Annotated in this window: 53 protein-coding genes, 1 tRNA gene, 3 rRNA genes and 1 other RNA gene (2 of these 58 cut by a window edge); 50 read left to right on the top strand and 8 right to left on the bottom strand. The window is 34.6% G+C overall.

Annotation, left to right across the window (positions count from 1 at the left end):
- Nucleotides 1–653, bottom strand: the 5' portion of a protein-coding gene (locus ACNMOQ_RS13760) for an MFS transporter (RefSeq protein WP_064204269.1). It extends 511 nt beyond the left edge of the window; the window shows 653 of its 1,164 coding nt (coding positions 1–653); the start codon lies at nt 651–653; its stop codon lies off the left edge, out of view.
- Between the two features lie 177 nt (nt 654–830).
- Here ACNMOQ_RS13760 and ACNMOQ_RS13755 point away from each other — a divergent pair, with 177 nt between their 5' ends.
- Nucleotides 831–1,760 (top strand): VOC family protein, encoded by a 930-nt coding sequence (locus tag ACNMOQ_RS13755; protein ID WP_064204268.1) that lies wholly within the window; start codon nt 831–833, stop codon nt 1,758–1,760.
- A 218-nt stretch (nt 1,761–1,978) separates the two neighbouring features.
- Here ACNMOQ_RS13755 and ACNMOQ_RS13750 read toward each other — a convergent pair whose 3' ends face one another.
- From ACNMOQ_RS13750 to gltC, 4 genes are all read right to left on the bottom strand, one after another.
- Nucleotides 1,979–2,746: a YibE/F family protein gene (locus tag ACNMOQ_RS13750; RefSeq protein WP_017000867.1), complete on the bottom strand. Its 768-nt coding sequence runs from the start codon at nt 2,744–2,746 to the stop codon at nt 1,979–1,981.
- Nucleotides 2,746–3,861, bottom strand: a complete 1,116-nt coding sequence (locus ACNMOQ_RS13745) for a YibE/F family protein (protein WP_017000868.1) — start codon at nt 3,859–3,861, stop codon at nt 2,746–2,748. Before ACNMOQ_RS13745 ends, ACNMOQ_RS13750 begins: the two co-directional genes overlap by 1 nt.
- 71 nt (nt 3,862–3,932) lie before the next feature.
- Nucleotides 3,933–4,544 carry a DNA-3-methyladenine glycosylase gene (locus ACNMOQ_RS13740; RefSeq protein ID WP_416350006.1) on the bottom strand — a complete coding sequence of 204 codons (612 nt, stop codon included), beginning with the start codon at nt 4,542–4,544 and terminating at the stop codon, nt 3,933–3,935.
- Nucleotides 4,545–4,559: 15 nt separating this feature from the next.
- On the bottom strand, nt 4,560–5,447 hold the full coding sequence (gltC, locus tag ACNMOQ_RS13735; protein ID WP_216684000.1) for a glutamate biosynthesis transcriptional regulator GltC: 888 nt from the start codon (nt 5,445–5,447) through the stop codon (nt 4,560–4,562).
- 144 nt (nt 5,448–5,591) lie between these two features.
- On the opposite strand from gltC, the gene gltB reads away from it, so the two are divergent.
- The 6 genes from gltB to ACNMOQ_RS13705 all read left to right on the top strand — a co-directional run bounded on the left by gltB (nt 5,592) and on the right by ACNMOQ_RS13705 (nt 14,784).
- Nucleotides 5,592–10,085: a glutamate synthase large subunit gene (gene gltB / locus ACNMOQ_RS13730; protein WP_416350005.1), complete on the top strand. Its 4,494-nt coding sequence runs from the start codon at nt 5,592–5,594 to the stop codon at nt 10,083–10,085.
- 15 nt (nt 10,086–10,100) lie between these two features.
- Complete coding sequence (locus tag ACNMOQ_RS13725) at nt 10,101–11,558, top strand: glutamate synthase subunit beta (protein WP_416350004.1); 1,458 nt, start codon at nt 10,101–10,103, stop codon at nt 11,556–11,558.
- Nucleotides 11,559–11,618: 60 nt separating this feature from the next.
- A tRNA-Ser gene (locus tag ACNMOQ_RS13720) sits at nt 11,619–11,711 on the top strand.
- A 132-nt stretch (nt 11,712–11,843) separates the two neighbouring features.
- A complete protein-coding gene (locus ACNMOQ_RS13715) occupies nt 11,844–12,761 on the top strand; it encodes a S66 peptidase family protein (protein ID WP_064211301.1) in 918 nt (305 codons plus the stop codon).
- A 17-nt stretch (nt 12,762–12,778) separates the two neighbouring features.
- Nucleotides 12,779–13,879, top strand: coding sequence for a dipeptide epimerase (locus ACNMOQ_RS13710; RefSeq protein ID WP_416350003.1), 1,101 nt, complete (start codon nt 12,779–12,781; stop codon nt 13,877–13,879).
- Nucleotides 13,876–14,784, top strand: coding sequence for a C40 family peptidase (locus ACNMOQ_RS13705; protein WP_416350002.1), 909 nt, complete (start codon nt 13,876–13,878; stop codon nt 14,782–14,784). Before ACNMOQ_RS13710 ends, ACNMOQ_RS13705 begins: the two co-directional genes overlap by 4 nt.
- On the opposite strand, the gene ACNMOQ_RS13700 is transcribed toward ACNMOQ_RS13705, so the two are convergent.
- On the bottom strand, nt 14,773–15,519 hold the full coding sequence (locus ACNMOQ_RS13700; protein ID WP_416350001.1) for a serine hydrolase: 747 nt from the start codon (nt 15,517–15,519) through the stop codon (nt 14,773–14,775). The genes ACNMOQ_RS13705 and ACNMOQ_RS13700 overlap by 12 nt on opposite strands.
- Before the next feature lie 120 nt (nt 15,520–15,639).
- On the opposite strand from ACNMOQ_RS13700, the gene treP reads away from it, so the two are divergent.
- The 12 genes from treP to rrf all read left to right on the top strand — a co-directional run bounded on the left by treP (nt 15,640) and on the right by rrf (nt 29,426).
- Nucleotides 15,640–17,076, top strand: a complete 1,437-nt coding sequence (treP, locus tag ACNMOQ_RS13695) for a PTS system trehalose-specific EIIBC component (protein WP_064204260.1) — start codon at nt 15,640–15,642, stop codon at nt 17,074–17,076.
- Nucleotides 17,077–17,103: 27 nt separating this feature from the next.
- A complete protein-coding gene (treC, locus tag ACNMOQ_RS13690; RefSeq protein ID WP_416350000.1) occupies nt 17,104–18,747 on the top strand; it encodes an alpha,alpha-phosphotrehalase in 1,644 nt (547 codons plus the stop codon).
- A 32-nt stretch (nt 18,748–18,779) separates the two neighbouring features.
- A complete protein-coding gene (gene treR / locus ACNMOQ_RS13685) occupies nt 18,780–19,517 on the top strand; it encodes a trehalose operon repressor (RefSeq protein ID WP_017000879.1) in 738 nt (245 codons plus the stop codon).
- A gap of 45 nt (nt 19,518–19,562) precedes the next feature.
- Nucleotides 19,563–19,831, top strand: an RNA gene (ffs, locus tag ACNMOQ_RS13680) — signal recognition particle sRNA large type.
- Between the two features lie 92 nt (nt 19,832–19,923).
- Nucleotides 19,924–20,457 carry a GNAT family N-acetyltransferase gene (locus tag ACNMOQ_RS13675; RefSeq protein WP_064204258.1) on the top strand — a complete coding sequence of 178 codons (534 nt, stop codon included), beginning with the start codon at nt 19,924–19,926 and terminating at the stop codon, nt 20,455–20,457.
- A gap of 71 nt (nt 20,458–20,528) precedes the next feature.
- Nucleotides 20,529–22,220 (top strand): DNA polymerase III subunit gamma/tau, encoded by a 1,692-nt coding sequence (dnaX, locus tag ACNMOQ_RS13670; protein WP_064204257.1) that lies wholly within the window; start codon nt 20,529–20,531, stop codon nt 22,218–22,220.
- Nucleotides 22,221–22,311: 91 nt separating this feature from the next.
- Nucleotides 22,312–22,632 carry a YbaB/EbfC family nucleoid-associated protein gene (locus ACNMOQ_RS13665; RefSeq protein WP_017000882.1) on the top strand — a complete coding sequence of 107 codons (321 nt, stop codon included), beginning with the start codon at nt 22,312–22,314 and terminating at the stop codon, nt 22,630–22,632.
- A 2-nt stretch (nt 22,633–22,634) separates the two neighbouring features.
- The gene (gene recR / locus ACNMOQ_RS13660) at nt 22,635–23,231 is read left to right on the top strand and encodes a recombination mediator RecR (RefSeq protein ID WP_026023728.1); all 597 of its coding nucleotides are present in this window, start codon (nt 22,635–22,637) and stop codon (nt 23,229–23,231) included.
- A gap of 78 nt (nt 23,232–23,309) precedes the next feature.
- Nucleotides 23,310–24,158, top strand: a complete 849-nt coding sequence (locus tag ACNMOQ_RS13655; RefSeq protein WP_017000884.1) for a patatin-like phospholipase family protein — start codon at nt 23,310–23,312, stop codon at nt 24,156–24,158.
- Between the two features lie 302 nt (nt 24,159–24,460).
- Nucleotides 24,461–26,016 (top strand): 16S ribosomal RNA (locus ACNMOQ_RS13650).
- Between the two features lie 279 nt (nt 26,017–26,295).
- Nucleotides 26,296–29,223: ribosomal RNA gene (locus tag ACNMOQ_RS13645) — 23S ribosomal RNA — on the top strand.
- An 88-nt stretch (nt 29,224–29,311) separates the two neighbouring features.
- Nucleotides 29,312–29,426: ribosomal RNA gene (rrf, locus tag ACNMOQ_RS13640) — 5S ribosomal RNA — on the top strand.
- Together the 16S, 23S and 5S rRNA genes form the textbook arrangement of a ribosomal RNA operon.
- 79 nt (nt 29,427–29,505) lie before the next feature.
- Here rrf and ACNMOQ_RS13635 read toward each other — a convergent pair.
- Nucleotides 29,506–29,871, bottom strand: coding sequence for a GNAT family N-acetyltransferase (locus tag ACNMOQ_RS13635; protein WP_135022237.1), 366 nt, complete (start codon nt 29,869–29,871; stop codon nt 29,506–29,508).
- A 112-nt stretch (nt 29,872–29,983) separates the two neighbouring features.
- On the opposite strand from ACNMOQ_RS13635, the gene ACNMOQ_RS13630 reads away from it, so the two are divergent.
- From ACNMOQ_RS13630 to rsmI, 9 genes are read left to right on the top strand one after another with little or no spacing between them, the layout of a single operon-like run.
- The gene (locus ACNMOQ_RS13630; RefSeq protein WP_082894601.1) at nt 29,984–31,327 is read left to right on the top strand and encodes an aminotransferase class I/II-fold pyridoxal phosphate-dependent enzyme; all 1,344 of its coding nucleotides are present in this window, start codon (nt 29,984–29,986) and stop codon (nt 31,325–31,327) included.
- A complete protein-coding gene (gene tmk / locus ACNMOQ_RS13625; RefSeq protein ID WP_064205214.1) occupies nt 31,328–31,948 on the top strand; it encodes a dTMP kinase in 621 nt (206 codons plus the stop codon).
- Between the two features lie 33 nt (nt 31,949–31,981).
- Complete coding sequence (locus ACNMOQ_RS13620) at nt 31,982–32,311, top strand: cyclic-di-AMP receptor (RefSeq protein WP_016999928.1); 330 nt, start codon at nt 31,982–31,984, stop codon at nt 32,309–32,311.
- A 51-nt stretch (nt 32,312–32,362) separates the two neighbouring features.
- Nucleotides 32,363–33,289 (top strand): hypothetical protein, encoded by a 927-nt coding sequence (locus ACNMOQ_RS13615; RefSeq protein WP_016999927.1) that lies wholly within the window; start codon nt 32,363–32,365, stop codon nt 33,287–33,289.
- Nucleotides 33,290–33,293: 4 nt separating this feature from the next.
- Complete coding sequence (locus tag ACNMOQ_RS13610) at nt 33,294–34,100, top strand: PSP1 domain-containing protein (protein WP_016999926.1); 807 nt, start codon at nt 33,294–33,296, stop codon at nt 34,098–34,100.
- A 14-nt stretch (nt 34,101–34,114) separates the two neighbouring features.
- Complete coding sequence (gene yabA / locus ACNMOQ_RS13605) at nt 34,115–34,450, top strand: DNA replication initiation control protein YabA (protein WP_016999925.1); 336 nt, start codon at nt 34,115–34,117, stop codon at nt 34,448–34,450.
- 47 nt (nt 34,451–34,497) lie between these two features.
- Nucleotides 34,498–35,226: a tRNA1(Val) (adenine(37)-N6)-methyltransferase gene (locus ACNMOQ_RS13600; RefSeq protein WP_064211592.1), complete on the top strand. Its 729-nt coding sequence runs from the start codon at nt 34,498–34,500 to the stop codon at nt 35,224–35,226.
- On the top strand, nt 35,219–35,467 hold the full coding sequence (locus ACNMOQ_RS13595; RefSeq protein WP_016999923.1) for a GIY-YIG nuclease family protein: 249 nt from the start codon (nt 35,219–35,221) through the stop codon (nt 35,465–35,467). The genes ACNMOQ_RS13600 and ACNMOQ_RS13595 overlap by 8 nt, the downstream gene beginning before the upstream one ends.
- Before the next feature lies 1 nt (nt 35,468).
- The gene (rsmI, locus tag ACNMOQ_RS13590) at nt 35,469–36,311 is read left to right on the top strand and encodes a 16S rRNA (cytidine(1402)-2'-O)-methyltransferase (RefSeq protein WP_016999922.1); all 843 of its coding nucleotides are present in this window, start codon (nt 35,469–35,471) and stop codon (nt 36,309–36,311) included.
- 58 nt (nt 36,312–36,369) lie between these two features.
- Here the strand turns inward: rsmI and ACNMOQ_RS13585 are convergent, their stop codons facing one another.
- Complete coding sequence (locus ACNMOQ_RS13585; protein WP_016999921.1) at nt 36,370–36,645, bottom strand: AbrB/MazE/SpoVT family DNA-binding domain-containing protein; 276 nt, start codon at nt 36,643–36,645, stop codon at nt 36,370–36,372.
- 233 nt (nt 36,646–36,878) lie between these two features.
- Between ACNMOQ_RS13585 and metG the strand changes: the two genes are divergently transcribed.
- The 22 genes from metG to ftsH form a co-directional block, all read left to right on the top strand.
- Entirely contained in the window at nt 36,879–38,873 is a 1,995-nt protein-coding gene (gene metG, locus ACNMOQ_RS13580) for a methionine--tRNA ligase (RefSeq protein ID WP_016999920.1), read from the top strand.
- Nucleotides 38,874–38,894: 21 nt separating this feature from the next.
- Nucleotides 38,895–39,659: a TatD family hydrolase gene (locus ACNMOQ_RS13575; RefSeq protein ID WP_016999919.1), complete on the top strand. Its 765-nt coding sequence runs from the start codon at nt 38,895–38,897 to the stop codon at nt 39,657–39,659.
- A gap of 54 nt (nt 39,660–39,713) precedes the next feature.
- On the top strand, nt 39,714–40,256 hold the full coding sequence (gene rnmV / locus ACNMOQ_RS13570; RefSeq protein WP_016999918.1) for a ribonuclease M5: 543 nt from the start codon (nt 39,714–39,716) through the stop codon (nt 40,254–40,256).
- 1 nt (nt 40,257) lies between these two features.
- Nucleotides 40,258–41,151: a 16S rRNA (adenine(1518)-N(6)/adenine(1519)-N(6))-dimethyltransferase RsmA gene (gene rsmA / locus ACNMOQ_RS13565; protein WP_275044925.1), complete on the top strand. Its 894-nt coding sequence runs from the start codon at nt 40,258–40,260 to the stop codon at nt 41,149–41,151.
- Between the two features lie 99 nt (nt 41,152–41,250).
- A complete protein-coding gene (veg, locus tag ACNMOQ_RS13560; RefSeq protein WP_016999916.1) occupies nt 41,251–41,514 on the top strand; it encodes a biofilm formation stimulator Veg in 264 nt (87 codons plus the stop codon).
- A 148-nt stretch (nt 41,515–41,662) separates the two neighbouring features.
- Nucleotides 41,663–42,511 carry a 4-(cytidine 5'-diphospho)-2-C-methyl-D-erythritol kinase gene (gene ispE / locus ACNMOQ_RS13555; protein WP_064211595.1) on the top strand — a complete coding sequence of 283 codons (849 nt, stop codon included), beginning with the start codon at nt 41,663–41,665 and terminating at the stop codon, nt 42,509–42,511.
- Between the two features lie 68 nt (nt 42,512–42,579).
- Nucleotides 42,580–43,404 (top strand): pur operon repressor, encoded by an 825-nt coding sequence (purR, locus tag ACNMOQ_RS13550; RefSeq protein WP_016999914.1) that lies wholly within the window; start codon nt 42,580–42,582, stop codon nt 43,402–43,404.
- 19 nt (nt 43,405–43,423) lie between these two features.
- On the top strand, nt 43,424–43,798 hold the full coding sequence (locus ACNMOQ_RS13545) for a RidA family protein (RefSeq protein WP_016999913.1): 375 nt from the start codon (nt 43,424–43,426) through the stop codon (nt 43,796–43,798).
- 59 nt (nt 43,799–43,857) lie between these two features.
- Complete coding sequence (spoVG, locus tag ACNMOQ_RS13540) at nt 43,858–44,187, top strand: septation regulator SpoVG (RefSeq protein WP_070045702.1); 330 nt, start codon at nt 43,858–43,860, stop codon at nt 44,185–44,187.
- A gap of 300 nt (nt 44,188–44,487) precedes the next feature.
- Nucleotides 44,488–45,846 (top strand): bifunctional UDP-N-acetylglucosamine diphosphorylase/glucosamine-1-phosphate N-acetyltransferase GlmU, encoded by a 1,359-nt coding sequence (gene glmU / locus ACNMOQ_RS13535; protein WP_416349999.1) that lies wholly within the window; start codon nt 44,488–44,490, stop codon nt 45,844–45,846.
- A gap of 47 nt (nt 45,847–45,893) precedes the next feature.
- A complete protein-coding gene (locus tag ACNMOQ_RS13530; RefSeq protein ID WP_026023668.1) occupies nt 45,894–46,856 on the top strand; it encodes a ribose-phosphate diphosphokinase in 963 nt (320 codons plus the stop codon).
- 132 nt (nt 46,857–46,988) lie between these two features.
- A complete protein-coding gene (locus ACNMOQ_RS13525) occupies nt 46,989–47,627 on the top strand; it encodes a 50S ribosomal protein L25/general stress protein Ctc (protein ID WP_016999908.1) in 639 nt (212 codons plus the stop codon).
- A 146-nt stretch (nt 47,628–47,773) separates the two neighbouring features.
- Nucleotides 47,774–48,346 (top strand): aminoacyl-tRNA hydrolase, encoded by a 573-nt coding sequence (pth, locus tag ACNMOQ_RS13520; protein WP_016999906.1) that lies wholly within the window; start codon nt 47,774–47,776, stop codon nt 48,344–48,346.
- Nucleotides 48,343–51,852 carry a transcription-repair coupling factor gene (gene mfd, locus ACNMOQ_RS13515; protein WP_135022249.1) on the top strand — a complete coding sequence of 1,170 codons (3,510 nt, stop codon included), beginning with the start codon at nt 48,343–48,345 and terminating at the stop codon, nt 51,850–51,852. The genes pth and mfd overlap by 4 nt, the downstream gene beginning before the upstream one ends.
- Nucleotides 51,839–53,350, top strand: a complete 1,512-nt coding sequence (locus ACNMOQ_RS13510; protein ID WP_416349998.1) for a polysaccharide biosynthesis protein — start codon at nt 51,839–51,841, stop codon at nt 53,348–53,350. The genes mfd and ACNMOQ_RS13510 overlap by 14 nt, the downstream gene beginning before the upstream one ends.
- A gap of 4 nt (nt 53,351–53,354) precedes the next feature.
- Nucleotides 53,355–54,521 carry a MazG nucleotide pyrophosphohydrolase domain-containing protein gene (locus ACNMOQ_RS13505; protein ID WP_064211598.1) on the top strand — a complete coding sequence of 389 codons (1,167 nt, stop codon included), beginning with the start codon at nt 53,355–53,357 and terminating at the stop codon, nt 54,519–54,521.
- The gene (locus ACNMOQ_RS13500; protein ID WP_416349997.1) at nt 54,518–54,784 is read left to right on the top strand and encodes an RNA-binding S4 domain-containing protein; all 267 of its coding nucleotides are present in this window, start codon (nt 54,518–54,520) and stop codon (nt 54,782–54,784) included. Before ACNMOQ_RS13505 ends, ACNMOQ_RS13500 begins: the two co-directional genes overlap by 4 nt.
- Before the next feature lie 16 nt (nt 54,785–54,800).
- The gene (locus ACNMOQ_RS13495) at nt 54,801–55,184 is read left to right on the top strand and encodes an FtsB family cell division protein (protein ID WP_064205202.1); all 384 of its coding nucleotides are present in this window, start codon (nt 54,801–54,803) and stop codon (nt 55,182–55,184) included.
- Between the two features lie 83 nt (nt 55,185–55,267).
- Nucleotides 55,268–55,651 (top strand): S1 domain-containing RNA-binding protein, encoded by a 384-nt coding sequence (locus ACNMOQ_RS13490; protein ID WP_016999899.1) that lies wholly within the window; start codon nt 55,268–55,270, stop codon nt 55,649–55,651.
- Between the two features lie 86 nt (nt 55,652–55,737).
- On the top strand, nt 55,738–57,003 hold the full coding sequence (gene tilS / locus ACNMOQ_RS13485) for a tRNA lysidine(34) synthetase TilS (RefSeq protein ID WP_416349996.1): 1,266 nt from the start codon (nt 55,738–55,740) through the stop codon (nt 57,001–57,003).
- A complete protein-coding gene (gene hpt / locus ACNMOQ_RS13480; RefSeq protein WP_016999895.1) occupies nt 57,003–57,539 on the top strand; it encodes a hypoxanthine phosphoribosyltransferase in 537 nt (178 codons plus the stop codon). Before tilS ends, hpt begins: the two co-directional genes overlap by 1 nt.
- 91 nt (nt 57,540–57,630) lie before the next feature.
- Nucleotides 57,631–57,671: the 5' portion of an ATP-dependent zinc metalloprotease FtsH gene (ftsH, locus tag ACNMOQ_RS13475; protein WP_016999893.1), read on the top strand. The gene runs 2,071 nt beyond the window's last position; only the first 41 of its 2,112 coding nucleotides appear in the window; its start codon is at nt 57,631–57,633; its stop codon lies beyond the right edge, outside the window.

The raw sequence follows: 57,671 nt of genomic DNA, 5'->3' as shown, positions 1-57,671 counted from the left end.
AATGATAATGACATTGTTTTTAAAACTGCTGGAATTTTTAATAATTGAATGTATTTAAGCAAATGTTGTTTAGGAGAAATCCAGTTCGGAGTTTGGACTTTTGATACAGGTAATAAAGAGACCATCAAAATAGCAAAAATTAAATTAATTACGCTTAATGTACCAATTGCAATTTGCCAATTGAATAGATCAGTTAAAATACCGACAACGACACGTCCAGACATACCACCAAACGTTGTGCCTGCGACATATAAACCCATAACCTTACTTACACGGTCTTTATGAACTTCATCAGCAATATATGCCATGGCAGTAGAAGGAACGCCACTAAGTACTAAACCCATTAATCCTCGAATCACTAAGAAAGCCTCAAATTGCTTAACAAATACACTAATCAAAGAAAGTATACTCACTAATAATACAGAGATAGACATCATACGTTTTTTTTCAATGTTGTTTAACATTGGAACGATAACTAATCCGACACCTAGCATAAAAGTAGAAATAGAAAGTGTTAAGCTCACATCAGATAACGAAACATCAAAATAGTGACTTAAGCCATTAAATATCGGTTGAGTTACATATAAACTGGAAAAAATAATAAAACCAGCTAATAACAAAGAAATTGATCTCTTTTTCTGTTCACTTGTCATGACGCATCTCTCCTTATTTTTTAATCATACATTTAAAAAAATGATTTTTCGAAAAATATGCATATTAAGACTACCCTCTCACTGAGTCCACTGCGACCGGTGTCTAAAGTGAGTTGTATTTTTGTGCATGGATAATGAAACAGTTATAATGTACTTAAATATATAGGAGGTACAATTATGGTAGAAATATTAAGGCATCATCATATTTCAATGTTAACGAAAGATGCGAAGTTAAATAAAGATTTCTATGTAAACAAACTTGGTTTACGATTGTATTTAAAGACAGTCAATCAAGATGATACATCTATGTACCATTTATTTTATGGAGATGAAGTTGGCACACCTGGAACGTCATTAACATTTTTTGAGTTAAAGCCGATGGGTCAAACTTACAAAGGTACGAATAGTATATCTAGAATAGGATTGCTTGTACCTAGTGAAGAAAGTTTAAGTTATTGGAAAGAGCGCTTTGAAGAAATGGACGTCGACCATGATGCGATTGGCATTTACAATGGGCTTATGGCACTTCATTTTCGTGATCATGAAGGTCTAGAAATGGTATTGTTACCTAATGGTGATAGAAGGACGCCACAAGATTGGCGTAATAATAGTTATTCAGATGTTCCGAAAGAACACCAGATTATGGGCATGGGGCCAATAGAATTTAAAATGGACCAAGTTACTGATATGAAAAACTTCTTGGAAAATGATTTAAACTTTGATGTCGCTGATTCCGAAAGTGAATTGCTTTATACAAGAGATCAAGAAGGATTGTATAGTGATATCGTACTAGTTGAAGAACAAGGAAAAAGAGAAAAACCGGGTAAAGGTAGTATTCACCACCTTGCTTTATCAGTCGCGGATGAAGAAGAGTTAAAGAAAGTAAAAGAGCTATTAGATAGTAAGAATGTCGTACATTCTGGCATAATAGATAGAGATTTCTTCAAAAGCTTGTACTACAGACATTCACATATATTAATTGAATTTGCTACAGAAGGACCGGGTGTCCCATACGATGATATTGATCAACTAGGAGAAAAATTAGATTTGCCAAATTTCTTAGAGTCTAAGAGAGAAGAAATTGAATCAAATTTAGAGCCTATTTAATTAGAAAAGAATTCAGAAGATAAATGTTCTTGAGAACGAACAAAATCTAAAGTTTTATAAAAAATGAGGCTGGGACATAAATACATGTCTCAGCCTCTTTTATTATAATGGCAGTAGCTGACTGGATTGAAAATGCGCTTATATCAAGCTTTTTCCAACCCTAGTCCCACTCCCATTATTTTGAGTAAGGAGTTTATTTTCGAACTTTTTTACATACTCTAATGTTCATTTAATTTATTGCGTCTTTTTATTAATTGTACTGTGATGATAGACGTTATAGGAATAGCGATACTGACTGCTATACCACCTAATAATATTGAAATGATTTCAGCTGCAAATATTTTAGCGTTTATAATTTCTCCAAATGTATAATTTAATTTTCCAAACCAAAAGAACAATGTAATTTGTCCGCCTATATAAGCAAAATATATTGTGTTTGTTGTTGTTGATAATATATCTCTACCTATAGTAAGTCCAGATTTAAAGAGTTGTTTTAAAGATATATTTGGTTGTGCTTCATATAGCTCGTACATAGGAGAACTGATAGAAATTGTTAAATCTATTACAGCTGCAATTACAGCTAAAACGATGGTAAAGACCATTAATTGTGCATAGTTAATACCGATATTCATCGAAAAGATATAAGTTTCATCTTGTTCTTCTTCTGTGAAACCTTGCAACATAGATATATCTACAATAAAGTATATTAATCCTATGAGAATGAGCGTTGTTATTATTGTAGCTAAAAATGCTGATTGTGTTTTTGTATTATATTCATTGATATAGAACAAATTGATGCATGCTATTAATAAACAAAAGATGATAAGCACGATAAAGATTGGTGCTTTATAGATAATAAGTAATATTGCGATAAATAATGTGAATATGTTTAAGAATAATGTTATAAATGAACGAAATCCTGTTTTGCCTCCGACTAAAATCATTAAAATGAGAAGGATAACAGCTAAAATGAAAGTAGTATCCATTATTTAGCCTCCTCTCTCTGCATAAATAACATCACGATAAAAATCGTAATAGGAATCGTGATGACAATACCTATTCCGCCCATCAAAGCTCTTGAAATTTCAAGGGACCAATTCATCGATAGTGTATACGTTACAGTATTGTTGTTTTTAAAATAAAGTATAACCATTGGGATACTTCCAGATAAATATGCAAAGAATAGTATGTTGGTCATTGTACCCATAATATCTTTACCTATATTGATACCAGATTGCTTTAACCGCTTCATAGATATTGTAGGATGTTGCGCCTTTATTTCATATAACGAACTTGTGAGTGTGATGGCAACATCCATAACGGCTCCTAAAGAACCGATTAAGATGGAAGCTAAGAATATTTGTGTTGGTTGAATTGTTAAAAAGCTCATCGTTTCATATTTGATACCATTACTGTTTGTTAAAGTCATAATCAGTTGAGAAATTCCTATACTGATAAAAGTGCCGAGCAATGTTGAAAGAATTGCAACGAATGTCTTTTTTGAAAACCCACTGACTAAAAGTAACGAAATGATAGTAGAAAAAATAACGGTTATAGCCATTAAAATAAAGAAATGCTGATTATCGTTTTTCATGAAATAATTAATCATTATTAAAATGACAGATACATTTATAAACAACGAGATAATTGAATAAAGGCCAGATTTTCTACCAACCATGAGTAAAGTGAATAAAAATAATCCGGTCATAAACACGACAGACGTATCTCGTTTTAAGCCTTTAATAATTGCAGAGCTTTCTTCACCAGTGTATGAGATGAGAACTTCATCACCTTTACGGTACTTTTCAGAGTCAGTAAGTGAGTCTGTGTATTTATGAGGTACGGTTAATGTTTTGCCTTTATATTTTCCATTAACAATTTTTAATTTTATGTTTTCGGTATGTACGATATCTTTGTTTTTATTTTGGTCAACTGTATTTTTACTTTTTTGATCCGTAATATTTGTGATGTGGCCAATAGGTGTCTTATAAAATTGCGCGTTATATTTTGTGAAGATTAAAGCCCCTATTAATAATACGATGAAAGCTAATATCGCTATATTGAAAGGTTTCTTTAAACTCGTTTTGAATTGCTGTTTCATATCATTGCACCATCACTTTTAATTTGTATTGAATAACGTATAGTATACGTATGAAAAAATGTGAATTCAAACTATTTCCATGTTTGTTCTATTGGTAATGTATCACGCTTTCTCGCTCTCGAAATATAAGGATGCCCCGCAACAGTAAATCTTAAATGTTTTTCTGTCCATTCACCTTTGTTAGGTACGCCAATGCGAGCAGATGTATCGATGTTTTTAGGGTACTTTCGATTCATCGTATCGATTTTAAGACTGCCCGCTCCAATTTTTGTGCCATCTAGTGATTTAGATATTTGCATAGCTTGTGTGAATTTCCCAGGTCCATTTGTAAGTTCCACACCCGTCTTGTGATTACGGTTGATTTCCATTTGTTCTATGCCATTTTCAGGTTCTATAGCTCTTAATAACACACCTTGAGGTTCACCTTCAGTTTGTGTAACGAAGTTGATGAGCAACTGTTTGTGCATACTATGAGCATAAATTGTGCCACCTTCACAATATAGCGATTTGACACTCTTTGTATTTTTCCCGTTAAAGGAATGTGCAGCTTGATCGTGAATATCTACATATGCCTCTGTTTCTACAATATAACCTGTGTAAGTTAAGTCTTCAGTTTCATGAATCAGTCTTACCCCTAATAAGTCCTGAGCAATCTCTTCGGTTGTTCTATTAATAAAGTCCATTGATTTAATTACCTCCTAATGATAAGTCGTTTGTCTATGAAGTAAAGTCTGAGCAAAATTGACGAATGCATTTAATTGCGCATGTTGGTTGTTCTGTTGATAGACGATATAAATTGTTCTTTTCAGTTCTGTGTGCGTAAGAGGTATTTTAACAAGGCGTTCATCCTCTATACCACCACTTAAATAATCAGCGATAATTAAAACACCTTTCTCAGCTAGTAGTGTTTGTTTTAATAAAGTTGGATTTGAAATTCGATATACTTTTTGTGAAGCGTGTTTCCTTATAAGTTGTGCGATTTGATCCGGCAGTGTGTTGTAATAATAAATATATTGATGACTGAGTTGAGACAATGGTGGTTTCGGGTTCATAGATAAATCATTGTTGTTATGAACATATAAATTATAAGTTTCTTCAAACAAAGTGTTTTTAATAGTGTTTTTATTATTCATCATTTTAGGTGTTAGTTCACAAAGTGCGACGTCTATTTGATGAGCGTTTAGAGCTTCTTCAATTTCTATAGGTGTCATAAGCATCGGTCTTATTTCTATATTATGTTCTTGTTCAAACGATTTAATAATTGCAGGTAAGGCTTGTGCAACATAGCTTTCAGTATAAGCTAGTCTAATAGCTCTCTTATCAGTCTGGTCTTGATGAATAAATAATTCAGTAGTTTCTTCTACTAAATCTAAAATTTGATTCGCGTAAGATAGTAGTAATTCACCACGTTCAGTTAATTTTACATTTCTACCTTCTCTTAAAAATAAAACTGTATTGAGTTCTTTTTCTAAATTTGCAATTTGTCTGCTAATAGCTGATTGAGCAATTTCTAATTCTAATGCAGCTTCTGAAATGTGTTCTCGTTGTGCGACTTCTCTAAAGTATATTAACTGTTTAATTTCCACGCTTCCCACCTCTTAGATTTATATTATCTAATTTTTAGATATATTTCATCTATTTTATATATTGTTAAGATAAGTCACATTAAAGTATGATGTTAACTATAAATTAGAGAAGATTCTGAAATTTTAAATTCGAGGTGATGTAGTATGTCATTAAAAAAAGATAGAAGACGACTTGGCCTATATGATTCAGCAGATGAGCATGATGCTTGTGGAATTGGTTTTTACGCCAATATGGATAATAAAAGGTCACATGATATTGTACTGAAATCAATTGAAATGCTTTGCAGATTAGATCATAGAGGTGGAGTTGGCGCTGATGGTATTACTGGCGATGGTGCTGGTATTATGACAGAAGTCCCTCACCTCTATTTTAAACAGAAGCTAAAGTTAAAATTACCATCTGAAGAACATTATGCAGTAGGGATGTTTTTTACAGATAAAAAGATTGCGGGTAGTATTCACGAAAAAAAGTTCAATGCTTTCTTTGAAGAAGAAGGCTTAAAAGTTATAACGTATCGAGACGTACCAGTAGATACTTCTGTATTAGCTGATCATGTTGCAGAAACAATGCCAACAATACAACAAGTTTTTGTTGAAAATAAAACGAGCGAACATTTTGATCGTTCGTTATTTATTGCTCGTAAACAAATTGAACGTTATGGTGAAGAGCAAAATTTAGATTTATACTTTGCAAGTTTATCTAGAAGAACGATTGTATATAAAGGTTGGTTGCGATCGGATCAAATTAAAGGATTATATGTCGATTTATTAGATGACGCATATGAATCAAAATTCGGTTCAGTTCATTCAAGATTTAGTACGAATACATTTCCGAGTTGGAAAAGAGCTCACCCTAATAGATTATTGATGCATAATGGTGAAATCAATACGATTAAAGGTAATGTGAATTGGATGAGAGCGCGCCAAGATAAATTAATAGAAACGATTTTTGGAGATGTTAAAGATAAAATTGGAGAAGTTTTAGACGAATCTGGTAGTGATTCTTCTATTGTAGATAATGCGCTTGAATTTTTAAGTTTAAGTATCCCACCAGAGCAAGCGGCTATGTTACTTATACCTGAACCATGGTTATACAACGAAACACAAGACCCTAAAATTAGAGCTTTCTACGAATATTACAGTTATTTGATGGAACCATGGGACGGACCAACGATGATTAGTTTTTGTGACGGTGATAAATTAGGAGCGTTAACAGATAGAAATGGATTAAGACCAGGTCGATACACAATTACTGACTCAAATGAAATTATTTTCTCATCTGAAGTTGGAGTAATTGATGTTGATGAAGAGCATGTTCTATATAAAGGTCAATTAAACCCAGGAAAATTATTACTTGTTGATTTTAAAGAAAATAAAGTTATTGAAAATGACGAATTGAAACAAAGAATAGCAAGCGAATATCCTTATGAAGAATGGGTACGTCAACAAGATTTAAATATTAACGACGTCATAGCGACACCATCAAGAACAAGTCAAGATCAATTATTCCAATTACAAAGAAGGTTTGGTTATACAAAAGAAGAAATCAATAAATATATGACGGAGTTAGTTAGTGAGCGAAAAGACCCGATTGGTGCTATGGGATTTGATACACCAGTTGCAGTATTGAGTACACAACCTGAATCATTATTTAATTATTTTAAACAACACTTCGCACAAGTTACCAATCCACCAATTGATTCATATCGAGAAAAAATTGTAACGAGTGAAATGGTTTATTTAGGCAAAGAAGGTAATCTATTAGAACCCCATCAAGATAATACGAAACGTATACAGCTAAATCATCCTGTATTGTCTAAAGCACAACTTCAAAAAATCCAAAATAGTACTTATCAGACAAAATTTATTTCTACGGTATATGAAACATCGCTTGAAGATGCTTTAGACGAACTATCGCATAAAGTTTCACAAGCTGTAGCAAATGGTGCAGAAATAATAGTACTAGAAGATGAGTCGGTAAATGATTTAGAAAACCAATTTGCTATGCCGATGTTATTAGCAGTTAGTCATATTCATCAAAGTTTAATTAGAACTGGTCAGCGACTTGATACAAGTATCATTGCATATTCAGGTGAATGTCGAGAAGTCCATCATTTAGCTACTTTAATTGGATATGGCGCTAATGCAGTTGTTCCATATTTAGCACAGTATACAATAGAAGACTTAACAGAAACGGGTAGACTAACAGGTACTGTAGAGCAGAATATCGATGCGTATAGTCAAACGTTGTCAGCAGGATTGATTAAAGTGATGGCTAAGATGGGTATCTCAACTGTTCAAAGTTACCAAGGCGCTCAAATATTTGAAGCGATAGGTTTAGGCCAAGATGTAATCGATAAGTACTTTACAGGTACACCGTCTAAACTATCAGGGATTTCAATTGAAACGATAGACCAAGAAAATAAAGCGAGACAATCTGAAAATATTAAATATTTAAATTCTGGAAGTACGTTCCAATGGAGACTACAAGGTGACTATCATGCCTTTAACCCTAAAACGATTCATTTATTACAACATGCGTGTAGAGAAAATGATTACAAGATGTTTAAAGAATATTCAGAAGCGGCTGATAGTGAAAGAATGACTCATTTAAGAAACTTGCTTGAATTCAAAGAGAAAAAAGCAATCGATTTAAAAGAAGTAGAATCAGCTGATCAAATTGTAACAAGATTTAAAACAGGGGCAATGAGTTTTGGTTCAATATCTGAAGAAGCACATCAAACATTAGCAGAAGCAATGAACCGTATTGGTGGTCGTAGTAACAGTGGTGAAGGTGGAGAAAATCCAGAGCGTTACATCGTGAAACCGGATGGTACAAATTATATGAGTGCTATTAAACAAGTTGCATCTGGTAGGTTTGGTGTTACAAGCGATTACTTGCAACATTCTAAAGAAATTCAAATTAAGGTAGCGCAAGGTGCTAAACCAGGTGAAGGCGGACAATTGCCAGGCACTAAAGTTTATCCTTGGGTAGCTGAAGTTCGTGGTTCAACGCCTGGTGTAGGATTAATATCACCGCCGCCACATCATGATATTTATTCAATTGAAGATTTAGCACAGCTAATCCATGATTTAAAAAATGCAAATCGCACATCAGATATTAGTGTGAAACTTGTTTCAAAATCAGGTGTAGGAACAATTGCTGCAGGTGTAGCAAAAGCTCATGCAGATAAAATTGTTATTAGTGGCTATGACGGCGGTACTGGTGCTTCACCTAAGACAAGTATTCAACATGCAGGTCTACCATGGGAAATCGGTTTATCGGAAACACATCAAACACTTATGTTAAATGGTTTACGTTCCCGTGTCACATTAGAAACAGACGGAAAATTAATGACTGGCCGCGATGTTGCATTAGCATGTGCATTAGGCGCTGAAGAATTTGCTTTCGCCACGGCACCGTTAGTAGTCCTTGGCTGTATTATGATGAGAGTTTGTCATAAAGATACGTGTCCAGTAGGGATTGCTACACAAAATGGAGAATTAAGAAAACTATTTACTGGAAAAGCAGACCATATAGTAAACTTTATGTATTTTATTGCCGAGGAAATAAGAGAAATTTTAGCTTCATTAGGCCTTAAGTCTATGGATGAGTTAGTAGGTCGAACAGATTTATTAGAAGTTTCGGAACGCTACTACACACACCCTAAAGCGAAAGAGCTAGATTTAGAGGCATTACTATTTGTTATCGAAGGAGATAAACATCGCATTATGGATCAAGATCACCAACTTGATAAAGGTTTTGATTTGTCTAAACTTTATGATGATGCTAAAGCTTCTATTGATTATGGTGAGAAATTTGTTGGAAGCTATAATATTAGAAATATTGAGCGTAATGTTGGTGTGATAACTGGTAGTTATATTACGGAAGTACATGGAGAACCTGGACTCCCAGAAGATACGATTTATGTCAAAACGTTTAAACATGCAGGACAAAGTTATGGTGCATTCACGCCTAAAGGTATGACTTTACATCATACTGGCGATGCGAATGACTATTTCGGAAAAGGGTTATCAGGCGCTAAACTTATTTTAAAGGCTCCAAACGAAGCAAGAGAAAATAATATTATTGTTGGTAATGTATGTTTTTATGGTGCAACGAGCGGTACAGCGTACATTAATGGACGAGCTGGTGAACGTTTTTGCGTTAGAAATAGTGGTGTAAATGTGGTTGTAGAAGGCGTGGGTGACCATGGTCTAGAATACATGACTGGTGGACGTGTCGTAATTTTAGGTGATGTTGGACGTAACTTCGGTCAAGGTATGAGTGGTGGCGTGTGTTACGTTGCTCCATCTGACATAGATGCATTTAAAAGAACAAACGCACTTGACACGCTAGAATTTGAAACGTTAAAAGATAAAAGTGAAATTACTAATTTGAAATTAATGCTAGAGGATCATGTTAAATATACAGATAGTAAAAAGGCGAAAATCATGTTAGAAGATTTTGATTTAATCGCGGAGAAAGTTGTAAAAGTCATTCCGAAAGACTATAAATTGATGATGCAGAAAATTTCACAGCATAAACTAGAAAATGAAGAAGATGCACTGTTAAATGCGTTCTTTGATGATCGTAAATCTATAGGTGATGAAGAAGAATTAGCTTCTGTTTATTAAGAAGGAGGGCATAATATGGGTGAATTTAAAGGTTTTATGAAGTATCCTAAAAAGCAATTGGATGAGTTATCTTTAAAAGATAGAATTAATGGATATGAACCGTTCCAACAAAGATTTACTACAGAAGATGCTTCGACACAAGGCGCACGTTGTATGGACTGTGGAACGCCTTTTTGTCAAACAGGTTCATCATTTGGGAGAGATACGATAGGTTGTCCAATAGGTAATTATATTCCGGAATGGAATGACTTAGTATATAGAAAAGATTTCGAAGAAGCTTTTGAAAGATTGTCTGAAACTAATAACTTTCCTGAATTTACCGGACGTGTTTGTCCAGCACCTTGTGAGTCATCTTGTGTGTTAGCAATAAATAATGATTCAGTAGCGATTAAAGGTATAGAACGTACAATTATAGATGAAGCATACGATATGGGGATCGTTAAACCGAAAGTTCCAAATACACGTTTAGAAGAAAAAGTCGCTATTATCGGGAGTGGACCTGCAGGCTTAACCGCAGCAGAAGAGTTAAATTTATTAGGGTATCAAGTCACGGTATATGAACGTAATCATAAACCAGGAGGACTATTAATGTATGGTATTCCAAGTATGAAATTGGATAAATCAGTTATTGAGCGCCGTATTAAATTGATGGAAGAAGCAGGTATTGTTTTTAAGACCGACATTAATGTAGGGAAAGACATCACGAAAGAAGAACTTAATGAGCAATATGATGCTATTATCGTTTGTACAGGGGCTCAAAAAGGTAGAGACTTACAATTAGAAGGACGTATGAGTTTTGGTATTCATTTCGCAATGGAATATTTAACTGAACAAACACAACTACAAATGGGAGAAATTGAAGAACCAACAATAACGGCAAAAGGGAAAAATGTGATTGTAATTGGCGCGGGAGATACTGGTGCAGATTGTGTGGCAACTGCACTAAGAGATGATTGTAAATCAGTAGTCCAATTTAATAAATATGTACGATTAACTGATAAAATGGAACAAAACACTGCGTGGCCATTACCAATGCCTATATTTAAATTAGATTATGCGCATAAAGAATATCGTGAAAAATTTGGATTTGAACCAAGAGCTTATGGTATTCAAACAATGAGGTATGATGTAGACGAAAACGGTAATATTAGAGGTCTATATACACAAGTATTAAAAGAAACAGATGACGGTATGGTTATAGTAGAAGGTACAGAACGTCATTGGCCCGCAGATTTAGTATTACTTTCAATCGGATTTGAAGGTACAGAACATTTAGTTCCTCATTCATTTAACTTGAATACTGATCGTAATAAAATCGTAGCTAATGAAAGAGACTTTAAAACAAATCAAGATAAAATATTTGTTGCAGGAGATGCTAGAAAAGGTCAAAGTTTAGTTGTTTGGGCAATTAAAGAAGGACTTGCAGTAGCAAAAGCAGTAGATAAGGCGTTAAAGGAAAAAATTACAATATAAATTATTGAAATATTATTGACATCAGTCTTGGCTTGGTATAAGATAAATATTGTCTTATTTGGAGGAATACCCAAGTCCGGCTGAAGGGATCGGTCTTGAAAACCGACAGGGGCTTAACGGCTCGCGGGGGTTCGAATCCCTCTTCCTCCGCCATTATTATTAAATATCCAAGACTATTATATAAACAAGCACTACCTACTTTTGTAGGTAGTGCTTTTTGTTTTGTACAAATGTTTTATAATTTTGTTATAATATAAGAATATTCTGACAAAAAGGGGTGTTTTAATGAAAGCGAAGAGATTAAAAAAGGGAGATACAATCGGTGTTGTTGCTTTAGCAAGCCCTCCGAACCAAGAACATTTAAAAATTGGCTTGGGACGTTTGGAAGAGCGATATGATATTCATTTTAAATTAGCGGAAAACATACACGATACTTATGGTCATCTAGCGGGAACAGATGAAGTAAGACTAAAAAGTTTGCATGATATGTTAATGGATGATGAAGTAAAGGGCATCATATGTGCATGTGGAGGATATGGAACACCGCGTATTGTTGAACAAATTGATTTTAATCTTTTTAAAAAACACCCAAAAATTATATGGGGCTATAGTGATATAACTTGCTTACATAATGCCATTAGACAAGAAACTGGGTTAGTAACATTTCAAGGGCCAATGATCTCTTCTGATATTGGAGAGAATTATCATGATATTTCCATTAATAGCTTTGAACAATTGTTTGAAGGTAAAGATTTAAATTACCCTGTAGAACAATTAAGATTTAAACCATTTGTGAGTGGTCGCGTAGAAGGAGAGATAGTAGGGGGATGTCTATCGCTTTTAGTATCTAGTTTAGGGACACCTTATGAAATTGATACAAAGGATAAAATACTTTTCTTAGAAGATGTAGGAGAAGAACCGTATAAAGTAGATGGTTTTTTACAACAATTAAAATCTGCTGGAAAGCTAGACGATGCAATTGGATTTATAATTGGTCCATTTACTAATAGTAAACCTAAAAAGCCAGAGAAATCATTAAAAATGGAAGAAGTATTACAGCATTTTATAGGCAGTTTAAATAAGCCTACTGTAAATGAAGTGGATATAGGCCATTGCACACCACATTTTGGCATTCCATTTGGGACTAAAGCAATATTAGATGTAGATAAAAAGGTTTTGCAAATTGAGTCTGGTGTTTATTAATGCAAAGGGGGATGGGTATGTTTATTACAGATATTAAATACTATAGATATAAAACGCCTTTGAAAAAGCCTTTTAAGACAGCTCTTAGAACTGTTGATGTTATAGAAAGTATTTATGTATTTATTGAAACGAATCAGAAAGAGATGGTTGGTGTTGGTGAAGCAGTGCCAACGTATGTTATTACGGGAGATACAAAAGGTGGAATAGAAGCAGCTATAGAAGAGGTTTTTAAACCATTGCTGATCAATAGGCCATTATCTATTGGTTTATTGGATGAAATGGACGAAGCCTTAGTAGGAAACTCTAGTGCAAAGGCAGCAATAGATATCGCTCTATATGATTTGCTTGCACAAGAAGCGAAGTCTCCTCTGTATGAATACTTAAATAATGACCCGGGAAATAAATCATTAGAAACTTGTTATACAGTAAGTTTAAATGAAGCAGATGAAATGGTTAAAGATGCTTTTAGATACATACAAGAAGGATATAATCACTTAAAAATAAAAGTCGGAAAAGATAGTGTTGAAACAGACTTAAATAGATTAAAAGCTTTAAGAGCTGCCTTACCTAAAGATACAACGCTTAGTGTAGATGCTAATCAGGCTTGGAATGAAAAGGGAGCAGAACAAGCTTTAAAACATTTTGATGAAGCGTCATTAAATATTGAAAGTATAGAACAGCCGGTTAATAGAAATGAATTTTCAGTATTAGGTAAATTAACAAAAGAATATCAAATTCCACTAATGGTAGATGAAAGCTTATTTAGTGTCCATGATGCTAAACGATTAGTTGAGGTTGGAGCGATTAATCTCTGGAATATTAAACTTATGAAAACAGGTGGCATTCATCAAGCGCGTAAAATACATGAAATAGCTAACGAATATGATATTACTTGTATGGTCGGTTGTATGATGGAAACGCATGTTTCAGTAACTGCAGCGTTACACTTTAGTTTAGCTGCCAATAAAGTAACACGAGTGGATTTCGATGCGCCTCTTATGGTTTCTAATCGTGAAGTAGTAGGTGGTATAGCTTATAATGGTTCGAAAGTGACGGCGCCAAAAGGTTATGGTTTAGGAATTGATAGAAAATCTTTACTTAAGAAGGTGAGTGTATGATCAAGTATTGCAGAGTAAACGTTGGCACAATTTGGAGAGATACAGATAAAGCACGAGATATAGATCGTGATGGTATTATGTACCCAGCTGATATCCAACGATGGTTGTTGGAACTTAATTTAGAAGAAAAACTATCATTTACTGAAGACAGTCGAATAGACACACAAGTACTGTATGGTGAAGCGGTAGAAGTATTGGAAGAACAAGACGGATGGAGTTATGTTATCTGTTTAGAACAACCATCCAAACAACATGATAAAGGTTATCTAGGATTTATACCTTCTAGTCAACTGGGCGATATGAATATCAAGGCATCCAATCAGCGCATGCGCGTCAAAGTGCCAAAAACTACATTGTTCAATACAGATTTCACAACTAAACAAATTTTATCATTTAATACAGTATTGCCTGTCTTAAAATTAGATCAACAATTTATCGAAGTAGAGACACCAGAAGGTATCGGACTTATTGATGGCAAAGATATTGAACTGAGTGATGAATTTGGCGCATTTAAACAAGGTTCAATGCAAGGCGTTATAGATAATGCTAAATTATTTATTGATTTACCTTATTTATGGGGAGGTATGTCTAGTTATGGTTATGACTGCTCTGGATTATGTTTCCACATGTATAAAAGCCAGAATTTCAATATACCTCGAGATGCAGATGAACAATATGAAGCTATGACGGATATTCCTTTAGATGAACATTCTTTAAAGTCAGGAGACTTACTATTTTTCAGTAAGCCTGAAGATAAAGGTTTTCTTTCCCATGTAGGTATTTACATGGGTGAAGATATGATGATTCATGCACCGCATACACCTAGAAGTATTGAAATTGTTAAACTAACAGGTAGTTATTATCAAAAAATCTTAGTAAAAGCAGCTAGGCTATCAACATTTTAATATAGATTGAATCATATAAGACCCGAAATCGTGAGAGAATTTTATCGCTTTTTCGGGATTTTCTGTGTTAGAAAGAAAACTATAATAATAATACTTTTCTTTAAATTGTATAATGCCTACATCGTTTGCTACATGGTCGTATTCTCCAGTTTTTGAATAATAAATCAATTGATCTTCATAAAATGATTTAAAGATAGAAACTTTATCATTTAAGTGTTGATGACGCATAATTTCTAACATATCATCTCCATTTGCATGTTGAGTGATATATCGAAGCATGTTAATCATATCTTCAGAAGTTGTATAATTTTGTTTACCTTGGTCTATCGCCTCAGCATCCATCATTAATCGGTTTAATTCAGTGTTTTTACAATTCAAAGTTTGTTGTATAAACAAATTGATATGTTGTTGGCCGAAGTAATTAATTAATATATTTGTTGCTGTATTATCAGATACGACAATCATTAATTGAACAAGGTCGTTAACGCTTAAGTACGGGATATCCAATGTTTGTAATACTCCGCTCCCACTCACTTTATGTTCTATTTTTAAATTTTCTTGTCTTTCTTCTTTATTTAACTTCGAAAAAATATAAATCATAATCGGAATTTTGATTAAACTTGCTGATTCGAATATTTTATTTTCGTTGTGATTTGTTAAAAATGTCTCATTCTCGGAAGCAAATTCTAATGAAACGTTATCGTGTTCCATATATTCATGTGTTAAAAATGACATAATTTATACCTCCTTTATTCAATCATACTACAGAATAAAAGTAATATTAATTGAAAGCCTTTACATACTTGTATATACAAGTTATAATTCAAGTAATAAAAAACAGGGGGAGTGAGTTCAATGTCTGTAAATAGAGAAGAAGTGAAACAGATTATTGATGCTATAGGTGGTAAAGACAACGTAGATGCAGCCACACATTGTGTTACCCGCTTAAGATTAGTGTTAAATGATGAAAGTAAAGTTAATAAAGAAGCTTTAGACAACATCGATTTAGTGAAAGGGTCTTTTGCAGCAAATAATCAATTTCAAATCGTTATTGGTCAAGGCACAGTTGACGAAGCTTATAAAATTTTCCAAGAAGAAACGGGAATTGGAGAAAGCTCTAAAGATGAAGTGAAGAAAGTTTCGGAACAAAAAATGAATCCTTTGCAAAGATTAATTAAATTGCTCGGTGATGTATTTATTCCTATTTTACCTGCAATCGTTACTGCAGGTTTATTGATGGGGTTAAATAATGTGTTAACAGCTGAAGATTTATTTGGTCCTAAATCTTTAGTAGACCAGTATTCATGGTTAGCTGATTTTGCAAACATGATTAACGTTATTGCGAGTACAGCATTTATCTTCTTACCTGCCCTTATTGGTTGGTCAGCTATGAGAGTGTTTGGAGGTAGTCCAATATTAGGATTAGTATTAGGACTTGTACTTGTTCATCCTCAGTTAGCTTCTCAATATGATCTTGGTGGCGGTAAATCAGATGAAATTCCAGTATGGCATATGTTTGGTTTAGAAATTAAACAATTGAACTATCAAGGTCAAGTGTTGCCGGTATTAATAGCAACATGGGTATTATCTGTAATTGAAAAATTCTTAGCTAAACGCGTGCATGATTCAATCAAAATGTTAGTCGTTGGTCCGGTCGCTTTATTAATAACTGGATTCTTATCATTTATTATTATAGGACCTTTAGCATTAGAACTTGGTACACTTATTACGAATGGTATTAAAGGAATATTTGATAGCGCAGGTTGGTTAGGTGGCGCAGTGTATGGTCTGTTCTATGCTCCGCTTGTTATTACAGGTTTACATCATATGTTCTTAGCAGTAGACTTCCAACTGATGGGAAGTAGTATAGGCGGTACTTATTTATGGCCAATCTTAGCTATATCTAATATCTGTCAAGGTTCAGCGGCATTTGGTGCTTGGTTGATTTATAGAAAGCGTAAAATGGTAAAAGAACAAGGTTTAGCAATGACTTCAGGAATATCATCTTTCTTAGGTGTTACTGAACCAGCTATGTTTGGTGTCAATTTACCATTGAAATATCCGTTTGTAGCCTCTATCGTTTCATCTTGTTTACTAGGTGCGTTTATTGGCGCAAACGGCGTATTAGGAAAAGTTGGTGTTGGTGGTGTGCCGGCAATTATTTCTATAACACGTGAATATTGGGGTGTATATATTATCGCTACATTTATAGCTATGGTGTTACCAGCTATTTTAACAGTGGTATTCTCAAGATTTGCTAAAGAACAAGCGAAAGAAATGGTGCAAGAATAATATTATTAAATAAAGGAGTTCATAAACATGGCGGTTTCAGATTGGAAAAAATCAGTAGTATACCAAATATATCCGAAATCATTTAACGACACGACTGGTAATGGTCAAGGGGATATAAACGGGGTTATCGAAAAATTGCCTTATTTACAAAAGTTAGGTGTAGATTATGTATGGTTAACACCTATTTATGAATCGCCAATGAATGATAACGGATATGATATTAGTGATTATTATGCAATCAATCCTGATTTTGGTACGAAAGAAGATGTTGAAAAGTTACTTACTGAAGCACATAAACTTGGCATTAAAGTAATGCTGGATATTGTGATTAATCATACGTCTACGTCACATCATTGGTTTGTTGAATCTAGAAAGTCTAAAGATAATCCGTATAGAGATTATTATATTTGGAAAGAAGGTACTAAAGATGAGCCGCCAACAAACTGGGAATCTAAATTTGGTGGTAACGCTTGGGAGTACGATGAACAAACTGAAAGTTATTATTTAAGATTATTCGACGTCTCTCAAGCTGATTTAAATTGGGAAAATGACCAATTGAAAGAAGAAATCTATGAAATGATAAATTATTGGATTGATTTCGGCGTAGATGGTTTTAGATTTGATGTTATTAACTTAATTTCTAAAGGTGCTTTTGAAGATTCAGAGGAAATCGGTAAAGAATTTTATACGGACGGGCCAAAAGTTCATGAATATTTACATGAATTGAACCGAAAAACTTTTGGAAATAAAGATATTATGACTGTAGGAGAAATGTCTTCTACTACAATAGAGAACTGTATAAAATACACCAACCCTGAAAGACAAGAATTAAATAGTGTATTTAATTTCCATCATTTAAAAGTAGATTATAAAAATGGTGAGAAATGGTCTGATATGAAATTTGATTTTATAGAATTAAAACGTATTCTGATGGATTGGCAAGTTAATATTGCTAAAGGTAATGGATGGAACGCTATTTTCTGGTGTAATCATGATCAACCGAGAGTTGTGACAAGGTTTGGTAATGATGAAACAGAAGCTAACAGAGTTAAATCAGCTAAAATGCTTGCTATATCACTTCATATGTTGCAAGGAACACCTTATATCTATCAAGGTGAAGAGATAGGTATGACTGATCCTAAGTTTACATCAATCGATCAATATCGAGATATTGAAACATTAAACGCATATCGTAGTCTAAGGAATCAAGGCTTGGATGAAGATACGATTATGAAAGTTATTGGACAAAAATCTCGTGATAATTCACGTACACCTGTTCAATGGACAGATGAGGAAAATGCCGGTTTTACAACAGGCACGCCTTGGATAGGCATACCGGATAACTATAGAGAAATTAATGTGGAAGCGGCGATTAAAGATAAGAATTCAATCTTCTACACTTATCAGCAGTTAATTGATATTCGTCATAAACATGATATTATAACGTATGGAGATGTAGAACCACTATATATGGATCATCCAGACTTGTTTATTTACAAAAGAAAGTTAGATAATGAAGAGTGGTTGATTGTAGCTAACTATACAAATGATAAGGTTGAAATACCTGAGGATATTGATATGGAAGGCGAATTGATAGTGGCTAATAATGATTTAAATGGCAATATGCTAGAGCCTTTTGATGCATTTGTTGCTAATTTAAAAAGCATTTAACTATGAAGTTTTGAAGGTATAGAGGTGAAACAATGAATAAGTATATGAAAATCTATCAGTCAATTTGTAAAAAAATTATAAATGGTGAATATGCACACTTACAACAATTACCTTCAGAAAATGAATTAACAAAGATATATTCAACTTCGAGAGAAACAGTAAGAAAAGCATTAAATCTTCTACAAGAAAAAGGTTATATACAAAAGTTACGTGGAAAAGGTTCAGTTGTTATATATGAAGGAATTATTCAATTTCCAATATCTGAAATGATCAGTTTCCAAGAAATTAATAATAGACTAGGTCTTGACTATGAAACGGTAGTTGAAGTATTTGAAGTTATCAATGCTGAAGACGAGCCAATTGTTCAACACGCTTTAGAATTGAATAATCACGATAAGCTATGGCACGTCATTCGAACAAGACAAAAAAATAATAAAGTTCATATCATGGATGAGGATTACTTTGTTTGCAAAGTGATACCCAAACTTTCAAAAGAAGTAGCGTCTCATTCGATTTATCAATATATTGAAAATGAAATGAATGTAGAAATAAGCTATTCAAATAAATCTATTACTTTTGAAAAAATGACAGAGAAAGAAGAACGATATTTTGGGCATTTAGATCCTTTATATACAGCTACAGTTAGAGGTATTGTTCATTTGAGTAATGCTGAAAGATTTCAATATAATATCTCTAGACATATTGCGACAGAATTCAAATTTGTCGATTTTTCTAGAAGGGTTTTGAATAAACCTGTAATAGATCAATAGTTTTTTCTTGCCAAATATAATGGTTTTGTTGTACTATATAAAGTGCCGTGCTAAGTGGGGAGGTAGCGGTTCCCTGTACTTGAAATCCGCTTTAGCAAGACTGAATTCCTTTGCCGCGGACATATTATTGTGAGGTCTGCCCTCAGCACGTGGTGTCTGAAGACGTCGGTCCTATGCAATACAAACCCATGAATCATGTCAGGTCCGGAAGGAAGCAGCATTAAGTGGATCATTGTATGTGCCGTAGGGTTGCCGAAGTTTAGCTAACGACTGAGGTAACGCTTGTGATGTTTGTTCCAAGCAAAGGTGCACGGTATATTTTTTATTCAACTAAACATATTATATATAAATCAAAAAAGGGTGACCTCGGTCACCCTTTTTCTTATATCAGGAGGATATAGTATATATGACGCAATTATATATCGGAACGATTATAGAATCTGAATATGAATTAGCGAAAGAAGTAGTGAAAAAAGCTTTTTTAAATACTGATTATGTAAATGCGAAAGAACATGAATTAATAGGTAGAATTAGAAAATCTCCACATTATAATGCCGAGTTAGAAGTAGTTGCCAAGACAGAAGGCGGAAAAATACTAGGGCATGCGATGATGACAGAAGTAACAGTCGATTCAGAAGAAGATAGTAATACAGTTCTAACTTTAGCGCCAGTATCAGTTTTACCAGAAGTCCAAAATAAAGGGATTGGTAAAGCTTTAATTGAAGCTTTAGAGTATCGAGCTTATGAAAATGGTTATATTGGTGTTGTCGTCATGGGAGATGAAACATATTATCGCGAACTAGGTTATAGAAATGCAGCGGAATTTGACATTTATCCTTCATTTGAAATTAAGAACGAAGATTTTATGTTCAAATATTTATGGGACCATCCTAACAAAGAAGTACGAGGTATAGTTCATTTTCCAGAAGAATTTCGATGATTTATATTAAGAAGAAATATTGATTCGTGATATAATAGTTGTTATGAAGAATTAAACTTGGAGGTGCCATTTTGAATTATCAAGCTTTGTATCGGATGTACCGACCACAATCATTTTCAGATGTTGTTGGTCAAAAGCATGTAACGAAAACATTAAGAAATGCTATCCAAAAAGGAAAGCAATCGCATGCTTATTTATTTAATGGCCCACGTGGAACAGGAAAGACAAGTATTGCTAAAATATTTGCTAAAGCAATTAACTGCACAGTAAATACAAATGGTGAACCTTGCAATGAGTGTGCAATTTGTAAAGGTATCACACAAGGGACTAACTCAGATGTTATTGAGATAGACGCAGCGAGTAATAATGGCGTAGATGAAATTCGTAACATTAGAGATAAAGTTAAGTATGCACCTAGCGAATCTAAGTTCAAAGTGTATATTATTGATGAAGTTCATATGTTAACTACTGGAGCTTTTAATGCGCTTTTAAAAACACTTGAAGAACCACCTAGTCATGCTATTTTTATATTAGCAACAACAGAACCTCACAAAATTCCACCAACTATTATTTCAAGATGTCAAAGGTTTGATTTTAAAGCAATCAATTCTGGAGAAATTGAAGATAGACTTGCATTCGTAGCTGATCAACAAGAGATTACTTATGAACAGGAAGCATTAGCATTTATTGCTCAAGTGTCTGAAGGTGGCATGAGAGATGCTTTAAGTATTATGGATCAAGCGATTGCCTTTGGAGACGGTCATTTATCACATGAACACGCGTTGAATGTTACGGGCAGTGTGGACAAAGCAGCTTTAAATGCTCTGTTTCAAGATATCGTTGCTAAAGATATCAAGCAAGCATTTATGAGATATCATGAGTTTATATCTAGTGGTAAAGAAGTTAATAGACTTGTTAATGATATGATTTACTTTATTAGAGATGCTATTGTAGCAAAGACTACTGACCGAGAAGATGAAGAACATGCTTTAAACCAAATCGATTTAAATACAATGTACAAAATGATTGATTGTATAAATGATACACTTGTTTCTATGCGTTTTGCGATTAATCAACAAGTTCATATTGAAATATTGATTGTGAAATTAACAGAACTGGTTACACGTAATCGTCAACAAGAAACACAACAAGAGCAACCTAACCAAAATATTTCTAGCGATGTAGAGAATAAAATTAAACAATTAGAAGCTCAAATCACGCAACTCTCTCAAAACGGTGTACAACCAAAAGCGAAACCTGTTGAAAACAAACAAGGTGTTGCAAGGAAACAATCGAAACATGTATTCTCAATACGTCAAATTGAACGTGTATTAGATCATGCAAATAGAGATGATTTGAATTTATTAAAAGAAAAATGGCAAGCAGTTATTGAATCAGTTAAGCAGAAAGATCAACGAGCGTTAGTCAGCTTGTTATTAAATTCAGAACCAGTAGCTGCAAGTGAAGATCACGTGCTTGTTAAATTTGATGAAGACATTCATTGCGAAATCGTAAATAAGAACGATGAGAAAAGAGAACATATCGAATCTATAGTCTGTGAAATAGTGAATAAGACAGTTAAAGTAGTGGGTGTTCCTAATTCTCAATGGCTACAAGTAAGGCAACAATATATTCAATCAAAGAAAGCAAATCCAACCGAAACTAAAAATGAACCAGAACAAGAGAACAAAGAAGAAGCGGATATTGTTAAGAAAGCTCAAGAATTATTCGGCGAAGATACTGTTCATGTAACAGATGAGTAATACATGACATAGACTTCAAAGGTATGTATAATAAATATGACAAAAATTAATTTTCTATAATAATTATAATAGATATTAGGAGGACAAAATTATGCGCGGTGGCGGAAATATGCAACAAATGATGAAACAAATGCAAAAAATGCAAAAGAAAATGGCTGAAGAACAAGAAAAATTAAAAGAAGAAAAAATTGAAGGAACAGCTGGTGGCGGAATGGTTACAGTTGTTGTTTCAGGACACAAAGAAATCTTAGATGTTGTTATTAAAGAGGATGTAGTAGATCCTGAAGATATCGAAATGTTACAAGACTTAGTTTTAGCTGCAACAAATGATGCTTTGACTAAAGCTGATGAAGTAACTGCTGATCGTTTAGGTAAACATACAAAAGGTCTTAACATCCCTGGAATGATGTAATGATGTTTTATCCAGAACCTATATCGAAATTGATTGATAGTTTCATGAAATTGCCAGGTATTGGTCCAAAGACTGCACAGCGATTAGCGTTTCATGTATTAGATATGAAAGAAGATGACGTTGTTCCGTTTGCAAAAGCACTTGTTGATGTAAAACGAGAATTAACATATTGTGAAACATGTGGTCATATAACAGATGTTTCGCCTTGCCAAATATGCCAAGACAAACAAAGAGATCACTCAGTTATATGTGTTGTTCAAGATTCTAAAGATGTTATCGCGATGGAAAAAATGCGCGAGTATAATGGTATGTACCATGTACTTCACGGTGCGATATCTCCAATGGAAGGAATTGGACCAGAGGACATTAATATACCATCATTGCTAGAGCGTCTGAAAAGTGATGAAGTAAAGGAAATCATTTTAGCGACAAACCCTAATATAGAAGGCGAGTCCACTGCAATGTATATTTCTAGGCTTGTTAAACCAATAGGCATAAAGACAACGAGATTAGCTCACGGTTTACCGGTCGGCGGTGATTTAGAATATGCAGATGAAGTGACACTTTCTAAAGCTATTACTGGCAGAACTGAAATTTAAAGAATTATTTTGCAACCTGTTTACAAATATGTAGCAGGTTGCTTTTGTTCAATTATATGATTAGAAAAGAGTGTAAATATGATAAAAGACACAGGTTTAATCTTAGAAGGCGGCGGCATGAGAAGTATGTATACAGCTGGTGTCTTAGACTTTTTTATAAAAGAAGATATATATTTTGAATATAACATCGGCGTTTCTGCTGGTGCTTCTATGGCTGCTAGTTATATTTCTAGACAGTTTAGGCGTAATCATCGTGTGACAGCTAAATACATTAAAGATAAAAGATATCTTTCTTTATCTAACTATATAAAGAGGAAAGAATTATTTGGGATGGATTTTGTCTATCACTATATTCCAACTTATTTAGAACCGTTTGATTTTGAAAAGTTTGATCAAGCTGAAGAGAAGTTCGTAGTTGTTACAACAGATTGCGAAACGGGTGAAGCAGTTTACTTTGATAAAAATGATACAAAGGGTAGTTTATTAACTGCATTAGAAGCAACAAGTTCTCTACCATTGATGGCTAACCCTGTTCAATATAAAGGACACACGCTTTTAGATGGTGGTATTGTTGATCCTATTCCTATTAAGAAATCTATTGAAGAAGGATATACTAAAAACGTTCTTATATTAACAAGACCAAAAGGATATAGAAAAACACCTAGTAGGTTTTCTAAAGTATTTAGAATGAAGGCTTATCCTAAAGTTAATCATTTAATGGAATTAAGATATAAACATTACAACAAAACATTAGATTGGATTGAAGAGGAAGAAGATAAAGGAAATATCTTTGTAATAAGACCAACTAACACACTAGCAGTAGATAGAGTAGAGAAAGATCCAAGGAAATTAGATGCTTTATATAGAGAAGGATACGCAGATGCAGAAAAAATCTATAAAGATTTAAAAGAATATGTAGAGAAATAATCATATTAGGGTACATTAAGTGTTTTGGTGTAATTTTGATGCTTGAGAAAGGGTTGTATAGCCTGTATAGTTATATCTTGTGAGCGAGAGATATTGAAAACATCAAAACACTTCAAAAATTAATTTTAAAAAGTTGTTGACTTCACCAAATGAAGCGTGTATAATTATTTCTTGTGATGCAAAATGAACATTGAAAACTGAATGACAATATGTCAACGTTAATTCCAATAATTTGAGTACTGAAAGTACTTCAAAGAGTGATTGGCTTAACCAATCAACAAGAGCTAATCAAGCTTACTTCTTTTATGGAGAGTTTGATCCTGGCTCAGGATGAACGCTGGCGGCGTGCCTAATACATGCAAGTCGAGCGAACAGATGAGAAGCTTGCTTCTCTGATGTTAGCGGCGGACGGGTGAGTAACACGTGGGTAACCTACCTATAAGACTGGGATAACTCCGGGAAACCGGGGCTAATACCGGATAATATATTGAACCGCATGGTTCAATGTTGAAAGACGGTTTCGGCTGTCACTTATAGATGGACCCGCGCCGTATTAGCTAGTTGGTAAGGTAACGGCTTACCAAGGCAACGATACGTAGCCGACCTGAGAGGGTGATCGGCCACACTGGAACTGAGACACGGTCCAGACTCCTACGGGAGGCAGCAGTAGGGAATCTTCCGCAATGGGCGAAAGCCTGACGGAGCAACGCCGCGTGAGTGATGAAGGTCTTAGGATCGTAAAACTCTGTTGTTAGGGAAGAACAAATTTGTTAGTAACTGAACAAGTCTTGACGGTACCTAACCAGAAAGCCACGGCTAACTACGTGCCAGCAGCCGCGGTAATACGTAGGTGGCAAGCGTTATCCGGAATTATTGGGCGTAAAGCGCGCGTAGGCGGTTTCTTAAGTCTGATGTGAAAGCCCACGGCTCAACCGTGGAGGGTCATTGGAAACTGGGGAACTTGAGTGCAGAAGAGGAGAGTGGAATTCCATGTGTAGCGGTGAAATGCGCAGAGATATGGAGGAACACCAGTGGCGAAGGCGGCTCTCTGGTCTGTAACTGACGCTGATGTGCGAAAGCGTGGGGATCAAACAGGATTAGATACCCTGGTAGTCCACGCCGTAAACGATGAGTGCTAAGTGTTAGGGGGTTTCCGCCCCTTAGTGCTGCAGCTAACGCATTAAGCACTCCGCCTGGGGAGTACGACCGCAAGGTTGAAACTCAAAGGAATTGACGGGGACCCGCACAAGCGGTGGAGCATGTGGTTTAATTCGAAGCAACGCGAAGAACCTTACCAAATCTTGACATCCTTTGATCGCTCTAGAGATAGAGTTTTCCCCTTCGGGGGACAAAGTGACAGGTGGTGCATGGTTGTCGTCAGCTCGTGTCGTGAGATGTTGGGTTAAGTCCCGCAACGAGCGCAACCCTTAAGCTTAGTTGCCATCATTAAGTTGGGCACTCTAGGTTGACTGCCGGTGACAAACCGGAGGAAGGTGGGGATGACGTCAAATCATCATGCCCCTTATGATTTGGGCTACACACGTGCTACAATGGATAATACAAAGGGCAGCGAACCCGCGAGGTCAAGCAAATCCCATAAAATTATTCTCAGTTCGGATTGTAGTCTGCAACTCGACTACATGAAGCTGGAATCGCTAGTAATCGTAGATCAGCATGCTACGGTGAATACGTTCCCGGGTCTTGTACACACCGCCCGTCACACCACGAGAGTTTGTAACACCCGAAGCCGGTGGAGTAACCTTTTATTAGGAGCTAGCCGTCGAAGGTGGGACAGATGATTGGGGTGAAGTCGTAACAAGGTAGCCGTATCGGAAGGTGCGGCTGGATCACCTCCTTTCTAAGGATATTACGGAATGACCATAAGGTCATGGAATAACGGAGACATATTGTATTCAGTTTTGAATGTTTATTTCACATTCAACATTGCACATTGAAAACTAGATAAGTAAGCAAATAGATTTTACCAAGCAAAAAACCGAGTGAATTTTTAACGAAATTCAACAAGCTTAATAATCGCGCGTCGTCTTTTTAGACGACATCACAGATTAATAACTGGTAAAGGTTAGTTAAACATGGTTGTATCTTCGATACACAGTGCTTAACTAAGGATTTACATGATTAAGTTATTAAGGGCGCACGGTGGATGCCTTGGCACTAGAAGCCGAAGAAGGACGTTACTAACGACGATATGCTTTGGGGAGCTGTAAGTACGCTTTGATCCAGAGATTTCCGAATGGGGAAACCCAGCATGAGTTATGTCATGTTATCCACATATGAATACATAGTATGTGAGAAGGCACACCCGGAGAACTGAAACATCTTAGTACCCGGAGGAAGAGAAAGAAAACTCGATTCCCTGAGTAGCGGCGAGCGAAACGGGAATAGCCCAAACCAATAGGCTTGCCTATTGGGGTTGTAGGACACTCAATACGGAGTTACAAAGGAAATAATTAGACGAATGGTTTTGGAAAAGCCAACCATAGAAGGTAAAGGTCCTGTAGTCGAAAGTTATTTCTCTCCTGAGTGGATCCTGAGTACGGCGGAACACGTGTAATTCCGTCGGAATCTGGGAGGACCATCTCCCAAGGCTAAATACTCTCTAGTGACCGATAGTGAACCAGTACCGTGAGGGAAAGGTGAAAAGCACCCCGGAAGGGGAGTGAAATAGAACCTGAAACCGTGTGCTTACAAATAGTCAGAGCCCGTTAATGGGTGATGGCGTGCCTTTTGTAGAATGAACCGGCGAGTTACGATTTGATGCAAGGTTAAGCAGTAAATGTGGAGCCGTAGCGAAAGCGAGTCTGAATAGGGCGAATGAGTATCTGGTCGTAGACCCGAAACCAAGTGATCTACCCATGTCCAGGTTGAAGTTCAGGTAACACTGAATGGAGGACCGAACCGACTTACGTTGAAAAGTGAGCGGATGAGGTGTGGGTAGCGGAGAAATTCCAATCGAACTTGGAGATAGCTGGTTCTCTCCGAAATAGCTTTAGGGCTAGCCTCAAGTGATGATTATTGGAGGTAGAGCACTGTTTGGACGAGGGGCCCCTCTAGGGTTACCGAATTCAGACAAACTCCGAATGCCAAATAATTTAACTTGGGAGTCAGACTATGGGTGATAAGGTCCATAGTCGAAAGGGAAACAGCCCAGACCACCAGCTAAGGTCCCAAAATATATGTTAAGTGGAAAAGGATGTGGCGTTGCCCAGACAACTAGGATGTTGGCTTAGAAGCAGCCATCATTTAAAGAGTGCGTAATAGCTCACTAGTCGAGTGACACTGCGCCGAAAATGTACCGGGGCTAAACATATTACCGAAGCTGTGGATTATCCGTAAGGATAATGGTAGGAGAGCGTTCTAAACGTGTTGAAGCATGATCGCAAGGACATGTGGAATGTTTAGAAGTGAGAATGCCGGTGTGAGTAGCGAAAGATGGGTGAGAATCCCATCCACCGATTGACTAAGGTTTCCAGAGGAAGGCTCGTCCGCTCTGGGTTAGTCGGGACCTAAGCCGAGGCCGATAGGCGTAGGCGATGGATAACAGGTAGATATTCCTGTACCACCTATGATTGTTTGAACGATGGGGGGGACGCAGTAGGATAGGCGAAGCGTGCTGTTGGAGTGCACGTCCAAGCAACAAGACTGAGTGTTAGGCAAATCCGGCACTCGTAAGGTTGAGTTGTGATGGGGAGTTGGATCATGAATCCGACGAGTCGTTGATTTCACACTGCCAAGAAAAGCCTCTAGTTAGAAAATAGGTGCCCGTACCGCAAACCGACACAGGTAGTCAAGATGAGAATTCTAAGGTGAGCGAGCGAACTCTCGTTAAGGAACTCGGCAAAATGACCCCGTAACTTCGGGAGAAGGGGTGCTTTTTAAGGTGCAAGCCTTGAAGAGCCGCAGTGAATAGGCCCAAGCGACTGTTTATCAAAAACACAGGTCTCTGCTAAACCGTAAGGTGATGTATAGGGGCTGACGCCTGCCCGGTGCTGGAAGGTTAAGAGGAGTGGTTAGCTTCTGCGAAGCTACGAATCGAAGCCCCAGTAAACGGCGGCCGTAACTATAACGGTCCTAAGGTAGCGAAATTCCTTGTCGGGTAAGTTCCGACCCGCACGAAAGGCGTAACGATTTGGGCACTGTCTCAACGAGAGACTCGGTGAAATCATAGTACCTGTGAAGATGCAGGTTACCCGCGACAGGACGGAAAGACCCCGTGGAGCTTTACTGTAGCCTGATATTGAAATTCGGCACAGCTTGTACAGGATAGGTAGGAGCCTTAGAAGCGTGAGCGCTAGCTTACGTGGAGGCGCTGGTGGGATACTACCCTGGCTGTGTTGACTTTCTAACCCGCACCATTTGATCATGGTGGGAGACAGTGTCAGGCGGGCAGTTTGACTGGGGCGGTCGCCTCCTAAAGAGTAACGGAGGCGCTCAAAGGTTCCCTCAGAATGGTTGGAAATCATTCGCAGAGTGTAAAGGCACAAGGGAGCTTGACTGCGAGACTTACAAGTCGAGCAGGGTCGAAAGACGGACTTAGTGATCCGGTGGTTCCGCATGGAAGGGCCATCGCTCAACGGATAAAAGCTACCCCGGGGATAACAGGCTTATCTCCCCCAAGAGTTCACATCGACGGGGAGGTTTGGCACCTCGATGTCGGCTCATCGCATCCTGGGGCTGTAGTCGGTCCCAAGGGTTGGGCTGTTCGCCCATTAAAGCGGTACGCGAGCTGGGTTCAGAACGTCGTGAGACAGTTCGGTCCCTATCCGTCGTGGGCGTAGGAAATTTGAGAGGAGCTGTCCTTAGTACGAGAGGACCGGGATGGACATACCTCTGGTGTACCAGTTGTCGTGCCAACGGCATAGCTGGGTAGCTATGTATGGACGGGATAAGTGCTGAAAGCATCTAAGCATGAAGCCCCCCTCAAGATGAGATTTCCCAACTTCGGTTATAAGATCCCTCAAAGATGATGAGGTTAATAGGTTCGGGGTGTAAGCGCAGTAATGTGTGTAGCTGACGAATACTAATCGATCGAAGACTTAATCAAATTTTTAAAATCGGTTTTTAAGCCGTAAAATCTGCTTACTATCTAGTTTTGAATGTGCAATACATTCTTAATAAGTTTTTACTATTTGTCTGGTGACGATAGCAAAGAGGTCACACCTGTTCCCATGCCGAACACAGAAGTTAAGCTCTTTAGCGCCGATGGTAGTTGGGCTTACGCTCCGCGAGAGTAGGACGTTGCCGGGCAAATATTTATAAAATGGATGCGATGAGCCGCACTCGAGACCTGTTAGGTCTCTTTTTTTTGCTTAAATTTAATATAGGTTCAGGGTAATCTAAACCCCGAACCTATATTACGAAATGATAATTTTTTATAAAATTGATTATTCTGAGATAGAAGCTCTATGCGAACTGTTGGGAAAGTTTCTTGCAAATGCTTTATCATGCTTTCTCCGTATCCTTGTGATCTATATTCTTTGGCTACAATAATCTCAGTAATATACAATGTTAAAAATTCATCTGTTAAAAATCGAGTATATCCGACAAGTTCTTGATTATCTTCAATAACGATAATTTTAGAAGTCATGAGTAATTTTGATAATAGCTCTTTAGTAAATGTATGCCAGCCTTCTGCTTGTGTGATTTTATATAATGCGTCTACATCTAAATCGATAGCGTTTCTAATTTGCATGTTCCTCACTCCTCTTTAATTGTAGTATAACGCAATAGATTTAACTTTAAAATGACGCTCATTGTAATCATTGCTATAATGAGTTAAGAAAGTTATATAAGAGGTAATTAAAATGAGTTTATATGATAAAATACAATCTATTCAAGATGAAAATTCAATATCATTACATGTGCCAGGTCATCACAATAATACGATTGGTTATTTAAAAGAAATGAATTTAGGTATGGATATGACTGAAATAACTGGTTTAGATGATTTACACCAACCTGAGGAGGTTATACGAGAAAGCTTGATGAAAATGGATAGATATCCAAATCATGATGCGCGATATCTTGTTAATGGGACAACGGTTGGGATTTTATCAGTCATATATGCCGTTAAACATTTAGATGGTGATATATTAATACCTAGAAACGCGCATAAATCTATATATAATGCATTAAGTTTAACAAACCAAAAAGCTATATGGATGCCTATGACAGTTTCGGAGGAGACAGGTCAGTATGATGGAGTAAAAAGCTTAGATACTTTAGACTTATCTAATGTAAAATTAGCGATTTTTACGTACCCCAACTATTATGGAGAAGTATTTGACGTTCAATCACATATACAATTGTTAAAAGCTTATGGTGTTCCTACATTAGTAGATGAGGCACATGGTGCACATTTTGGTATAAGTTCATACTTTCCTCAGTCTTCTATCATGTATGAAGCAGATATTGTTGTGCAGTCTTATCATAAAACGTTACCAGCTCTAACAATGGGTTCTGTTATGTATATAAGAAAAGAGCTTCCTATACAACAACGTATTGAGGAATATTTGACGATGTTACAAACTTCTAGCCCTTCTTATTTAATAATGACAAGTTTAGAGAAAGCAGAACTGTTTTATAAACATTATAATGATAAGCTATTTAAACGTTTACGAATGATACTTATTCAGACTTTAAAAGAAGTAGGTTTAGAGGTGGGAAGTCTAGCGGACCCTCTTAAATTATTAGTATCACATGAAAAAATGACAGGTGAGCAAGTAAAACAAATATTTGAACAATCAAACATTTATGTTGAATTGAATGATGAAAAATATATATTACTTGTTTTGCCGTTATGGCATGAAGGCGATAGTTTTCCGTTTGAAGTATTAATTAATAAGATTAAAAGTCTTAAATTGGATTATTATTATCAAGAAAAAGGCCGGGCTAAATTTGATTTACCTGTTACTTCTGGCATTTATGTGCCTATAGAAGTTAAAGATGCAATAACAATAGATTTGGTAGATGCAGTCAATAAAATCTCTGCAGTAGATGTTATACCTTACCCTCCAGGCATACCTGTAATATTAAAAGGTGAATACATAAAAGGCGACGTCCTTAATTCTCTTTTACATTGGATAGATAGTGGTGGTAGAGTAGAAGGTATAATTAACAAGCAAATAAAGATAAAGGATGAACACTAAATGGGTCAGTTTATTACATTTGAAGGGCCAGAAGGTTCTGGAAAGACAACTGTTATACATAAAGTTTATGAAAAATTAAATAAAGAATATAATGTTATTATAACTAGAGAACCAGGTGGTATAAAAATCAGTGAAGCAATTCGCAAATTACTGTTAGACAGTGATGATGATATGGACGAACGTACAGAAGCACTTTTATTCGCAGCAGCAAGAAGGCAACATTTAGTCGAAAAAATCATTCCACAACTTGAGGATGGTGGCATTGTACTATGTGATCGTTTCGTAGATAGTTCATTAAGTTACCAGGGTTACGCTCGTGAAATTGGGGTAAAGGAAGTACAAGCAATTAATGAATTTGCTATTGAAAATCTTTATCCAGATTTAACGCTTTATTTTGATGTACCTGCAGAAATTGGTTTAAACAGAATTAAAGATAATCAAAGAAATGCAAATCGTTTGGATAAAGAAAAAATAGAGTTTCATCATAAGGTTACAGATGGGTATAAAAAGTTGATATCTGAGTACCCAGATAGAATTAAAGTTATTGATGCTACACAATCATTGGAAAAGGTTATAGAAGACGCTTATTTCGCTATTGTAAATCATCTAAATCAAGTTTAAAATATGATATAATATATAAAGAGGTGTTTAGTTATGAAAATGGTTATAGCGATTGTCCAAGATCAAGATAGTCAAAATTTATCAGAAGCGCTTATAGAGAAAGATTTTAGAGCTACAAAGCTTGCTACAACAGGTGGATTTTTAAGAGCTGGTAATACAACATTCCTATGCGGTGTAAAAGATGAGCGAGTAGACGAATTATTACGACTCATAGATGGAACTTGTGGTAATCGTGAACAACTTGTTTCACCTATCACACCAATGGGAGGCAGTGCGGATTCTTATATACCGTACCCAGTTGAAGTAGAAGTTGGTGGCGCAACAGTATTTGTTATGCCAATCGAACAATTTCATCAATTTTAGAACTGATTAGCTGCCATTAGTGCAGCTTTTTTATTGCAAGGAGCGTAGAAAATGCAATTAAAAGAAGAGCTTGATCAATTATTGAGTGCTGAACAGTTATCTCACGCTTATTTATTTGAGGGAGATAATATGTTTGAAATGAAGACGACAGCTATGTATTTTGCTGAACAAATTCTTTGTAACAATGAGGGAAATTGTATTACAAAAGTACAAACAATGAATCACCCTGATTTTATGTATATACAAACTGAAGAAACAACTATAAAGAAACAACAAATAGAAGAATTGCTTAGAAAAATGAATCAAAAACCAATAGAAAGTAAATATAAAGTTTACATTATTGAAGCTTTTGATAAACTAACAGTACAAGGTGAAAATAGTATACTTAAATTTTTAGAGGAACCACCTCCAAATACAATCGCCTTGTTATTAACAACAAAGAAAGATCAAATTTTACCAACGATACATTCGAGATGTCAGCTTATCCATTTTAAACCGGCATCAAAGGAGACTTTTATAGAAGATTTACAAGCATCCGATATTTCCGCTGCAATTGCGCACACATTGAGTTTTGTAACATCGGATAAGGATGAGGCTATTTCTTTAACTGAAGAACAATTATTTACACAATTGAGAAAATCTGTTGCTAAGTTAGCAGATTTAATGGTTAAAGATCACCAGATGGCTTTAATATATTTAATTGATTGTATAAAAGTTGCGAATACACGACCTTTGCAACAATTATTTTTAAATAGTTTAAATGCTTATTTTCAAGATGTATTACATGCTAAAATAGAGTTGGATTCAATTAAAGCGTTTCCAGATTTGGATGCACAGATTGTAAACACTAGTACACAATTATCTTTAAGCGATATTTCGAATTATATACAGTGCATTACTGAAGCTAATCGTAAATTAGCGCAAAATGTTAATGCGACATTAGTTTTTGAACAGATGGTTATAAAAGGGAAGAGGTGATTAAATGTATGAAATCATAGGCGTACAGTTTCAAGAAGCTGGGAAGAAGGAATATTTCTCTCCAAACGGAGAAAGATTCAAAGAAAATGATTTAGTTGTTGTAGAATCTAAACGTGGAGTAGAGTTAGGACAAGTTAAATTAACTAATCGTCATGTAGGCAAAGATGATGTGGTTTTACCTTTGAAAGAAGTTATACGTCACGCTACAGATGAAGATGTCGAAAAATATCATTCAAATTTAGCAGAGGCTGATAAAGCATTGGCACTGTGTAAAGAGATGGTAGCGACACATGAATTGAACATGAGATTAGTAAATTGTGAATATACACTAGATAAGAGTAAGGTTATATTTAATTTTACAGCTGATGACAGAATTGATTTTAGAAACTTAGTAAAATCATTAGCATATGAATTAAAAACACGTATTGAGCTTAGACAAATAGGTGTGAGGGATGAAGCGAAGTTATTAGGTGGTATTGGTCCATGTGGTCGTTCGCTTTGTTGCTCGACATTCTTAGGAGATTTTGAGCCTGTATCTATAAAAATGGCTAAAGATCAAAATCTTTCGCTTAATCCAACAAAAATTTCCGGTGCATGTGGTCGTTTGATGTGCTGTTTAAAATATGAAAATGATTATTACGAAGATGTAAGAAACGAATTGCCAGACGTGGGTACTACTGTTGTAACACCTGAGGGAGATGGTAAAGTCGTAGGATTAAATATTCTAGATATCACGATGCAAGTTAAAGTGAAAGGTTTCGAACAACTTTTTGATTATAAACTTGATGAATTACTTGAAGTCCATTCATAAGGGAGGATTTTACTGTGAATAGGGACGAGTTGTTTGAAACAATTATGATGTTAGAAAATGAACTTAAACAAATTAATGCGCATATGGATAAACTGAAGAACCAAGCAGTCGAATTGGTTGAAGATAATGTTGCACTTCAGATGGAAAACGATAGTCTGAAACGGGTAGTTGAATCCAATGAAACAACGCATAATAAAAAACCAAATAAAAAGGTAAGACCTCTTCAAAGTAAAGATAATCTAGCTATGTTGTATCATGAAGGTTTTCATATATGTCGAGGAGAATTATTTGGTAAACATAGACAAGGTCAAGATTGCTTGTTTTGTCTAGAGGTACTTAATAGAGAATAGGGTAATCAGGCATCTTGCATGCCTGATTTTTTAAATGAGGTGATTTCGTGTTACATAAAGGTGAAAGATTAGATCAACTTTTAAGAGAAAAATTTGAAATTATTCAAAATGATGATGTGTTTTCCTTTTCTACTGACGCATTATTGTTAGGTGATTTCGTTCAAACAAGAAATAAGGATAAAGTGATGGATTTATGTTCTGGTAATGGTATTATCCCGTTACTTTTAGCTCATAAATCACTATCTGAAATTCAAGCAGTAGAAATTCAAGAAACATTGGTCGACATGGCTCAAAGAACAATTCAGCATAATCATTTACAAAATCAAATTTCGATAAAACAATTAGATTTAAATAAAGTAACAACTGAATATGCACCGTCGACCTTCGATGTTGTCACGGTTAACCCACCTTATTTTAAAGAAAATCAACAAATGAAACATCAAAAAGAAGCGCATAAAATAGCAAGGCATGAAGTTTATTGCACACTTGAGGATGTTGTAAGAGCAAGTAAACATTTACTCAAGCAAGGTGGTAAATTAATGATGGTTCATAGAGCAGAAAGACTGATGGATGTCTTAACGCACTTTAGACTTTTTAATATAGAACCAAAGAGATTAAGACTTGTATATAGTAGTCCTTCTAAAAAAGAAGCAGTAACGATATTGGTAGAAGGACGGAGCGGTGGGCAACCTGGTTTGAAAATTGAACAACCATTTTATATTTATAATACAAATGGTGAATATTCTGAAGAGATGAAGGAAGTCTATTATGGATAAACATTATACATATATATTAGAATGTAAAGATCAAACATTATATACTGGATACACTACTGATTTAGAACGCAGATTAAAGGTGCATAATGATGGTAAAGGTGCAAAATACACAAAAATAAGACGTCCCGTTAAACTTGTATACCATGAAGAGTTTGATAATAAATCAGAAGCATTAAAAAGAGAGTATGCCTTAAAACAATTGAGTAGAAAACAAAAGTTATTACTCATAAAGGAGGGATAGCATGTCAACTTTACATTTAGTAGGCACCCCAATAGGAAATTTAGAAGATATAACATATCGCGCCGTAAGAATTTTAAAAGAGTCAGATTATATTTTTTGTGAAGACACTCGTGTAACGTCAAAACTTTGCCAACACTATGAAATACACACACCATTAAAGTCTTATCACGAACATAATAAAGATAAAGCTTCAGAGCAGATTATTGATTATATGGAAGATGATAAACAAATTGCTTTAGTCTCTGATGCTGGTTGTCCTTGTATCAGTGATCCAGGTTATGAACTTGTAAACCAAGTTAGAGAAGCGGGATTCCTTGTGGAAACTATTCCTGGGCCAAATGCCGCTATAACAGCATTAATGACAAGTGGACTACCGTCATATAAATTTGTATTTTTAGGATTTTTACCAAGGCAGGCTAAAGATAAGCATGAAGTATTAGATAAATGGATGCATAGAGAATCGACAATGATGATTTATGAATCACCCTACCGTGTAAAACAAACATTAAAAGCTATATCTGAAATAGACTCAGAAAGAAAAATAGCAATTGGTAGAGAGTTGACTAAAAAGTTTGAACAAGTTGAAACAGGGTCGGTTGAAACAATTGAAAATATGTTAGAAGACGATTCTATACCACAAAAAGGTGAGTTTGTTATTCTTATAGAAGGTATAGATGAATCCAGTCAGACAGAACAATGGTGGAAAGAAATGGACTTAAAAGAACATGTTGATTCGTACATTAATGAACAAGATATGCGTTCTAAAGATGCTATTAAACAAGTCGCTTTAGATAGAAATATGAAAAAGAGAGATGTATATGAAGCATTTCATATAGATAATTAAAATAAGAGCCTGAGACAATTAATTATGTCCCAGACTCTTTGATACATATAGTAAGTAATTATTTAGATTTTTTTTCAATCTCATTCATTAATTGCTGAGCGCCTTCTTCGCTTAATACGATTTTACCATCTGCTAAAACAAAGTTTTCTTCAGAAACATCGCCAGTAACCTGACAAGTCATGTTAGGTGAATATTTCTTTAGAATAATTCTGTCATCATCAGTGTAAATCTCTAAAGCGTCTTTCTCAGCAATGTCTAATATGCGTCGTAACTCGATAGGAATTACTACACGGCCTAGTTCATCTACTTTACGAACGATTCCAGTTGATTTCATTTCTTTACCTCCGTTTAATAAAACCATAATTATCTAATTCGACATTCATTCGACAATTATATAAATAGTATACTAATACGTATTGAAGAAATTGTCAATAAAATAATAAATTGTATACACTTAATTATTCGACATTAAAACCACATTTGCGCGCTTTACCATAATAAGGAAATATTGAAAAAATGCTAAATTTTCGGTATATTATATAGATAAGATATTAGGAGGAAACGCTGATGACGAAAGAGACTTTTTACATTTCGACACCGATTTATTATCCGAGCGGGAATTTACACATAGGTCATGCTTACACAACGGTTGCCGGTGATGTAATAGCTAGATATAAACGGTTACAAGGATATGATGTTCATTACTTAACAGGTACAGATGAGCATGGACAAAAAATACAAGAGAAGGCTAAAGAAGCTGGATTATCAGAAATTGAATATTTAAATGGTATTGTCGAAAATATTCAAGCGTTATGGAAAAAATTAGACATTTCAAATGATGATTTTATTCGTACGACAGAAAAACGACACAAAGTGGTTGTTGAAAAAGTCTTTGAAAAATTATTAGCGCAGGGAGATATTTATTTAGGTGAATATGAAGGATGGTATTCAATACCAGATGAAACATACTACACTGAAACACAATTAGTAGATCCAGTTTATGAAGATGGAAAAATTGTTGGTGGTAAAAGCCCTGATTCAGGACATGAAGTCGAGCTAGTTAAAGAAGAAAGCTATTTCTTTAAATTAGATAAATATTCGGATAGATTATTAAAATTCTTTGATGAAAACCCAGACTTTATTATGCCTATTTCTCGTAAAAATGAAATGGTTAATAATTTCATCAAACCTGGTTTAGAAGATTTGGCCATCTCAAGAACAACTTTTGATTGGGGTATTAAAGTGCCTTCTAATCCTAAACACGTTGTTTATGTATGGATAGATGCATTAGTAAACTATATTTCAGCTTTAGGTTATTTAACTGATGATGATGAGCTGTTTAAAAAATACTGGCCAGCAGACGTTCATTTAATGGCTAAAGAAATTGTTAGGTTCCACGTTATTATATGGCCGATTTTATTAATGGCTTTAGATATACCTTTACCTAAGCGTGAATTTGCTCATGGTTGGATTTTAATGAAAGACGGTAAAATGAGTAAATCTAAAGGTAATGTTGTTGATCCTAACGTATTAATTGATAAATATGGCTTAGACGCTACAAGATATTACTTAATGAGAGAATTACCATTCGGTGCAGATGGTGTGTTTACGCCTGAGGCATTCGTAGAACGTACGAATTATGACTTAGCGAATGATTTAGGTAACCTAGTTAATCGTACAATTGCTATGGTAAATAAATACTTTAACGGTGTTCTACCTAAATATAAAGGTCAATTACATCCTCTAGATGAAGAAATGGAAAATATGGCTATTGATACAAAAAATAATTTCTATGAAGCAATGGAAAACATGCAATTCTCAGTTGCGTTGGCAGAAGTTTGGAAGCTTATTAGCCGTACGAATAAATACATCGATGAAACAACACCTTGGGTATTAGCTAAAGATGAAAATGAACGTGAAATGTTAGAAAACGTAATGATTCATTTAGTTGAAAATATTAGGTTTGCTGCAGTGTTATTACGTCCGTTCTTAACACATGCGCCTTATGAAATTTTCCGCCAATTAAACTTGGAAAAAGGAAAGTTAGATACGTTCGAAAGCATCGAAACTTATGGTGCTATTGATGAAGAAATTACAGTCATCTCCAAACCAGAACCTATTTTCCCAAGACTTGATGTTGAAGAAGAAGTAGCTTTCATTAAAAATTCAATGCAAGGTGGCACTACTCCTGAAGAAGAGCCAGAAGAAGAAAATAAAAAAGAAGAAAATCCTGGTAAACCTGAAATAACGATTGATCAATTCGATAAAGTGGAAATTAAAGCTGCAACAGTAACTGGAGCAGATTATGTAAAAAAATCCGATAAATTATTGAAAATCAAAGTAGATTTAGGTAACGAGAAAAGACAAATTGTTTCAGGTATTGCTGAATTTTATAAACCTGAAGATATAGTTGGTAAAAAAGTTGCAGTTGTAACGAATTTGAAACCAGTTAAATTACGTGGTGAATTATCTGAAGGTATGATACTTTCTGCCGAAAAAGATGGCACGCTTACTTTAGTAGGATTACCTAACGCAATTCAAAATGGTTCAATTATAAAGTAATGAATTGGAAGGAAGATATGAATGCTAATAGACACACATGTTCACTTGAACGCTGATCAATACGATGATGACTTACAAGAAGTAATCGATAGAGCGCTATCTGAAGGTATCGATAGAATGTTTGTCGTTGGTTTTGATACAAAAACAATAGAGAGAACAATGAAACTCATCGATCAATACGACTTTATTTATGGTATTATCGGCTGGCATCCAGTCGATGCAATCGACTGTACAGATGAACGTTTAGAATGGATAGAGTCATTATCTAAACATCCTAAAATTATTGGAATAGGTGAAATGGGATTAGACTACCATTGGGATAAGTCACCAAAAGATATCCAAAAAGATGTGTTTAGAAAGCAAATCGCATTAGCTAAACGAGTTCAATTACCAATCATTATTCATAATAGAGAAGCAACACAAGATTGTGTAGATATTTTGAAAGAAGAAAACGCTAGTGAAGTTGGTGGTATTATGCATAGCTTTAGTGGTTCTAATGAAATAGCTGACGAAATTTTAAAAATGAATTTCTATGTTTCGTTAGGTGGCCCAGTGACTTTTAAAAATGCTAAACAACCTAAGGAAGTAGCTAAGCATGTTCCGTTAGATAGATTATTAGTAGAAACAGATGCGCCATTCTTATCACCTCACCCATATAGAGGGAAAAGAAATGAGCCTGCTCGTGTAAAACTTGTTGCCGAACAAATTGCGGAGTTACGTGGTCTCACGTATGAGGAAGTTTGTGAAGCAACTACCGAAAACGCTGAAAGATTATTTAAATTATAAAATAAGATGCCCCAAAACGGTTGTTTTGGGGCATCTTTAAAGAAGGTAAACTTTATGAAAATAAATGAATTTGTGGTAGTAGAAGGTAGAGATGATACGGTCAATGTTAAACGTGCCGTGGATTGCGATACTATAGAGACAAATGGTTCTGCTGTTTCTAAAGAGATTTTGGAGGTCATTAAGCAAGCACATGAAAAACGTGGTGTTATTGTACTTACTGACCCTGATTTCCCGGGTGATAAAATTCGAAATACGATTAAGCAATATGTTCCAAGTGTTAAACATGCTTTTATCCCAAGAGACAAAGCTAAAAACAAAAGAGGTAAAATAGGTGTAGAACATGCGTCGGTTGAAACGGTGAAAGAAGCGTTAACTAATGTAAGTTCACCATTAGAAGCTGATGTAGAAACAATTGATAAAGCTGTATTAATTGATTTGGGATTAATTATAGGGCCAGAAGCAAGAAGAAAAAGAGAAAAACTATGTAGTAAGTTGAATATTGGACACTCGAATGGTAAACAATTATTAAACAAACTCAATGCTTTCGGTTATACTGAAAAAGATGTAAAAGAAGCGCTTGGATATAAAGAGGAGTGACATAATGAACGAAAAAGATATCGCAACACCTAAACGCACAAAAGCGTTGTTAGACCAATATGGCTTTAAATTCAAAAAAAGTCTAGGTCAAAACTTTTTAATTGATACAAATATCATCCAAAAAATCATTTCAGCGAGTGACATTGACGAAAATACAGGTGTTATTGAAGTTGGGCCAGGTATGGGTTCATTAACTGAGCAATTAGCAAGAGTAGCTAAAAAAGTTCTAGCCTTTGAAATTGATCAAAGATTAATACCTGTATTAGAAGATACGTTGAATCCATATTCAAATGTAACGATTGTAAATGAAGATATATTAAAAGCCAATGTACAAAAAGAAATTGATCAACATTTAAAAGACTGTGACAAGATTATGTTAGTTGCCAATTTGCCGTATTATATTACTACGCCTATATTGATGAATTTATTAGAAAATGATTTGCCAATTGATGGCTTCGTTGTCATGATGCAAAAAGAAGTGGGCGAAAGATTAAATGCTAAAGTAGGCAGCAAAAGTTATGGTTCATTATCTATTGCATGTCAATACTATACTGAAACTGAACGTGTTTTAGTAGTCCCTAAGACCGTCTTCATGCCGCCACCGAACGTTGATTCAATTGTAATAAAACTTACAAAACGGACTAAACCAGTTGTAGAAGTCGACGATGAACAAAAGTTATTTAAATTAACAAAAGGTGCATTTACACAAAGAAGAAAGACTATTTTAAATAACTATATTAGTACAATCAAGGATGGCAAAGTGCATAAAGATGAAATTATTGAATGGTTAAACGAATCAAACATAGACCCTAAAAGGCGCGGGGAAACGCTAACAATACATGATTATGCACATCTTTGTAACAATTTGAAAAAATACCCTAATTTATCTGTATAAATATATTGACAACGGCCTCTCAAATTGATAAAATTTAAATTTTATTTGACAAAATCTTGCTATCATAGTATAATATTCTATATAGCGAGGTGGGTCAATATGCCGAAGACTTTAGTAGACATCAAAAAAATATTGGATTGTCAATTAGGAAATCGTATTGTACTTAAAGCTAATGGAGGACGTAAGAAGTTAATTGAGCGCAGTGGTGTGCTTAAGGAAACGTATCCATCAGTTTTCGTGGTCGAATTAGATCAAGAGAAACATAATTTTGAGCGTGTATCTTATACATACACTGATGTATTAACTGAGAATGTCCAAGTAACTTTTATGAATGAACATAAAGAAGAATTTATTGTTCAATAATCATAAAGTTCACAATAAAAAACTCTACGCGATATGACTGTGATATGGCGTAGAGTTTTTTTGTTGCAAAAAAATAGGATAAAGCTCATACTTTCTAACATTTATTTATGGTAAAATCATAATAATAAGTTTTAGAAAGGGCAAGTATATGATTTATGAGACAGCACCAGCAAAAATTAATTTAACACTAGATACTTTATACAAACGTGATGATGGTTATCACGAGGTGGAAATGATTATGACAACCGTTGACCTAAATGATAGACTGTCTTTTGAAAAAAGAGAAGATGGTGAAATTGTCATCGATGTAGAGCATAATTTTGTTCCAAGTGATCATAGAAATTTAGCTTATAAAGCTGCAAAATTAATGAAGGACAAATACAACATAAAAGACGGTGTGACGATTTCTTTAGAAAAAAGCATTCCTATTTCAGCTGGTTTAGCAGGTGGCTCTAGTGATGCTGCTGCTACTTTTAGAGGTTTGAATAAACTTTGGGGGATCAATGACTCGTTAGAAGCATTGAGTGATTTATCAGCGGAAATTGGGTCGGATATTTCTTTTTGTATCTATGGAAAAACGGCGTTATGTCGTGGTAGGGGAGAGCAATTAACGCATTTACCTAAACCACCATCAGCTTGGGTTATCATAGCCAAGCCAGACATCGGCGTCTCTACACCCGAAATTTATGGCGCTTTAACTTTAGAAGAGACATCTAAAGTTTTAACGAAAGAATGCCAGCAAGCTTTAATAGACGGTGATTATGAACGTTTATGTAAGTCGTTAGGTAATAGCCTTGAGAGTGTTACTATGGGACTATACCCAGAGGTTGAAAAGCTGAAAAACACTATGACAAATACAGGTGTGGATGCAGCATTAATGAGCGGAAGCGGTCCGACTGTTTATGGCTTTGTTCAAAAGGAAAGGCAGGCTAAGCAAGTCTATAATGCTCTGAAAGGATGCTGCAAAGATGTATTCATTGTGAGATTACTTGGATAGCTTTGTTAAAACCGTACGATTATAGTATAATTGTGGCAAAAATACGGATAGAGAATGGAGTTTTATAAATGAGGTTTAAACGAAGTGAGAGAATCGTTTATATGACACAGTATTTATTGAAACATCCTAATGAGTTAGTGCCGTTAACTTACTTTGTGAATCATTTTGGACAAGCAAAGTCTTCTATAAGTGAAGACATACAAATCATTAAAGAAACTTTTCAAGCAGAAGGTTTAGGGATTATTGAAACTACTGCAGGTGCTAGCGGCGGTGTAACTTACCGACCGAAAATGTACAAGAAAGAAGCGATTGAATTAATTGAAGATTTGTGTGAATTGCTTAAAGAGAGAGAAAGATTATTACCAGGCGGCTATTTATTTATGTCAGATCTTGTTGGTAACCCTAAACTTTTAAACCAAGTTGGGGAACTTATCGCAACGATGTACATGGATGAAGAACTTGATGCGGTTGTTACAATTGCAACTAAAGGGATATCGTTAGCTAATGCAGTAGCGAAAGTGCTCAATTTACCTGTTGTGGTAATTAGAAAAGATAATAAAGTAACAGAAGGATCAACGGTTTCAATTAACTATGTATCAGGATCTTCAAGAAAAATTGAAACAATGGTTTTATCTAAACGAACATTGCCTGAATATTCAAATGTATTAATAGTTGACGACTTTATGAGAGCAGGTGGCTCAATCAATGGTGTTATCAATTTGATGAATGAGTTTAAAGCAACTGTAAAAGGGGTATCAGTACTTGTAGAATCAAAAGAAGTTAAACATCGTTTGGTTGAAGATTATACATCTTTAGTGAGATTGTCGAATGTAGACGAATACAACCAACAATTTTCAGTAGAAGAAGGCAACTGTTTAAAAAGATTTAATTAAGAAGAGAGGGTTAATCATCATGAAAAGTATAAACGCAACAAACGCTCCAGAAGCATTAGGACCATACTGCCACGCTGTAGTGGTAGATAATCTAGTATTTACTTCGGGGCAAATACCGTTAAATCAAAAAGGCGAAATTGTATCAGATGATGTAAAAGTGCAGACTGAACAAGTCATCGAAAACTTAAAAAAAGTACTTGAAGAAAGTGGCGCTTCTTTAAATAATGTCGTGAAATCTATGATCTTTATTAAAGATATGAATGATTTTCAAGATATTAACTCCGTATATGGACAATATTTCAATGAACATTTGCCTGCTAGAAGTTGTGTTGAGGTTGCGCGCCTACCTAAAGATGTTAAAGTTGAGATTGAAATGATCGCAAAAATACAATAATATTCTTCAATTTAAATGATGCTGCTACTTAAAAAAGACAAACAGGGGGCACACAAGTCATGAAGGTAACAGATGTGAGATTAAGAAAAATCCAAACAGATGGAAGAATGAAAGCTTTAGTTTCTATTACATTAGACGATGCTTTTGTTGTTCACGATTTAAGAGTAATTGAAGGGAATTCAGGTTTATTTGTAGCTATGCCAAGTAAACGTACACCCGACGGAGAGTTCCGGGATATTGCTCACCCTATTAACTCTGAAATGAGACAAGAAATTCAAGAAGCAGTCATGAAAGTTTATGATGAAACTGATGAAGTAATCATTCCGAAATCTGCTAAAGATGACGATTCTGAATCAGAAAATCAAAATGAAGATGAAAATGAAGAATAAAAATTGGAATAGGCATACGCAAAGCTTGTGTCTGAAATAATACAGGAGAAATTCTTAGTTTGATAAGAGTTTTTCCTGTTTTTTTATACAATTATTCAACAACGGTTAATTAATGATGAATAAAAATACTATTCATTAAATTTTTATTTAATGCGTTAATGCTTTGCCTTTACTATGTATCATGAATATTAAAGACGATTATTTTGTGAAATAATTTCTATGTTTAATAACTCTTTCTTGATAGTCGTACACAAATTAAATTATAATAAGATAAAGTGCGTTTAAATGGAGGTTTTTCAAATGCGAAAACATGCAGTCATATTAGCGGCTGGTAAAGGAACAAGGATGAAATCTAAACTCTATAAGGTGCTACATCCTGTTGCTGGAGAAGCCATGGTTCAACATGTTATAGATAGCGTGAAGAATGCGGGTGTTGAGACTGTTGTTACAGTTGTTGGACACGGTGCTGAAGTAGTAAAAGAAACACTTGGCGATTCATCGCAGTTTGTACATCAAGAAGAACAACTAGGGACTGCACATGCAGTTAATACAGCTAAGGAATTATTGAATGACAAAAAAGGTACAACAATCGTTGTATGTGGGGACACACCACTTATTACTGAAGATACAATTAGCTCATTAATAGCGTTTCATGAATCAGAAAATGCAAAGGCTACAGTATTATCTGCAAAGGTGAATAATCCATTTGGCTATGGCAGAATTGTTCGAAATGAACAAGGTGACGTCTTAGAAATTGTTGAGCAAAAAGATGCTTCAGAAGAGCAAAATGCAATAAATGAAATTAGTTCAGGAATCTTTGCTTTTGATAATGAAAAGTTATTCCAAACTTTAGAAGAAGTTAAAAACGATAATGCTCAAGGTGAATACTATTTACCTGATGTTATAAGCATTTTAAAAGCACAAAATGAAAAAATATCTGCTTATGTTACGGAAGACGTAGATGAAATCATGGGTGTTAATGATAGAGTCCAATTATCACAAGCAGAACAAAAAATGAAAGAACGTATTAATTTGAGACATATGATAAATGGTGTTTCCATCATCGATCCAGCTACTACATATATTGGGAAAAAAGTTACAATAGGTGAAGATACGGTAGTTGAACCAGGTGCAAGAATCGGTGGTAACACTGTAATAGGAAAAAATGTTACGATTGGCATGAATTCTGATATCAAAAATAGTACAATTGAAGATGATGCCACAATTAAACAATCTGTCATTACAGATTCATTTGTTGGTAAAACCTCTACAGTTGGACCGTTCGCTCAATTAAGACCGGGAACAGAACTAGGAAAAGAAACGAAAATTGGTAATTTTGTAGAGGTTAAAAAATCCGTGTTGAAAGATGGCGCTAAAGTATCTCACTTAAGTTATATTGGTGATGCTGAAGTCGGCGCAAGAACAAATATTGGCTGTGGTTCAATCACTGTTAATTATGACGGAATAAACAAATTCCAAACTAAAATAGGAGATGATGCATTTATTGGATGTAATTCAAATCTAGTTGCACCAGTAGAAGTTGGCGAAGGAGCATTTATAGCTGCAGGTTCAACCATCACAGATAATGTGCCAGATGAAAGCTTAGCACTAGGTCGTGCAAGACAGACTACAAAAGAAGGATACTATAAAACGAAATAAAAGGAGCCGTCAAAAAAATGAGTCAAAATGATATCGGAGGAACAAAAATGTTGCATACTGAATATAAGAATTCGTCATTAAAAATATTTTCACTAGAAGGTAACCAACCTTTAGCCCAAGAAGTTGCAAATTTAGTAGGTATTCCATTAGGTAAGTCTACAGTAAAAAGGTTTGCTGATGGCGAAGTGCAAATTAATATCGAAGAAAGTATCCGTGGTTGTGATGTGTTCATCATTCAACCTACTTCATATCCAGTAAATGAACATTTAATGGAATTGTTAATTATGATAGATGCATGTAAACGAGCATCAGCTGCTAATATTAATATCGTTATGCCTTATTATGGTTATGCAAGACAAGACCGTAAAGCGAGAAGTCGTGAGCCTATTACTGCTAAATTAGTAGCAAATATTATTGAAAAAGCTGGCGCGAGCAGAATGATCGCGTTAGACTTACACGCTCCTCAAATTCAAGGATTCTTTGATATACCTATTGATCATTTAATGGGTGTTCCAATTTTATCTAATTATTTCTTAGAAAAAGGATTAGACCCTGACAATACTGTTGTTGTATCACCTGATCATGGTGGTGTTACAAGAGCGCGTAAAATGGCGGATCGTTTAAAAACGCCAATTGCTATTATTGATAAGCGTCGTCCGAAACCTAACGTAGCAGAAGTTATGAACATTGTTGGAGACATAGATGGTAAAACAGCAATCATCATCGATGACATCATTGACACTGCGGGCACTATTACTTTAGCAGCAGATGCTTTAGTTAAAAAAGGTGCAAAAGAAGTTTATGCATGTTGTACACACCCTGTTTTATCTGGGCCAGCACGTGAACGCATTGAAAATTCAAGAATTAAAGAATTAGTTGTTACAAACTCTATTCAATTGCCAGAAGATAGAAAACCTTCAAATGTTAAAGAATTATCAGTAGCAGAATTATTAGCTCAAGCAATTGTTCGAGTATATGAACAAGAATCAGTTAGTGTGCTATTTGATTAATTGTCATTAATCGTGTATAATAACAAACGGTTCATTTTTAAATGAACTAAATAACCACTTACAAGCAACGATTTATGTTGATGGGTAAGTGTAGGAGCGCTTAATGCGCATGAATGAAAGGTGGAAAAGATAATGGCTTCATTAAAGTCAGTTATCCGTCAAGGTAAACAAACTCGTTCTAGTTTACGTAAACTAAGAGCATCAGGTATTATCCCAGCAGTTGTATATGGTTATGGTGCTAAAAATACATCTGTTAAAGTTGATGAGGTTGAATTCATCAAAACTATCCGTGAAGTTGGACGTAACGGAGTTATTGAATTAGGTGTTGGTTCTAAATCAATTAAAGTTATGGTTTCTGATTACCAATATGATTCACTTAAAAACCAAATCACTCATGTTGACTTCTTAGCAATTAACATGAAACAAGAATTAACTGTTGATGTACCTGTAGTATTAGTAGGTGAAGCAGTTGGTGCTTCTGAAGGTGGCGTAGTTCAACAACCATTATTCGACTTACAAGTAACAACTACTCCAGACGCTATTCCTGAACATATCGAAGTTGATATTAGTGAATTAGCTATCGGTGATAGTTACTTAGTAGGAGACTTAGATGCAACTGATAAATATGCTATCGAAAACGATAAAGAAGAAGCAGTTGTAACTGTAGTACCTCCAACTGAAGAACCAGCTGAAGATGCTGAAGAAACTGCAGCTGAAGATGCTGATGCAGTATCACAAGAAGCTGAAAAAGAAGAAAAAGAAGAAGAATAATTCTTTAATCTTTTAAAAGGAGTCTGGGACATATCAATGTCTCAGACTCTTTTTTGTCTAATTTTATAATGATATAAGTATAGTTAGATGAAAACTAACGTAAAAATGCTATAATAAATACTTAGTATTAATATGGAGGTTACAACATGAAATGTATTGTTGGACTTGGAAATATAGGTAAGAAATTTGACGGAACTCGTCATAATATAGGTTTTGAAGTAGTTGATGAATTGATTGATCGTCATCAATTACAATTAGATAAACAAAAATTTAAAGGTGCCTATACTATCGGATTAATAAATGGTGAAAAGGTTATGCTTATTGAACCGATGACATTCATGAATTTATCTGGTGAGGCAGTAAGGCCACTAATGGATTATTATAATATTGATATTGAAGATTTACTTGTTCTATATGACGATTTAGATCAGCCACAAGGTCATTTGAGACTGCGCCAAAAAGGCAGTGCTGGCGGTCATAACGGGATGAAGTCTTTAATACAACATTTAGGAACAGATAAATTTAATAGAGTACGAATTGGTATAGATCGTCCGACTAACGGTATGAGTGTTCCGAGTTATGTTCTACAAAAATTCTCTGAAGATGAAATGATAACTATGAAAAAGGTAATAGAACGGGCAGCAGATGCTTGTGAAAGTATAATTAAAGGTGAAACATTTCCTAATGTTATGAATCAGTTTAACGGTGAAGTAGAATGAGACATGTCATTCATGAAATTATACAAAAAGATGAGCGATTTCAAGATTTAGAACGTATTTTTGGAGAAAAAAACATACTCGTTACCGGTTTGAATCAATCTAGTAAAGCATTGCTTATTCTAGAACAATATTTGAAACACGATAAACAATTAGTCATTGTGACAAATAATTTATACCAAGCGGATAAATTAGAAGCAGACATACTGCAATTATTACCGCCTGAAGAAGTATTTAAATTTCCTGTACAAGATATTATGATTGAAGCATTTTCAACACAAAGCCCAGACTTAATGAGTGAGCGTGTTAGAACTCTAACCCATCTTGCTCAAAGTAAGAAAGGGTTATTTATCGTGCCAATAAATGGCTTGAAGAAACAACTCACACCTCCGTCCATTTGGAAAGATCATTATAAATCTATAAAAATAGGTGATGATATAGAGTTAGAAGAATGGGCTAAGCAATTAGTTGATATGGGATACAAGAGACAGTCCCTAGTTTCAGCGATTGGTGAATTCTCAATTCGAGGTGGCTTAATCGATATATACCCTGTTATTGGAGACCCTGTACGTATTGAGTTGTTTGATACAGAAGTAGATGGTATGAGAGTCTTTGATGTTGAAACGCAGCGTTCTTTACAAAATGTAGAAGAAGTTGAAATAACAAGTGCAAGTGATTATATTTTCACTTCAGAACAAATCAATAGATTATCAGAACGTATGGAAGAATCATATGAGCAAACGCGTGAAAAACTACCGAAAGAAATTCGTCCTGATTTGAAAGACACTTATCAAAATATTTTAATGCAAGATGATGAATTAAAAGATCATCAGATTTTAAGACGAGTTATTGCATTTATGTATGATGAGGTATCTACATTTGTAGATTATTTAGCAGAAGACGCTCTTATTGTAGTAGATGAATATAATAGAATTAAAGACACCGAAAACTCATTAGATGTAGAAATTGAAGAATTCACGCAATCTTTAATTGAATCTGGGCAAGGGTTTATAGGACAACGCTTTATTGTAGAATCAGCGTTTACTGATTTGTTGAATAAACATAAAATTTCTTATTTTACTTTATTTACAGCAAGCATGCCTGTAGAGATAGAGGAAATGGTCAAGTTTTCATGTAAACCAGTGCAACGTTTTTATGGACAATATGATATTATGCAGTCTGAATTTGATCGCTATATGAAACAAGGATTCACTGTTGTTTTATTGGCAGAATCAGAAACACGCAAAACGAGAATTCAAAGTATGCTCAGCGACATGAAGATACCAACTGTAATAGATCGTATAGAACATATCGATAATAGTGGTCAAGCAGTTGTTACAGATGGCGCATTATCTGAAGGATTTGAATTGCCGTACATGAAATTAGTTGTTGTGACTGAAAAAGAACTCTTCAAAGCACGCGAACGTAAACAATCTAAAAGAAGACAAAAACTGTCGAATGCAGAGAAAATTAAGTCTTATCAAGAGTTAAATGTCGGAGATTACGTTGTTCATGTACATCACGGTGTAGGTAAATATTTAGGTGTTGAAACATTAGAAGTTTCAGGCATACACAAAGACTATATTAAAATTCAGTACAAAGGAACAGACCAATTATTTGTACCTGTTGATCAAATGAACGATGTTCAAAAGTTTGTTGGCTCAGATGATAAAGAGCCTAAAGTTAATAAATTAGGCGGAACAGAATGGAAAAAAACAAAGGCTAAAGTTCAAAAAAATGTTGAAGATATTGCTGATGAATTATTAAAACTTTATCAAGAACGTGAGCAAGTGGAAGGCTATCAATATGGACCTGATTCTGAAGAACAAATGACATTTGAAATGGACTTTCCTTATGAACCAACACCAGATCAAATTACTTCATTAGAAGAAATCAAAGGTGATATGGAAAAACTTAGACCTATGGACCGCTTACTTTGTGGAGATGTTGGTTACGGTAAAACTGAAGTTGCGATTAGAGCAGCTTTCAAAGCTGTGTTAGAAGGTAAACAAGTAGCAGTCTTAGTACCTACAACTATCTTGGCTCAACAACACTTTGAAACTTTTAGAGAGAGAATGCAAGAATATCCTGTCGAAATTCAAATGATGAGTCGTTTTAGAACGCCTAAACAAGTAAAAGAAACAAAAGAAGGTATTAAAAAAGGTTTTGTAGACATCGTAGTTGGTACTCATAAATTACTAAGTAAAGATGTAGAATATAAAGATTTAGGTTTATTAATTGTCGATGAGGAACAACGATTTGGTGTTAAACATAAAGAAAGAATTAAGGCATTAAAAACTAATGTTGATGTATTAACACTAACAGCTACACCAATACCAAGAACCCTTCATATGAGCTTGTTAGGTGTAAGAGATTTATCTGTTATAGAGACGCCACCTGAGAATAGATTCCCAGTACAAACTTATGTATTAGAACAGAATATGAATTTTGTAAAAGAGGCATTAGAAAGAGAGTTGTCTCGAGGTGGACAGGCATTCTATTTATATAATAGGGTTCAATCGATTTACCAAAAGAGTGAGCAGTTATCGATGCTTATGCCTAATGCAAGAATAGGTGTAGCTCATGGTCAAATGACGGAACGTGAGTTAGAAGAGACTATGCTTAATTTTGTTGACGGTGAATATGATATTTTAGTAACTACGACAATTATAGAGACGGGCGTAGATGTTCCTAACGCTAACACTTTGATTATTGAAGATGCGAATCGATTTGGGTTAAGCCAACTTTATCAATTAAGAGGGCGCGTTGGACGTTCTAGTAGAATAGGTTATGCTTACTTCTTACACGAACAAAATAAAGTACTGACAGAAGTTGCTGAACAAAGGTTACAAGCAATTAAAGAATTTACAGAATTAGGTAGCGGGTTTAAAATTGCAATGAGAGACTTGAATATAAGAGGTGCAGGTAACCTGTTAGGAAGTCAGCAATCAGGATTTATAGATTCTGTTGGTTATGACTTATATTCTCAAATGTTAGAAGAAGCGGTCAATGTTAAACGTGGTATAGAGCCTGAATCAGAAGGACCACAATTAGAAGTTGATGTTAAAGTTGACGCTTATATACCTGCAGAATATATCAAAAATGAACAAGCAAAAATTGAAATGTATAAAAAGATGAGAAGTATTACTACTGTTTCCCAGTTAGAAGACTTGCAAGATGAACTAATTGATCGCTTTGGTGAATATCCTGTAGAAGTGGAACGATTACTAGATGTTGTAAGAATTAGATTAAATGGTATTTTATTTGGAATTACCGAGATTAAAGAAACAGGAAATACAATTCAATTAACAACCTCAGAATATACAACAAACCACTTGAAAGGTGACGTATTATTTAAAGTTACAGAACCACTAGGTAGAAAGCTTAGAATAGCTGTTGCGGATAATCAAATGGTGTTTAAGTTACAAAAAACAAAACAGTGGCTTGATGATTTGAAGTTCTTAACAGAAGTTATTAATGAGAGTTTGGTGGATGATGACGCAATCTAAACCGATTTTTAATAGTGTGTTACTCTTAACTATTACTATGGTAATCGTTAAGTCATTAAGTGCAATTTATAGAGTACCTTATCAAAATATATTAGGCGATGAAGGTTTATATGCTTATCAACAAGTTTACCCATTAGTCGCGATTGTGAGTGTAGTAAGTTTAAATGCTTTACCTAGCGTAATGAGCAGTTGGATGATTAAACGACCTCAAACTACTATTTCAGCATTATTTTGGTGGTTACAAAGTATTTGTCTAACCATCAGTATAGGGGTGTTAATTTTTGCACCTACTATAAGTAGTTGGATGGGTGACGTACAACTAACACCTATGATTCGCATGGCTAGTATTGCCTTAATACCACTCGTGTTTATTTCGATGGTACGAGGATATTATCAAATGAAACACCAAATGAATACTATTGCGATATCACAAGTAATTGATCAAGTATTAAGAGTGATTGTAATATTTATTGCTATTTCTGTATTTATGTACATGGATGTTTCAATTTACCAAGCTGGAACAATTGCAATAAGTGGTTCAGTTATTGGGCTTTTTAGCATTGTTTTATATTTTTATTTGAAAAGAAAGCCAAACATTCATTTTTCCTGGGAAATAAATTTTAATGATTTAAAAGATGTCATTATTATGACTGTATTATATGCCATATCTTATTTGATTCTTATATTGTGGCAATTAGTGGATTCATTTACATTAATCCATTTACTACAAGATACTGGCTATACATTTCAGGAAAGCATAAAAGTGAAAGGTATATTTGATAGAGGGGCTTCGCTCATTCAAATGGGGCTGATTATTACGACTACATTTAGTTTTGTACTCATTCCACTCCTTACGGAAGAGTTACAGAAGAAAAATCATCATTTAGTTAATGAATATGCTAACACGTCACTCAAAATAACAGTACTTTTCAGTATGGCTGCAGCAATAGGTTTAATAAATCTCTTGCCTTTACTAAATACGGTATTCTTTAAGACGAACGAATTAGTAGGCACATTAAGTGTATTTATGCTTTCAGTTGTATTTGTCACATTTATTATTATGTATACAGCGTTATTACAAGTTAAAGCTAGACGGTCAGTATTACTCATTGCACTTATAATAGGATTACTATTTAAAAGCATAGGAAACTATGTATTTGTGATGCGATTTGGAATATTTGGGGCCAGTTTGGCTACTGTAATATCTTTGGGTATTTATGCATTAACATTGCATATCATCGTCATGAAATTATATCGATTTCAAAACATGGGATTATTTATTGCTAAAGTAATCTTCACGCTAACTATAATGTCTGGATTAGTACAAATAGTGCTAAGTATTCCTACTCAATCAAGACTATCAAGTTTGTTAGTCCTCGTTTTAGCGGGTATTGTTGGAGTTATTATTGTGTTATTAGGTATAATTAAATTGAAAATATTAAAAAGAGAAGAGTGTCAACATTTACCTTTAATGGATAAATTGATGAAGGAGAAGTAAAACAATGTCTCAACAAATTACAGTCGTTGGTTTAGGAAACTATAGTCTTGAAGAACTGCCATTGGGCATATATAGAACTTTACAATCAGCTGATAAAGTATATGCAAGAACAATAGAACACCCTGTCGTGAATGAATTAAAAGAAGTGAATTGGGAAAGCTTCGATTATATTTATGAAAAGCATGATCATTTTATAGATGTATATAATGAAATTGTAGATACGTTAATCGATAAGTCTCGAAATGAAGAGGTTATTTATGCAGTTCCTGGAGACCCGATGGTGGCAGAAACGACGACTCAATTTCTATTAGAAACAGATGCTCAAGTAAAAATTTTAGGTGGTAAAAGTTTTCTTGATGATATGTTTAGAGCGATTAAAATAGATCCAAACGATGGTTTAACATTATTAGATGGTACGAACCTAGAAGAAAAGATGTTAAATATAAGAACAAACACGATTATTACACAAGTTTATGATCAAATGGTAGCATCTGATGTTAAAGTCACTTTAATGGAACGTTATCCAGACGAACATATAGTTAGTTTAGTTACAAATGCAAGATTGGGAGAAGCTGATGTTATTACGTGTCCATTATATGAAATGGACCACCACGCATCACTATCTAATTTAACAAGTTTGTTTGTACCTAAGATAACGGACGATAATGAAATGTATAATGATTTTCAGTATTTGGAAAAAACAATAGACACACTTGTATCTGAAGATGGATGTCCATGGGATAAAGTGCAGACTCATGAAACGTTAAAACGTTATATAATTGAAGAAGCATTTGAATTAATTGAAGCAATCGATGAAGATGATATAGACCATATGATAGAGGAATTAGGCGATGTTTTATTACAAGTCATGCTGCATTCTGCTATTGGGAAGAAAGAAGGATACTTTGATATTAGAGAAGTAGTTGGTGTTTTAACGAGTAAAATGGTCAGAAGACATCCTCATGTGTTTGGAGAAGAAAAAGCAGATAGCTTAGATGATCTACATGAAATTTGGCAAAAAGAAAAACAAAAAGAAGGAAAAGTAAAACGTGAAAAATTGGAAAAAATATTTGCTGATTACTTTTTGAAGTTGTATGATAAAACCAAATTAGACAGTTTAAATGAAAAAGAACTTAAAGCATTAATTAATAGAGGGGATTTGAAACTTTGAGATTAGATAAATACTTAAAAGTATCGCGTTTGATTAAACGTCGAACATTAGCTAAAGAAGTAAGTGACCAAGGCAGAGTTAAAATAAATGGACAAACTGCTAAAGCTGGCACAAATGTTAATGTAGATGATGAATTAGAACTTAAATTAGGTAATCGTATTATTGTAGTGAAAGTAACAGGGCTTTCTGAGCATGCTAATAAAGAGAATGCAAAAACAATGTTTGAAGTTGTCAAAGAAGAGAAAATACAAGAATCTATATAAATAAGGAGGTATTCTTATGGCGCAAAAAATTAAAAATTTAGATAATGAATTTACACAGTCACAAAACAAAAAAAAGAAAACTGTTAATAAAACGCGCCAAGTGGTACGAAAAAGATTAACCTTGTTTGGTGGAATTTTGCTACTTATCATTATCATCATGATTATTATGTTGTTTTTGCAAAAAAATCGTAATGAAGAGTTAGTGCAAGAACGTAAAGAAAAAGCTGTAACTTATGAAAAATTACAGGATCAAGAAATAGAGTTGAAAGAACAAATAAAACGTTTAAATAATAAAGAATATATTGAAAAATTAGCAAGAAGCGAATATTTCCTTAGTAATGACGGTGAAATTATATTTAAATTACCAGAAGACAAAAAAGATTCAGAAAAAGACAAATAATCTATATATGACGTTGTATAATTTTGTATAGAAGCATATAATAAGGTTAAAGTGAAATTATATCAGGAGGATACAGTAATAATATGTCAATTGAAGTAGGCAATAAAGTCAAAGGGAAAGTTACAGGTATTAAAAATTTTGGTGCGTTTGTTGAATTACCTGAAGGGAAAAGTGGCCTTGTGCACATCAGTGAAGTCGCTGATAACTACGTAGAAAATGTTAATGACCATTTATCTGTAGGCGATGAAGTAGAAGTTAAAGTATTAACAGTAGCGGATGACGGCAAAATTAGCTTATCTATTAAAAAAGCTAAAGAACGTCCGAAACGTCAAGCGCCAAAGAAAGAAGCAAAGCCTGAAGACTTTGAGAAAAAATTATCAAACTTTTTAAAAGATAGTGAGGATAAGTTAACGTCTATTAAGAGACAAACTGAATCACGTCGTGGCGGTAAAGGTGCAAGACGATAATTGATTATAACTAAAAGAGGCTAATAACTTGAGCCTCTTTTTATTTTGAGATAATCAATTGAATTTATAGATTGAGGTGTGTAACAATGCTCGAGATAACTTGGGAACATGATGATAATTTAGCATTGGCTGTTTCAACTGGGATAGATAGTATGTCGTTATTACATTTACTAAATACGACGTACAAACACACTTACCAAAAATTGATTTGCTTACATGTAAATCATGGCTTAAGAAAAGAGTCGCAAGATGAAGCGAAATTTATTGAAGAATTTTGTGAAGAACATAATATTGAAATATATATTAAAACATTAGACTTGTCTGATGTAGTGCAACAAAATAAAAGTATTCAAGATGTATCTAGAAACATAAGATATGAATGGTTTGATCAAATAATGAAAGAAACCAATAGTACGATTTTATTAACAGCACATCATCTAGACGACCAAAAAGAAACCATAGCATACCGACTGTTTTCAGGTAGAATCGGTCGATCTTCACTTGGTATTTCTAAAAACCAAACTAGAAATGGTTATAAAATCATACGTCCTTTTTTAAATATATCCAAATCAGAATTAAGACAATATCAACATGAAACTCAATTTACTTATTTTGAAGATCAATCTAACCAAGACACTAAATATACAAGGAATTATATTCGCAATAATATTTTACCTATAGTTGATGAACGAGATGAATTATCAACTTCTCATTTAGTTACATTGAACCAATGGATGGATGATGCTCGGGATTTAGTAAATCAACAAGCACAAATGTTTATAAACAATGAGGTTGTTCAAGGATCTAAAATAGTAATAGACCGTCATAAATTTAATGATTTAAACCCACTTATAAAAATTCAGATTCTCGATAATTTGTTAGGAAAGTATGTTCAACGTCAATTTAGTATGAAGGCTTATCAAGAATGGCTCGACATATTTCATAATCAAAAAAAACAATCCGTTATTCCAGTATCTGATGATTGGCAGTTTATTGTAGCATATGATAAATTATTACTATGTAAAGATATTGAGTTCAATGTAAATTCTATATATATTGATAATGATGAGCAATTTATATTTGGGAATTGGGTGATTGAAGCTAAACGATTATCGTCTCCTTTATTTGTAAGGACAAGAGAGCCAGGAGATCGTATTCAGTATTATAACCGGGGAAATAAACAACACAAAAAAGTAAATAGAATCATGATAGACAACAAGATGGATATACATAAACGTGATTACTGTCCGATTATTGTTAACGAGGATGATATTGTAGCAATAGGGGATATTTGGATTGATTCTAACTTTAAAAATGTATTAACTATCACTTATATTGGAGATGACTTTTAATGAAAGATTCGATTAAGTCTGTTGTTTTATCTGCAGATGAAATTCAAGAAAGATGCAAAACACTAGGAAAGCAAATCACAGAAGATTATAATGGAAAAACACCTATTTGTATAGGAATCCTTAAAGGGTCCATTATGTTCATGACAGATTTAATCAAAAATATTGATACGCATTTAGAAATAGATTTCATGGATGTGTCAAGCTATCATGGTGGAACAGAATCAACTGGAGAAGTTAAAATTTTAAAAGACTTAAGTACATCAGTTGAAAATAGAGATGTGATTATCATCGAAGATATTTTAGAAACGGGTACAACTTTAAATTCAATAGTTGATTTATTGAAATACAGAAATGTTAATTCTATTGAAATTGTGACACTATTAGACAAGCCAATGAAGCGTAAAGTGGATATTGAAGCTAAATACGTCGGCGAAAAAATTCCAGATGAATTCGTAGTGGGTTATGGATTAGATTTTGCTGAGAAATATCGTAATTTACCGTATATTGGAACGTTAAAACCTGAAATCTATGAATGATTAGTTAAGTAAGGTTAATTACTAGCGTGTGAAATTATAAATGTGGTAAAATTTTTGTTAGTTTTATTAATTGAGTAGGAGGACAAATTGAATGCAAAAAGCTTTTCGAAATATATTAATGATTGCGCTTTT

This window comes from Mammaliicoccus lentus (assembly GCF_947036595.1).
Classification (GTDB): domain Bacteria; phylum Bacillota; class Bacilli; order Staphylococcales; family Staphylococcaceae; genus Mammaliicoccus; species Mammaliicoccus lentus.
Note: the sequence above shows the minus strand (reverse complement) of the source record. Positions and strands in the feature narration are given on the sequence as shown.

Coding starts and splice junctions, on each gene's coding strand:
- ACNMOQ_RS13755 (WP_064204268.1), top strand. CDS start 831: ATGGTAGAAATATTAAGGCATCATCATATTTCAATGTTAACGAAAGAT.
- ACNMOQ_RS13750 (WP_017000867.1), bottom strand. CDS start 2,746: ATGGATACTACTTTCATTTTAGCTGTTATCCTTCTCATTTTAATGATT.
- ACNMOQ_RS13745 (WP_017000868.1), bottom strand. CDS start 3,861: ATGAAACAGCAATTCAAAACGAGTTTAAAGAAACCTTTCAATATAGCG.
- ACNMOQ_RS13740 (WP_416350006.1), bottom strand. CDS start 4,544: ATGGACTTTATTAATAGAACAACCGAAGAGATTGCTCAGGACTTATTA.
- gltB (WP_416350005.1), top strand. CDS start 5,592: ATGTCATTAAAAAAAGATAGAAGACGACTTGGCCTATATGATTCAGCA.
- ACNMOQ_RS13725 (WP_416350004.1), top strand. CDS start 10,101: ATGGGTGAATTTAAAGGTTTTATGAAGTATCCTAAAAAGCAATTGGAT.
- ACNMOQ_RS13715 (WP_064211301.1), top strand. CDS start 11,844: ATGAAAGCGAAGAGATTAAAAAAGGGAGATACAATCGGTGTTGTTGCT.
- ACNMOQ_RS13710 (WP_416350003.1), top strand. CDS start 12,779: ATGTTTATTACAGATATTAAATACTATAGATATAAAACGCCTTTGAAA.
- ACNMOQ_RS13705 (WP_416350002.1), top strand. CDS start 13,876: ATGATCAAGTATTGCAGAGTAAACGTTGGCACAATTTGGAGAGATACA.
- ACNMOQ_RS13700 (WP_416350001.1), bottom strand. CDS start 15,519: ATGTCATTTTTAACACATGAATATATGGAACACGATAACGTTTCATTA.
- treP (WP_064204260.1), top strand. CDS start 15,640: ATGTCTGTAAATAGAGAAGAAGTGAAACAGATTATTGATGCTATAGGT.
- treC (WP_416350000.1), top strand. CDS start 17,104: ATGGCGGTTTCAGATTGGAAAAAATCAGTAGTATACCAAATATATCCG.
- treR (WP_017000879.1), top strand. CDS start 18,780: ATGAATAAGTATATGAAAATCTATCAGTCAATTTGTAAAAAAATTATA.
- ACNMOQ_RS13675 (WP_064204258.1), top strand. CDS start 19,924: ATGACGCAATTATATATCGGAACGATTATAGAATCTGAATATGAATTA.
- ACNMOQ_RS13665 (WP_017000882.1), top strand. CDS start 22,312: ATGCGCGGTGGCGGAAATATGCAACAAATGATGAAACAAATGCAAAAA.
- recR (WP_026023728.1), top strand. CDS start 22,635: ATGTTTTATCCAGAACCTATATCGAAATTGATTGATAGTTTCATGAAA.
- ACNMOQ_RS13655 (WP_017000884.1), top strand. CDS start 23,310: ATGATAAAAGACACAGGTTTAATCTTAGAAGGCGGCGGCATGAGAAGT.
- ACNMOQ_RS13635 (WP_135022237.1), bottom strand. CDS start 29,871: ATGCAAATTAGAAACGCTATCGATTTAGATGTAGACGCATTATATAAA.
- ACNMOQ_RS13630 (WP_082894601.1), top strand. CDS start 29,984: ATGAGTTTATATGATAAAATACAATCTATTCAAGATGAAAATTCAATA.
- tmk (WP_064205214.1), top strand. CDS start 31,328: ATGGGTCAGTTTATTACATTTGAAGGGCCAGAAGGTTCTGGAAAGACA.
- ACNMOQ_RS13620 (WP_016999928.1), top strand. CDS start 31,982: ATGAAAATGGTTATAGCGATTGTCCAAGATCAAGATAGTCAAAATTTA.
- ACNMOQ_RS13615 (WP_016999927.1), top strand. CDS start 32,363: ATGCAATTAAAAGAAGAGCTTGATCAATTATTGAGTGCTGAACAGTTA.
- ACNMOQ_RS13610 (WP_016999926.1), top strand. CDS start 33,294: ATGTATGAAATCATAGGCGTACAGTTTCAAGAAGCTGGGAAGAAGGAA.
- ACNMOQ_RS13595 (WP_016999923.1), top strand. CDS start 35,219: ATGGATAAACATTATACATATATATTAGAATGTAAAGATCAAACATTA.
- rsmI (WP_016999922.1), top strand. CDS start 35,469: ATGTCAACTTTACATTTAGTAGGCACCCCAATAGGAAATTTAGAAGAT.
- ACNMOQ_RS13585 (WP_016999921.1), bottom strand. CDS start 36,645: ATGAAATCAACTGGAATCGTTCGTAAAGTAGATGAACTAGGCCGTGTA.
- metG (WP_016999920.1), top strand. CDS start 36,879: ATGACGAAAGAGACTTTTTACATTTCGACACCGATTTATTATCCGAGC.
- ACNMOQ_RS13575 (WP_016999919.1), top strand. CDS start 38,895: ATGCTAATAGACACACATGTTCACTTGAACGCTGATCAATACGATGAT.
- rnmV (WP_016999918.1), top strand. CDS start 39,714: ATGAAAATAAATGAATTTGTGGTAGTAGAAGGTAGAGATGATACGGTC.
- veg (WP_016999916.1), top strand. CDS start 41,251: ATGCCGAAGACTTTAGTAGACATCAAAAAAATATTGGATTGTCAATTA.
- ispE (WP_064211595.1), top strand. CDS start 41,663: ATGATTTATGAGACAGCACCAGCAAAAATTAATTTAACACTAGATACT.
- purR (WP_016999914.1), top strand. CDS start 42,580: ATGAGGTTTAAACGAAGTGAGAGAATCGTTTATATGACACAGTATTTA.
- ACNMOQ_RS13545 (WP_016999913.1), top strand. CDS start 43,424: ATGAAAAGTATAAACGCAACAAACGCTCCAGAAGCATTAGGACCATAC.
- spoVG (WP_070045702.1), top strand. CDS start 43,858: ATGAAGGTAACAGATGTGAGATTAAGAAAAATCCAAACAGATGGAAGA.
- glmU (WP_416349999.1), top strand. CDS start 44,488: ATGCGAAAACATGCAGTCATATTAGCGGCTGGTAAAGGAACAAGGATG.
- ACNMOQ_RS13530 (WP_026023668.1), top strand. CDS start 45,894: ATGTTGCATACTGAATATAAGAATTCGTCATTAAAAATATTTTCACTA.
- ACNMOQ_RS13525 (WP_016999908.1), top strand. CDS start 46,989: ATGGCTTCATTAAAGTCAGTTATCCGTCAAGGTAAACAAACTCGTTCT.
- pth (WP_016999906.1), top strand. CDS start 47,774: ATGAAATGTATTGTTGGACTTGGAAATATAGGTAAGAAATTTGACGGA.
- mfd (WP_135022249.1), top strand. CDS start 48,343: ATGAGACATGTCATTCATGAAATTATACAAAAAGATGAGCGATTTCAA.
- ACNMOQ_RS13510 (WP_416349998.1), top strand. CDS start 51,839: ATGACGCAATCTAAACCGATTTTTAATAGTGTGTTACTCTTAACTATT.
- ACNMOQ_RS13505 (WP_064211598.1), top strand. CDS start 53,355: ATGTCTCAACAAATTACAGTCGTTGGTTTAGGAAACTATAGTCTTGAA.
- ACNMOQ_RS13495 (WP_064205202.1), top strand. CDS start 54,801: ATGGCGCAAAAAATTAAAAATTTAGATAATGAATTTACACAGTCACAA.
- ACNMOQ_RS13490 (WP_016999899.1), top strand. CDS start 55,268: ATGTCAATTGAAGTAGGCAATAAAGTCAAAGGGAAAGTTACAGGTATT.
- tilS (WP_416349996.1), top strand. CDS start 55,738: ATGCTCGAGATAACTTGGGAACATGATGATAATTTAGCATTGGCTGTT.
- hpt (WP_016999895.1), top strand. CDS start 57,003: ATGAAAGATTCGATTAAGTCTGTTGTTTTATCTGCAGATGAAATTCAA.